The 54420-nt window shown below is 63.8% G+C and carries 59 protein-coding genes, 1 tRNA gene and 3 pseudogenes (2 of these 63 running past the window's edge); 28 read left to right on the forward strand and 35 right to left on the reverse strand.

The genetic code is table 11. The annotated features are described in order from the left end of the window. The 7 genes from H1343_RS09010 to H1343_RS09040 form a co-directional block, all read right to left on the reverse strand. Positions 1 to 7, reverse strand: partial view of an abortive infection family protein gene (locus H1343_RS09010; RefSeq protein WP_185982598.1) — the start only. Its footprint begins 647 nt before the window's first position; 7 of the gene's 654 nt are visible here — the first part of the coding sequence; the start codon lies at positions 5 to 7; the stop codon falls past the left edge of the window. Positions 8 to 40: 33 nt separating this feature from the next. Next, positions 41 to 798 (reverse strand): IS5 family transposase gene (locus H1343_RS09015; RefSeq protein ID WP_425484578.1). Its coding sequence is split into 2 segments (ribosomal slippage): positions 41 to 457 and positions 460 to 798, totalling 756 coding nucleotides; the frame shifts between segments, so codons are not numbered across the junction. A 60-nt stretch (positions 799 to 858) separates the two neighbouring features. Continuing rightward, positions 859 to 1329, reverse strand: a complete 471-nt coding sequence (locus tag H1343_RS09020) for a hypothetical protein (RefSeq protein WP_185982600.1) — start codon at positions 1327 to 1329, stop codon at positions 859 to 861. Further along, positions 1330 to 2253: an LAPAL motif-containing putative phage structural protein gene (locus tag H1343_RS09025; protein ID WP_185982601.1), complete on the reverse strand. Its 924-nt coding sequence runs from the start codon at positions 2251 to 2253 to the stop codon at positions 1330 to 1332. 6 nt (positions 2254 to 2259) lie between these two features. Then, on the reverse strand, positions 2260 to 3972 hold the full coding sequence (locus H1343_RS09030; protein ID WP_185982602.1) for a DNA methyltransferase: 1713 nt from the start codon (positions 3970 to 3972) through the stop codon (positions 2260 to 2262). A 127-nt stretch (positions 3973 to 4099) separates the two neighbouring features. After that, the gene (locus tag H1343_RS09035) at positions 4100 to 4468 is read right to left on the reverse strand and encodes a hypothetical protein (RefSeq protein WP_185982603.1); all 369 of its coding nucleotides are present in this window, start codon (positions 4466 to 4468) and stop codon (positions 4100 to 4102) included. Further along, entirely contained in the window at positions 4468 to 5223 is a 756-nt protein-coding gene (locus tag H1343_RS09040; RefSeq protein WP_246332883.1) for a 3'-5' exonuclease family protein, read from the reverse strand. Before H1343_RS09040 ends, H1343_RS09035 begins: the two co-directional genes overlap by 1 nt. A 70-nt stretch (positions 5224 to 5293) precedes the next feature. On the opposite strand from H1343_RS09040, the gene H1343_RS17000 reads away from it, so the two are divergent. Further along, the gene (locus H1343_RS17000) at positions 5294 to 5653 is read left to right on the forward strand and encodes a hypothetical protein (RefSeq protein ID WP_246332884.1); all 360 of its coding nucleotides are present in this window, start codon (positions 5294 to 5296) and stop codon (positions 5651 to 5653) included. Here H1343_RS17000 and H1343_RS09050 read toward each other — a convergent pair. The 6 genes from H1343_RS09050 to H1343_RS09075 form a co-directional block, all read right to left on the reverse strand. Continuing rightward, a complete protein-coding gene (locus H1343_RS09050; RefSeq protein WP_185982606.1) occupies positions 5635 to 5817 on the reverse strand; it encodes a hypothetical protein in 183 nt (60 codons plus the stop codon). The genes H1343_RS17000 and H1343_RS09050 overlap by 19 nt on opposite strands. Continuing rightward, positions 5810 to 6187, reverse strand: coding sequence for a hypothetical protein (locus H1343_RS09055; protein WP_185982607.1), 378 nt, complete (start codon positions 6185 to 6187; stop codon positions 5810 to 5812). The genes H1343_RS09050 and H1343_RS09055 overlap by 8 nt, the downstream gene beginning before the upstream one ends. A 61-nt stretch (positions 6188 to 6248) precedes the next feature. Next, positions 6249 to 6440: a hypothetical protein gene (locus H1343_RS09060; RefSeq protein WP_185982608.1), complete on the reverse strand. Its 192-nt coding sequence runs from the start codon at positions 6438 to 6440 to the stop codon at positions 6249 to 6251. Then, positions 6437 to 8491: an AAA family ATPase gene (locus tag H1343_RS09065; RefSeq protein ID WP_185982609.1), complete on the reverse strand. Its 2055-nt coding sequence runs from the start codon at positions 8489 to 8491 to the stop codon at positions 6437 to 6439. The genes H1343_RS09060 and H1343_RS09065 overlap by 4 nt, the downstream gene beginning before the upstream one ends. A 127-nt stretch (positions 8492 to 8618) precedes the next feature. Next, the gene (locus tag H1343_RS09070; RefSeq protein ID WP_185982610.1) at positions 8619 to 8936 is read right to left on the reverse strand and encodes a hypothetical protein; all 318 of its coding nucleotides are present in this window, start codon (positions 8934 to 8936) and stop codon (positions 8619 to 8621) included. 74 nt (positions 8937 to 9010) lie between these two features. Further along, the gene (locus H1343_RS09075) at positions 9011 to 10231 is read right to left on the reverse strand and encodes a tyrosine-type recombinase/integrase (RefSeq protein ID WP_185982611.1); all 1221 of its coding nucleotides are present in this window, start codon (positions 10229 to 10231) and stop codon (positions 9011 to 9013) included. Positions 10232 to 11064: 833 nt separating this feature from the next. Between H1343_RS09075 and H1343_RS09080 the strand changes: the two genes are divergently transcribed. Next, complete coding sequence (locus tag H1343_RS09080; RefSeq protein ID WP_185982612.1) at positions 11065 to 11583, forward strand: hypothetical protein; 519 nt, start codon at positions 11065 to 11067, stop codon at positions 11581 to 11583. 57 nt (positions 11584 to 11640) lie between these two features. Here H1343_RS09080 and H1343_RS09085 read toward each other — a convergent pair whose 3' ends face one another. After that, positions 11641 to 12576: a LysR family transcriptional regulator gene (locus H1343_RS09085; RefSeq protein WP_185982613.1), complete on the reverse strand. Its 936-nt coding sequence runs from the start codon at positions 12574 to 12576 to the stop codon at positions 11641 to 11643. Between the two features lie 161 nt (positions 12577 to 12737). Between H1343_RS09085 and H1343_RS09090 the strand changes: the two genes are divergently transcribed. The 7 genes from H1343_RS09090 to H1343_RS09120 all read left to right on the forward strand — a co-directional run bounded on the left by H1343_RS09090 (position 12738) and on the right by H1343_RS09120 (position 19309). Further along, a complete protein-coding gene (locus tag H1343_RS09090) occupies positions 12738 to 13436 on the forward strand; it encodes a type 1 glutamine amidotransferase domain-containing protein (RefSeq protein WP_185982614.1) in 699 nt (232 codons plus the stop codon). A 112-nt stretch (positions 13437 to 13548) separates the two neighbouring features. Further along, positions 13549 to 13923 carry a GlcG/HbpS family heme-binding protein gene (locus tag H1343_RS09095; protein ID WP_246332885.1) on the forward strand — a complete coding sequence of 125 codons (375 nt, stop codon included), beginning with the start codon at positions 13549 to 13551 and terminating at the stop codon, positions 13921 to 13923. 142 nt (positions 13924 to 14065) lie between these two features. Continuing rightward, on the forward strand, positions 14066 to 14893 hold the full coding sequence (locus H1343_RS09100; RefSeq protein WP_185982616.1) for an alpha/beta fold hydrolase: 828 nt from the start codon (positions 14066 to 14068) through the stop codon (positions 14891 to 14893). A gap of 222 nt (positions 14894 to 15115) precedes the next feature. Next, positions 15116 to 15781, forward strand: coding sequence for an NAD(P)H-binding protein (locus tag H1343_RS09105; RefSeq protein ID WP_185982617.1), 666 nt, complete (start codon positions 15116 to 15118; stop codon positions 15779 to 15781). Positions 15782 to 15855: 74 nt separating this feature from the next. Next, a complete protein-coding gene (locus tag H1343_RS09110) occupies positions 15856 to 16806 on the forward strand; it encodes an LLM class oxidoreductase (RefSeq protein ID WP_185982618.1) in 951 nt (316 codons plus the stop codon). A 99-nt stretch (positions 16807 to 16905) separates the two neighbouring features. Continuing rightward, positions 16906 to 17394, forward strand: a complete 489-nt coding sequence (locus H1343_RS09115; RefSeq protein WP_246332890.1) for an alpha/beta fold hydrolase — start codon at positions 16906 to 16908, stop codon at positions 17392 to 17394. A 514-nt stretch (positions 17395 to 17908) separates the two neighbouring features. After that, a complete protein-coding gene (locus H1343_RS09120; protein WP_185982619.1) occupies positions 17909 to 19309 on the forward strand; it encodes an FAD-containing oxidoreductase in 1401 nt (466 codons plus the stop codon). A gap of 134 nt (positions 19310 to 19443) precedes the next feature. Here H1343_RS09120 and H1343_RS09125 read toward each other — a convergent pair whose 3' ends face one another. Beyond that, positions 19444 to 20217: a sulfite exporter TauE/SafE family protein gene (locus H1343_RS09125; RefSeq protein WP_185982620.1), complete on the reverse strand. Its 774-nt coding sequence runs from the start codon at positions 20215 to 20217 to the stop codon at positions 19444 to 19446. Between the two features lie 228 nt (positions 20218 to 20445). Between H1343_RS09125 and H1343_RS09130 the strand changes: the two genes are divergently transcribed. The 3 genes from H1343_RS09130 (at position 20446) to H1343_RS09140 (ending at position 23652) form a co-directional block, all read left to right on the forward strand. Then, positions 20446 to 20901, forward strand: a complete 456-nt coding sequence (locus tag H1343_RS09130; RefSeq protein ID WP_185982621.1) for a MarR family winged helix-turn-helix transcriptional regulator — start codon at positions 20446 to 20448, stop codon at positions 20899 to 20901. Positions 20902 to 20965: 64 nt separating this feature from the next. Beyond that, positions 20966 to 22561, forward strand: coding sequence for an MFS transporter (locus H1343_RS09135; RefSeq protein ID WP_185985579.1), 1596 nt, complete (start codon positions 20966 to 20968; stop codon positions 22559 to 22561). Between the two features lie 20 nt (positions 22562 to 22581). Then, positions 22582 to 23652: an HlyD family secretion protein gene (locus H1343_RS09140; RefSeq protein ID WP_185982622.1), complete on the forward strand. Its 1071-nt coding sequence runs from the start codon at positions 22582 to 22584 to the stop codon at positions 23650 to 23652. Between the two features lie 21 nt (positions 23653 to 23673). On the opposite strand, the gene H1343_RS09145 is transcribed toward H1343_RS09140, so the two are convergent. The 3 genes from H1343_RS09145 to H1343_RS09155 form a co-directional block, all read right to left on the reverse strand. Further along, on the reverse strand, positions 23674 to 25020 hold the full coding sequence (locus H1343_RS09145; protein WP_185982623.1) for a sensor histidine kinase: 1347 nt from the start codon (positions 25018 to 25020) through the stop codon (positions 23674 to 23676). A 1-nt stretch (position 25021) separates the two neighbouring features. Next, positions 25022 to 25696 (reverse strand): response regulator transcription factor, encoded by a 675-nt coding sequence (locus tag H1343_RS09150; protein ID WP_185982624.1) that lies wholly within the window; start codon positions 25694 to 25696, stop codon positions 25022 to 25024. Between the two features lie 140 nt (positions 25697 to 25836). Then, positions 25837 to 26475 carry an invasion associated locus B family protein gene (locus H1343_RS09155; protein ID WP_246332892.1) on the reverse strand — a complete coding sequence of 213 codons (639 nt, stop codon included), beginning with the start codon at positions 26473 to 26475 and terminating at the stop codon, positions 25837 to 25839. A gap of 192 nt (positions 26476 to 26667) precedes the next feature. Between H1343_RS09155 and H1343_RS09160 the strand changes: the two genes are divergently transcribed. After that, positions 26668 to 28509, forward strand: coding sequence for an extracellular solute-binding protein (locus H1343_RS09160; RefSeq protein ID WP_246332894.1), 1842 nt, complete (start codon positions 26668 to 26670; stop codon positions 28507 to 28509). Here H1343_RS09160 and H1343_RS09165 read toward each other — a convergent pair. The 4 genes and pseudogenes from H1343_RS09165 to H1343_RS09175 all read right to left on the reverse strand — a co-directional run bounded on the left by H1343_RS09165 (position 28476) and on the right by H1343_RS09175 (position 32948). Further along, positions 28476 to 29144: a hypothetical protein gene (locus tag H1343_RS09165; protein ID WP_185982625.1), complete on the reverse strand. Its 669-nt coding sequence runs from the start codon at positions 29142 to 29144 to the stop codon at positions 28476 to 28478. The genes H1343_RS09160 and H1343_RS09165 overlap by 34 nt on opposite strands. A gap of 4 nt (positions 29145 to 29148) precedes the next feature. Further along, positions 29149 to 32208, reverse strand: a pseudogene (gene mfd / locus H1343_RS09170) (transcription-repair coupling factor); the annotation flags it as partial. Between the two features lie 62 nt (positions 32209 to 32270). After that, positions 32271 to 32592 (reverse strand): annotated as a pseudogene (locus tag H1343_RS17195) (hypothetical protein); the annotation flags it as partial. A gap of 59 nt (positions 32593 to 32651) precedes the next feature. Next, positions 32652 to 32948, reverse strand: a complete 297-nt coding sequence (locus H1343_RS09175; protein ID WP_185982627.1) for an FAD assembly factor SdhE — start codon at positions 32946 to 32948, stop codon at positions 32652 to 32654. Between the two features lie 164 nt (positions 32949 to 33112). Here H1343_RS09175 and recG point away from each other — a divergent pair, with 164 nt between their 5' ends. Next, positions 33113 to 35215, forward strand: coding sequence for an ATP-dependent DNA helicase RecG (gene recG, locus H1343_RS09180; protein ID WP_185982628.1), 2103 nt, complete (start codon positions 33113 to 33115; stop codon positions 35213 to 35215). A 3-nt stretch (positions 35216 to 35218) separates the two neighbouring features. Here recG and glmS read toward each other — a convergent pair whose 3' ends face one another. The 3 genes from glmS to H1343_RS09195 form a co-directional block, all read right to left on the reverse strand. Then, positions 35219 to 37045 carry a glutamine--fructose-6-phosphate transaminase (isomerizing) gene (gene glmS, locus H1343_RS09185; protein WP_185982629.1) on the reverse strand — a complete coding sequence of 609 codons (1827 nt, stop codon included), beginning with the start codon at positions 37043 to 37045 and terminating at the stop codon, positions 35219 to 35221. Between the two features lie 112 nt (positions 37046 to 37157). Next, on the reverse strand, positions 37158 to 38519 hold the full coding sequence (glmU, locus tag H1343_RS09190; protein ID WP_185982630.1) for a bifunctional UDP-N-acetylglucosamine diphosphorylase/glucosamine-1-phosphate N-acetyltransferase GlmU: 1362 nt from the start codon (positions 38517 to 38519) through the stop codon (positions 37158 to 37160). A gap of 24 nt (positions 38520 to 38543) precedes the next feature. After that, positions 38544 to 39281 (reverse strand): cytochrome c biogenesis CcdA family protein, encoded by a 738-nt coding sequence (locus H1343_RS09195; RefSeq protein ID WP_185982631.1) that lies wholly within the window; start codon positions 39279 to 39281, stop codon positions 38544 to 38546. A 164-nt stretch (positions 39282 to 39445) separates the two neighbouring features. Here H1343_RS09195 and H1343_RS09200 point away from each other — a divergent pair. The 4 genes from H1343_RS09200 (at position 39446) to H1343_RS09215 (ending at position 42255) form a co-directional block, all read left to right on the forward strand. Beyond that, a tRNA-Lys gene (locus H1343_RS09200) sits at positions 39446 to 39521 on the forward strand. A 70-nt stretch (positions 39522 to 39591) separates the two neighbouring features. Continuing rightward, entirely contained in the window at positions 39592 to 40125 is a 534-nt protein-coding gene (locus H1343_RS09205) for a hypothetical protein (RefSeq protein WP_185982632.1), read from the forward strand. Positions 40126 to 40363: 238 nt separating this feature from the next. Next, positions 40364 to 41605, forward strand: a complete 1242-nt coding sequence (locus tag H1343_RS09210) for an AAA family ATPase (protein WP_185982633.1) — start codon at positions 40364 to 40366, stop codon at positions 41603 to 41605. Positions 41606 to 41649: 44 nt separating this feature from the next. Continuing rightward, on the forward strand, positions 41650 to 42255 hold the full coding sequence (locus H1343_RS09215) for a hypothetical protein (protein ID WP_185982634.1): 606 nt from the start codon (positions 41650 to 41652) through the stop codon (positions 42253 to 42255). Between the two features lie 136 nt (positions 42256 to 42391). Here H1343_RS09215 and H1343_RS09220 read toward each other — a convergent pair. Beyond that, positions 42392 to 42688: pseudogene (locus tag H1343_RS09220) on the reverse strand (tyrosine-type recombinase/integrase); the annotation flags it as partial. 122 nt (positions 42689 to 42810) lie between these two features. Continuing rightward, positions 42811 to 43590: an exodeoxyribonuclease III gene (locus tag H1343_RS09225; RefSeq protein WP_185982635.1), complete on the reverse strand. Its 780-nt coding sequence runs from the start codon at positions 43588 to 43590 to the stop codon at positions 42811 to 42813. Between the two features lie 53 nt (positions 43591 to 43643). Here H1343_RS09225 and H1343_RS09230 point away from each other — a divergent pair, with 53 nt between their 5' ends. From H1343_RS09230 to H1343_RS09245, 4 genes are all read left to right on the forward strand, one after another. Beyond that, entirely contained in the window at positions 43644 to 43892 is a 249-nt protein-coding gene (locus tag H1343_RS09230; RefSeq protein WP_185982636.1) for a hypothetical protein, read from the forward strand. A 217-nt stretch (positions 43893 to 44109) separates the two neighbouring features. Beyond that, entirely contained in the window at positions 44110 to 44520 is a 411-nt protein-coding gene (locus tag H1343_RS09235; protein ID WP_185982637.1) for an addiction module toxin RelE, read from the forward strand. Positions 44521 to 44563: 43 nt separating this feature from the next. After that, a complete protein-coding gene (gene nadS, locus H1343_RS09240) occupies positions 44564 to 44857 on the forward strand; it encodes a NadS family protein (RefSeq protein WP_185982638.1) in 294 nt (97 codons plus the stop codon). 52 nt (positions 44858 to 44909) lie between these two features. Next, a complete protein-coding gene (locus tag H1343_RS09245; RefSeq protein WP_185982639.1) occupies positions 44910 to 45134 on the forward strand; it encodes a hypothetical protein in 225 nt (74 codons plus the stop codon). Between the two features lie 239 nt (positions 45135 to 45373). Here H1343_RS09245 and H1343_RS09250 read toward each other — a convergent pair whose 3' ends face one another. Beyond that, a complete protein-coding gene (locus H1343_RS09250) occupies positions 45374 to 45637 on the reverse strand; it encodes a DUF3572 domain-containing protein (protein WP_185982640.1) in 264 nt (87 codons plus the stop codon). Between the two features lie 124 nt (positions 45638 to 45761). Here H1343_RS09250 and H1343_RS09255 point away from each other — a divergent pair, with 124 nt between their 5' ends. The 4 genes from H1343_RS09255 (at position 45762) to H1343_RS09270 (ending at position 46813) form a co-directional block, all read left to right on the forward strand. Then, positions 45762 to 45998 carry a hypothetical protein gene (locus H1343_RS09255; protein WP_185982641.1) on the forward strand — a complete coding sequence of 79 codons (237 nt, stop codon included), beginning with the start codon at positions 45762 to 45764 and terminating at the stop codon, positions 45996 to 45998. Then, positions 45995 to 46156, forward strand: a complete 162-nt coding sequence (locus tag H1343_RS09260) for a DUF2256 domain-containing protein (RefSeq protein ID WP_185982642.1) — start codon at positions 45995 to 45997, stop codon at positions 46154 to 46156. Before H1343_RS09255 ends, H1343_RS09260 begins: the two co-directional genes overlap by 4 nt. Then, on the forward strand, positions 46153 to 46479 hold the full coding sequence (locus H1343_RS09265; RefSeq protein ID WP_185982643.1) for a hypothetical protein: 327 nt from the start codon (positions 46153 to 46155) through the stop codon (positions 46477 to 46479). The genes H1343_RS09260 and H1343_RS09265 overlap by 4 nt, the downstream gene beginning before the upstream one ends. A gap of 106 nt (positions 46480 to 46585) precedes the next feature. After that, positions 46586 to 46813, forward strand: a complete 228-nt coding sequence (locus H1343_RS09270) for a hypothetical protein (protein ID WP_185982644.1) — start codon at positions 46586 to 46588, stop codon at positions 46811 to 46813. Between the two features lie 148 nt (positions 46814 to 46961). Here the strand turns inward: H1343_RS09270 and H1343_RS09275 are convergent, their stop codons facing one another. Beyond that, positions 46962 to 47348 (reverse strand): response regulator, encoded by a 387-nt coding sequence (locus H1343_RS09275; protein ID WP_185982645.1) that lies wholly within the window; start codon positions 47346 to 47348, stop codon positions 46962 to 46964. 394 nt (positions 47349 to 47742) lie between these two features. Here H1343_RS09275 and H1343_RS09280 point away from each other — a divergent pair, with 394 nt between their 5' ends. Then, positions 47743 to 48081, forward strand: coding sequence for a BLUF domain-containing protein (locus H1343_RS09280; protein WP_185982646.1), 339 nt, complete (start codon positions 47743 to 47745; stop codon positions 48079 to 48081). A gap of 368 nt (positions 48082 to 48449) precedes the next feature. Here H1343_RS09280 and H1343_RS09285 read toward each other — a convergent pair whose 3' ends face one another. From H1343_RS09285 to H1343_RS09295, 3 genes are all read right to left on the reverse strand, one after another. Then, positions 48450 to 48935 carry a hypothetical protein gene (locus tag H1343_RS09285; RefSeq protein ID WP_185982647.1) on the reverse strand — a complete coding sequence of 162 codons (486 nt, stop codon included), beginning with the start codon at positions 48933 to 48935 and terminating at the stop codon, positions 48450 to 48452. Positions 48936 to 49073: 138 nt separating this feature from the next. After that, complete coding sequence (locus H1343_RS09290) at positions 49074 to 49265, reverse strand: hypothetical protein (RefSeq protein ID WP_185982648.1); 192 nt, start codon at positions 49263 to 49265, stop codon at positions 49074 to 49076. Continuing rightward, positions 49262 to 50242, reverse strand: a complete 981-nt coding sequence (locus tag H1343_RS09295) for an N-acetylmuramidase domain-containing protein (RefSeq protein ID WP_185982649.1) — start codon at positions 50240 to 50242, stop codon at positions 49262 to 49264. The genes H1343_RS09290 and H1343_RS09295 overlap by 4 nt, the downstream gene beginning before the upstream one ends. A gap of 71 nt (positions 50243 to 50313) precedes the next feature. Here H1343_RS09295 and H1343_RS09300 point away from each other — a divergent pair, with 71 nt between their 5' ends. After that, complete coding sequence (locus H1343_RS09300; RefSeq protein WP_185982650.1) at positions 50314 to 50502, forward strand: hypothetical protein; 189 nt, start codon at positions 50314 to 50316, stop codon at positions 50500 to 50502. Between the two features lie 54 nt (positions 50503 to 50556). On the opposite strand, the gene H1343_RS09305 is transcribed toward H1343_RS09300, so the two are convergent. From H1343_RS09305 to H1343_RS09315, 3 genes are all read right to left on the reverse strand, one after another. Continuing rightward, positions 50557 to 50991, reverse strand: coding sequence for a hypothetical protein (locus H1343_RS09305; protein WP_185982651.1), 435 nt, complete (start codon positions 50989 to 50991; stop codon positions 50557 to 50559). After that, on the reverse strand, positions 50991 to 52145 hold the full coding sequence (locus H1343_RS09310; protein WP_185982652.1) for a hypothetical protein: 1155 nt from the start codon (positions 52143 to 52145) through the stop codon (positions 50991 to 50993). The genes H1343_RS09305 and H1343_RS09310 overlap by 1 nt, the downstream gene beginning before the upstream one ends. Positions 52146 to 52207: 62 nt before the next feature. After that, positions 52208 to 54420, reverse strand: partial view of a hypothetical protein gene (locus H1343_RS09315; protein ID WP_185982653.1) — the 3' portion only. It continues 1582 nt past the right edge of the window; the window shows 2213 of its 3795 coding nt (coding positions 1583-3795); its start codon lies beyond the right edge, outside the window — the gene reads right to left on this strand; it ends in the stop codon at positions 52208 to 52210.

The raw sequence follows: 54420 nt of genomic DNA on the forward strand, positions 1-54420 counted from the left end.
TCTTCATGCAGTATGTGTGCAGATGGCCTAGGTAGGGGACTCACTCAACCCATTGAGTTACAGCGGCGACGAGGGCGATGGCGGCGAGGTAGGTCTCGGAAAGACGGTCGTAGCGCGTAGCGATACGCCTCCAGTTCTTGAGCCTACCGAACATTCGCTCGATGACGTTGCGTCGGCGGTAGGCCAACCGATCGAGCGGATAGACGACGGCTCGGCTGCCTCGACCGGGGATGACGGGCTTGGTGCCGCGCCGCTGAAGTCGATCCCGGAAGTGGTCGGCATCATAGGCCTTATCGGCGACAACCCGTTTGGGCGGCGGGACAGCCTCGATCAGCGGCGCGGCCATGGTGATGTCGGCGATGTTGCCGGGCGTCAGGGCGAGGGCTCGGATCCGGCCGCGATCATCGGCCAGGCAATGGATCTTGGTGGTGCGCCCGCCCCGCGAGACACCGATAGCCTGCGTCCACTCCCCCCTTTTCCGCCGCTGGCGGCGCGGTGCGCCTTGACGATCGAGCTGTCGAGCAGGAGTTCATTTGGCACCGTTCCGGCCGCCGCCATCCGGGCGAAGATGCGCTGCCAGATGCCACGCCCGGCCCAGCGTCGATAGCGGTTGTAGACGGTCTTGGCGGGACCGTATTCGGCCGGAACGTCGCGCCAGCGCCCGCCGGTCTTCAACATATGCAAGATGCCGGAGATCACCCGCCGATCATCGACCCGCGGCTTGCCCGGCTGGTTCTTCGGCAGGTGCGGCTCAAGCGCGTTCCAAGCCTTCTCCGATAGCCAGAACAGATCGCTCATCGCTTCCCTCCAAACCTTCAAACTCAAAGGCGGACGGAATCAGCCAAACTTGGCAATATCTTAGATGGGTCCCCTACCTAGGGCGACGGCAGGCTTGTCTGCCTGGATGTCGCGCTGGATCGCCCCGACGAGCTCATCCAGCGTCTCGTTGGGCTGAAAGCGGTCGATACCTTCCGTCGAGGCGATCGGCGCGGTCGTCTCGATGCGGACCAGGAGATCGAAGAGCTTCCTTCGCGTCTCCGCCGTCGCCGATGCGTCCTCATACGGAGACTGCCGCATGCCCTCTCGATATTCCCACATCCTACGGACGACGCGCACGACCGTCGCCGCATCCTCGACCTCGATGAAGGCGCGCATGTGCTTCGCCTTGGAGGAGCCGTTGAAAGCGTAGGACTCCTGGAAGATCTGGATACTGAACTCGTCCTCGAAGAATTCTGCCATCGTCCGATCGCTGAAGTCGAGCACGTAGCCCAACCCCATCTGCAGGGCGTCGTCGATGATACGCTTCTCCCAGTGCTTCAGCTGGACCATCTACTCGTTGTCGAACATGTCCGGTGCCGATCCCTCGGCGGCACGGATCACTCCATAGACTTTCAGGATCTCGACCTTCTCCTCCGTCACCTCGCCCTTTTGGTCGTACCGATAGGTGTACCGGGCGCGGACCCGCAGCGCGTCGCCAGGCAGGACGAGCACCTCGTGCTTGCGGAATTTCTCCAGCCACTCGAGGTCGCGGATCGACGCCGAGATCGGATGCTTCCGATGGCGGAAACCCCATTGAGCGTCGCCGAGGAGGTCCGGCTTCCTCACGACAAAGACGATGTCGAGGTCGTTCGACAGTTCCTCCGTCCGCTCCGGCGGCAGATGCTCGGACGGAAGCCAGCGCTTTGAGACGTCGACCCGATACTCATCCTCGCCGAGGACGATCGTCAGGCCCTCCCCCGGACGGAAGCGTTCCTTCGTCCGCTGCACTTGGTCTAGCGACTGCGCAAGCCGGGACGGCAGGATCGGCGGGTAGTCCGGAAGATGCCGGACGTCCGTCTCCTCCGCAAGCTTCCTGATCTGCTTCGCAAGATCCTCGACGCCGGCGTCCTCGCCGTCCTCGATCGGACGGTCTAGCCATTCGAGCGCGAGGTATTTCGCGCTCACAAGGTAGATCCCGAGCTGCTTCTTCCAGTCGAGCGTCTTCAGCGCCTCGTCGTCGAGTGACTTCAAGAAGTTTCTCAGAAAAACCCGTAGGCTGCTCTTCCGGACGTCTTCCAGGATCAGCGACGTCTCGATCCGGCTGTCGACCGACGACAGGAGTACGCGGTCGAGCCCCTCGAACGCGGCGATCAACTCGGAGGCGATCGTGAAGACCCGGGCTGCCGACCCATCCTCGACGAAGTCGATCTTGATCTCTAGGTCGCGATCGGGCTCGGGTGGCTCCTCAAGGACGGTGACGACTATCTCAGACATGAATCGTCATAGGAGCAGACCCTGCCGATCCATCGACCGGTCCTCGTTCGCCGCTTTCCTGAACGCGGACGTATCCAGCCAGGGAAGGTGCGGCTTCTTGCCTTCGAAAAGGTCCTCGATGGTCAGGATCTGGAGCTTCTGAAATTTGCCGTACGGAGTCTCGTAAAAACCAGCCTTGATGGCCTCGGTCACCATCGGCTTCGTCGGCGGAGTGATCGAGAGCAAGATTCCTACCTTGGCTTTCTCCCGATCGACGACATGCCCAAGTTCTCGGATCATCGCGACGCTTATGTTCGCTCCGCCCTTTACTGACACGATCGCCTTCTCGGTCTTCCTGCCGTCCGGCTTGAAGTAGATGATGCCGTCGATGCCGCTGTCCGCGCCCTTCTTCCTCCCTCCCCATGGTACGGCGCTGACGAGGGAAACGGCCCACCACTGGAACTGGTATTTGTCGACCGCTGCCAGCTCTTGCGCGCCCGCGAGGTCCTTAGGGGTTCCATGAACCTCATACCGGATGCCGGGGAAGGCGTCGGAAAGTCGCTTCTCGATGAGTGAGATGGCAAGGTGGGTGATGTCGATCCCGATCCAGCGCCTCTCGAGTTTCTGCGCGGCATGTACGGCCGTGCCGCATCCGCAGAACGGGTCTAGGACGACATCGCCAGGCTTCGATGAAGCCATCAATATCCGCTCGAGCAAACCCAAGGGCTTCTGTGTCGGGTAGCCTAGGCGCTCGCCTTCCTTCGAACCCATCCAGCGGACGTCATCGTCGATGCCCTTGTCCGTACCGTAGGCGGTGCCCTCGGTGTACGGTTGGTAGGCCCAGATGTCGGACAGGTACTGCCCGTCCTCCTCCGTGATGTATCTCTGATACCTTGGCCACTCGTCGCCCTCGGCGATCGTAATGATCCCCATCTCTAGGAGTTTGTCGAACTTCTCATGCTGGTTCAGGCCTTCGAACTGATCTTCGATTCCGTCGAGGAGCTTCGATGGCAGCGCCCAATGTCGCCCCTTCGCAGTCGGATCGAACCCATTCCAAGGCTTCCCGGAGATACCGTTGCGGGTCTCCGAACCCGTGAGGATGTTCCCCGAGTAATTTGTCCGGTACCGACCGTTTTCCTCGACGAAAGCCTTCTCGACATGTCCCTTCATGTACGGCCGCGTATTGCGATAAAAGCGCGTAGCCTTAGTTTTTGTATAGAACAGTATGACGTCGTGGATCGGGCCGAATCGCTTTGTGGAATTGTGAGAGCCAGTGCGACGCCATATGATCTCGTTGCGGAACATCCGCGGACCGAAGGCCGCATCCAGCAGGATCTTGAGGTAGTGGCTGGCGGTTGGGTCGCAGTGCAGGTAGAGCGACCCGGTATTCTTCAGTACCCGGTGCAGCTCGAGCATCCGGACGGCCATCATCGTGAGATAGGCCATCATATCGTTCTCGCCGAGGAAGGATCGCATCGCTCGCAACATCTCGGCAACAGCCGAATTGCCAGACTGCATCACCTCGTCGAAGGCGAGTTCGGCTTCATCCGTCCAGTTCCAGGTGTCTTCGAACGCCTCGATCTGCGCCTGACTCTCCTGCCCTTCGGGACTCTTGAAAAGGACGTTGTAGTTCGCCGCGGAATTGAATGGGGGATCAAGGTAGATGAGATCGACGCTCTCATCAGCGATGCTCTCGCGCAGGACGACGAGATTGTCGCCGTAGAATAGTTGATTCGTCATGCTTCCCCCACCGTACTCGGCGAAGCTAGCATTCAACCTTCAGGGGTGTCACCCAACCTGGATCACCAAAAACGAGGCTCCTCCGCAGAGGCAGCCTACTAGCAGGGTGATTGGTGTAACGAAGCCATCACACATCTCCGATCACCCTGCCCTGCGCCCGTCCGCCTTCCCAGAGCCGCACGTCAGAAATCTCACCCTCGACGACGAGGCGTCCGCGATCGTCTTTTGAGTGAGAGAGGCGGACGTCGCCGAACGCCCACTCGCGGACAAGGCCCTCTCGCGGAAGGATCCGGACAACAGCTCGCTGCAGCGAAAGCGCTTCCCGGAACGCAGGCGACGGGGACGGGACGACGGCGCGCAGGCGCCCCTTCATGATGGCGACTTCAACTGCTCCGGTCCGCACCCGGCTTGTGGGAGACGAGCGGGCGGACAGTGCGATATCCGCGACGAGAGGAACGAGCTCGTCGGCGATGATGGGTCGGAGGCGGAGTGCCATTACGCCGCTCTCCCTGTTGAAGTGACGCCGAGAAGAAAGCTCGGGATGACACGACCCTGTCCGTCCTTTGCGAGCCCCTTCTTCGCGACGACGGCCTGCATAACCTCATCTTCGGCTTCCTGGGTTGCGAGGACAATGCCCTCGCTCTCGTCGTCGGGTGCCTCCTCTCCGGTCAGGCGGCACCAGATGCGGCGACAGCACTCCACGTCGTCCGCGTTGTAGATCCGTACGTCTTCGTACCGTCCGGCCTCCCAAAGCGCGGCGACCTTGCTCCCGTCGATGTCGCCCTTGCCCTTCAGCCCGAGGATCCTCGCCAGGCGATCCTGACTGATGAACCCGCCCTTCGGCCCGCACCACATCAACATGGTGTCCTGGAGATCATCCGCTTTCCACGGCGCTGCATGGACCGGCCACCAGGACGGAGGCGCGATGCCGAGGACAATGGCCCTGCGCCAGAGGAACAGCACGTCAAACGAGCTGATGCAGTGGCCGACCAGCGTCGGGGACACCCGGCTGTCCGCCCGCAGCCGTTCGAGTTCGCCGAAGAAGCCTTCGATCAACGCACGCTCGATTGCCTGATCGTAGCCGTTCTTCCCGGCACTGGTCGCGGCGACAACCGGTCCGTCTCCAATGGCCCAGGCTATGCTCGCGACCAGACCGTAGCCACCGTCGAGGGCCGTCTTCGCCACCGCCTCGGCGACGGCGCCGGGACGCTCCTCGTCGACCCACTTCTGAATCGTCTCGGGCTTCTTCATCGTCGCCGGCGGGCGAACGGAAGCCGCGACCTCGGCGATGACGTCCGGTTCCGCCGTGGGGAGCGTCTCGATGTCGAAGAAGCAGATGTCGGCGGGGATCGTCGTGATTGCCGATGACGAGGTGTTTGGTCCCGTTGAGACGCTTGAAGTAGCTCTCGGGCCCGGCTTTCGTGCGGTACGCGAAGTCGCCGAGATGGTAGACGGTATCCTCGGGGCGGACGACCGAGTTCCAGCACGCGATCAGGGCTGCGTCCATCTCGCCGACGTTCGCGTAGGGCCTGGCGCTCAGATTGATGACGCCTTCATGCCCGAAGTGCGTGTCCGCAACGAAAAATGTCCGCGCCTTGCTCATGTCGGCCTCCGTCGCCGTCGTCTGTCCGGCAGGTGCAGGATCGCCCGACAGTATGAAAGTCACGATCCTCCGGACTGAAGGATCTGCTGCTCGATACGGCGGTCCAACTCGGCGTCGATCGCCGTCACTGCCGCCGCGAGGACGGCTTCGATCTCCCACGCTGCGAAGCCGACGAGGTGGGTCCGCAGGCGCGGGCAGCGCTCCCGCAGGCGGACGAGGAAACGGTCGGTCTCGTCACTCATGGTCCGCTCTCCACAGCAGCCGCCCATCGATTTCGTATACCCAGCCCGGACCGGCAGCCCGCGCCGTCGCGACGAGGAGCCGCTTCAGGTTCAGCGTGTCGACGTTGTCCGAGATGACGACCGGACACGGACCCGGGCACCCGGCGCGAACCCAGTCCCGAAGCTCGATCTCCCTTGCAGACGGCCAGGCGGCCCCGTCGTGGGCGTCGGCGATTTCGGCCGGAAGGCGGGCGAGCGCGACCCGCGGATTGGCGCCGTAGAACCGCTTCCAGGCCGCTTTGTCGGTCGGCTCGACTCCTAGATCGTGCTCGACGAGGGCAGCGTAATAAGCCCTCCGAGCGGCGAGCCAGCTTTCCAGTGTCTCGATCAATGGCCCGATCCATGTAGCGTATACGTACCTTTATCGCCCGTAATGGTGCATATACGGACCATCACGTCCCCGCCGGCCTGATCTGCTTGAGCGCCATCGACATCGCCGCCAGTCCGATCGCCCGCCGTCCGTCGCGGTCGAGCATCGTCCAGAGCTCCACGGCTTGGTGGACGAGTTCGGTCTGAGGGATGCCCTCCGCCGCCTCGATTTCGACGAGGCGACGGCGGACGTCCGGCTTGAAGGTGAGGATCACGACCGCACCTCGAAGCCCTGCTCTGCGGCGAAATCGAGGAGCGCACGCTTCCCTAGGACGCGCTTCTGCGCCGCGATCTGAGCGAGCGCTTCGACCGCACTCCGGTGCTCTCCGATCAGTCGGAGGGTACGACCGTACAGATCCCGAAGCCGGCTCTCGACCTCCTGCGTCGACACGTGCTCGTCAGACGTCAGCCGTCCACCAAGGCCGACGTGCCCGACGATCTGGCCGACGAGACGCGTCACTTCTTGAAGATCGCCGATCGCTCCCGCGGAAGGCTCGCCGAGAAGCACATCTTCTGCCGCCCGGCCCGCGAGCAAGATCATGACTTTCCGTTCGAGATCGCCAAGCCGACCGCAGCCGCCGATATTGATCCCGCGCACGGAGCCGCCCAACCCCTCGTGTGAGACAATTGACAAAGAATCGATCGACACGCCCGATGCGAACGCGGCCACGGCATGCCCCGCCTCATGGACGCAGACCAGCCGCACCGTCTCCGCCGACCTCGTCTCCTCCGGGATCGCGATCGACAGGAGATCGTCCGCCACGATCTCACGCCCTGCCCGCCGAGCCGCCCGGCGCGCCTCTCTGGCGATCCGGCTCACGTCGGCGCCAGACGTCGTCCCCGCGAGGACCGTCGCCGCCGTCTCGAACGCCTCCGCAGACCCACCCGGAAGATGGTGCGCGAAGATTCGAGCCAATGCGGCCTCGTCCGGCAAGCCGATCTCGAAACGACGGTCGAGGCGGCCTGAACGCAGAAGCGCGGGGTCGATCTTCGAGGGTTCGTTGCACGCGGCGAGCACGACGAGGCCTTCCCGACGCGTGGTACCGTCGAGGTGCTCCAGGAGCGACGTGATCACGGCGGACCACCAGCCGTCCGCGTCGCCACGCTGACCGCGGGTTCCGACCGTGTCGAGCTCGTCGATGAAGAGAATCGCCGGCGCCGCTGCGAGCGCGTCTTCGAAACGACGCCTGATTCCCTTGATGACGTAGCCTAAGTGGCCGTCGCCCTGAGACTGCCAGTCCGCATAGCTGGTCGCGATGAACGGCAGGCCGGACGACGCTGCCAGCGCCGACGCGAACAGGGTCTTCCCGGTTCCGGGAGGGCCTGAAAGCAGGCAGCCGGCATCGACATCCGACCACGGCAGCCTGCCATCGCGGTAGTCGTGAAGATCGCGGACGAGGTCAGCGCCCCACGCCGCGGCAGCACCGTAGCCGTGAAGATCCGTCAGCGTCGGCGACGTCGGACGCAGGATCGGCGTTGCGGCGTGACGGCGCCGACGATCCGTTTCCGATTCCGGCTGCTTCTCTGTCTCTACCTTCTTCTCACCGGACTTCCTCTCGCGCTCGTCGCGGTCCGCCTGAGCGAGCCGCCCGAGCATCTCGAACGCGTGCGATCCCGAAGCTGCACGCTGGCAGATGAGCTCGATCGCATTCGGGTGGACGTCGAGGACATCGATCTCGTCCGGCCAGGCGCCAGCGTCGGGGAACTGGCGTCGGATCGCAGCTGCAAGCATCTCGCCGGTCGGATGCAGATTCAGCTCGAGATCCGCGAGCGCAGGGATCACGTGATTTAGCGTCTCTTTAGGCAGCAGCGGGACGATCACGTGCGCCTCTCGGAGCGAGCTCACGACGAGGTCGATCTCAAGGCCGGCGCCGCGGTAGTGTTTCTCCGCGAAGGCCATCCCGTGTCCGATTTCGAGCCCCGCGTCGGCGCGGAGGTCACCGATCACGGCGCGCAGGGCCTCGCCTATGGGCTGGACCCACGCGGTCCGGGGAATGCGTGCGACGAGACACATGCGATGCCCGGCAACCAAGCGATCGCGCAAGTCGGCGGGGATTGCGTCCCGAAGCAAAATGAAAGGCGCGTACGCCGACGGCGAGAGACCTTCGACGCGCTGATCCGCCAGCCTACGCGCGTTGGAGGCGTCGTCCACATCCTCGTCCTCGGGCTCGAGGTCGGTACGGAAATCAGGAACGTCGTCGCGAAGCGGGAGCCCCTTGCCGACGCTGCGAATAGAACGGAGTCCGGGTGTGTTGGCGGTCGCCATGCGATTGTCCTCCATCGACAGATCTGCCCGGCGGCCTCATCGCCATCGGGAATTCGCAACCTAAGCGAGGCGCGTCAGAAATCCATTAATTTCCGGAAATCAATTTGAACCGTCGTTGGGAAATCCTTCAAAACGGCTCGTGGTGCTCGCCGTCGTCAATGACAGAAGCGCGATCGACGAGGGCTTGCCGCAGGATCAAAGGATGGAGCCCTGCTGCTTCGGCCTCCGCGATCGCCTTCCGAATAGCTGCGTCGAACTGCCGACGCGGCTCAACCTGATCTTCGAGCTTCTGAAGGAGCTTTGGTGGCGTCCGGGAGTACCCGCTGATTAACCGATCTGCGGATCGACGCGGGACACCGAGCAGCACGGAAACATGCTTCCCGGTATCCACCGGGAAGAGCGCCGTCATCACATCGCCGGGTCGGGGGTCGTTCTCGTCAGTCATGCTGCAGGCCTTCCTCGCCCTCAATCGGTCGGCGGGAACATGACGGCGGGCGCAGCCCGGTGCAACCGCGATCGTCACGCCGCCTTCTTCAGAGCCGTCCTCGTGGCCAGTGCATCCGCCCACGTCCGCAGAATCGCGTGCTTCCTCTTCATGTCCGCGTGGAAATCGTAGTGCGCGAGAGTGACATCATCGCCCGCGCCTTCGGTATGGTCGAGAATAAGCTTCACGTCCGCCGTCGTGAACCCCTTTCCGCGGACCACAGAGGACAGGCCGCGCCGTAGATCGTGCGGAGAGAAACCTACGCCGAGATCACCCAGCGCGTGGGTCAGCGTGTATTCGGAGAGATGGCCGTCGCCGGCGATCGGAAATAGGAAGCCCTCCCCTACCCGGTCAACAATGGACCAGACCTCGCGAGGCAGCGGGATCGCGTGCTCGCGTCCGGCCTTCATCCGGGACGCGGGGATCGTCCAGACGAGGTACTGCCCCTTCCGGATGAAGTCCTCCCTTCGCGCCGTCGAGATCGTCAATCTCCGCTGAGCCGTGAACACGAGGAGCGTCACCGCGTCGGCGATCGTCGCAGACAACTCGTCCCGGCGGGCAAGCAACCCCTTCACCTGTGCCGGCGTCGGGATGCGAGGCGCTCGCCTTTCGACCGGCTTCCCTTCCGGTGGCTTCAGGCCGACGAGCATCCCTCTCGTCGCGCCCGTCTTCCGGATCCGATGATCCTGCGTCGCCCACGACCACATGGCGCTCAAAACATGACCGGTCTTCTCGGCGTTTCGAACCTTCCCGCTCTTCGCCATCTCGGCGATCGTCTCCGCGAAGTCCTCACGCTGCAGACGGTCCATGTGCTTGGTCATCAGCATAGCCAGGGACGGCTGCATGAGCGTCTGGCGATAGTCCGAGTAGGTTTTCGGGCGCCTGTGCTCCTCGATCCAGGCGAGGTAGTCCGCTCGGACGTGGGCCAGCGTGGGTTTTATCGATGGCGCCGTCAGCTGATCGTCGATGCCGAGTTCGACCCGGCGCCGGGCGACCCACTCGACGTCCGGCGTCCCCGACCTCCGGATGAGATCGACCGCCTCCGCCGCGAGCATGCGGGCCTGATCGGCGGTGAGGTCGCGATGCGTCCCGAAGTCTAAGAGCTTATCGCGTCCCTCGCGCTGCATCCGGAGCGACCAGAGACCCAGCCCTCCACGCGTCCTGAAGACGAGGCCTTTCTGGGTGTCCGCGATCCTATGGCGACCCGGCGTCCGCAGCGCCTTCTCAACGATGGCCTTCGTGATCCGCTCTGGCAATTTCTGACCCTGCCCTGACCCTGATTTGCGTCAGAGGCACCAGAAAGTGGATTTCCCTTCGGATCAAGCCGAATCCCTACCGGACAGGCGATTGCGATCTACCGCGGTTAATGCCGGAAGAAATTCCGAAAGGAGATTCCTGAATGGGGTTCAGGGGGTCGGAGGTTCGAATCCTCTCGCTCCGACCAGAAATATCCCGACCTTAACAGGGCGTTAGGTAGGTGGCGCTTCGCGCGTTGCACGGCCTTTGGCACTAGCGGTTACGGAACGGTGACAGGTCGGTCGATTGCTGCTGCGGTTTTGGTCGGTCCAGCGACGCCGGCAAGAGTGCGAGTTCGGGCCCATTTCTGCGCGGGTGTAGCAACCACCGCGCATCACGTCGCCTCCTCTTCCCGCTCCGCCAGCCAAGCTCGCTCTTCTTCTTCGGTCACCCCAACCATCTGTTGGCGCGCAAAGGCTTCTACGAAGGGCGGCCGCGATAGGTACGTAGCGCCATGACAAGGAAGAGCGCGCATCCGGGCTTCCATCTCATCAGCCATTCGGAGAGCTTCGCCCCGCCTCACGCACCGCCGAAATTCATCCAGATCGAACGACTGATATTGCAGCGGCATCGGTGGTGATCATCGGCGCCCGTCCGCGGCGGCGATCGACACAGACGCGCCTCAGCGCGAAACCGCGCTGGCTCCGAGATCCCATTTGAGAAGATCAAGCGCTCTCTTGATCGAAATTGCGTAGTCCTCGCGTTTGTTCGCTGCTGAATTGGAAGCCGGGCGACGGCTGGATGACCGGCGCATCATGAGAACAGGCCACCTGACGCAGGACCCGTAGCTCCCATGACGAAGGCAACGGTCTCCGACCCAGCCCAGAGCGCTCGCGACTACCGCCTGGTTCCCTCTCGTCCGCTCGTCGGCAACTTCCAGGAGGACTTCTTCCTGTGGTGGTTCGCGTTCAATCAGGTGCCCGACCTGCCCGAGGAACTGATCGACGGACGGGCTCACGTCCTCCAGGACGGGTTCTGGAATTTCCCGCTCTATGATGAGGACGCGCTCTCGGAGCGCGACGCGCGGTCTACGAGGATGCTGACAACAGGATCGATAGCATCCGCGGCGGCAACGTATGGTACAGGGCCCACGCCCAGGACCTCGACGATCAGCGGACCTATCCTGAGCGCCCGACCGTGCCCGCCCTCGGGATCGGCGGACTCGGAAACGGCCTCCTCGTCGAGTTCATGGAACAGCGCTTCACCGAACTGCAACTCGAGCATCTCCCGGAAGCGCTATGTCGCCGAGGGAGCGCCGGAAGACGTCACGCGGTTCCTCGGCGACTTCCTCCGATCCGGTCACGGTCGATAGATGAGGCTCCGCCGCTCTCGGCGCTCCGCGTTCGCGGCACGGTCGTTCGGCGGGAGGTTACGTCGCAGCCGTTGGTGGTCGGGCGCCGGATCCGTTCGACAACGAACGCACGACGTCGAAGAGGATCGACCGGAGCCATTTGTGGGCTGGGTCATGACGATATCGAACATGCCAGGCCAATTCGACCGGGAAGGTCCCGAAATCAATCGGCGCCGGGAGAACCTTGAGCCGTGGATCCCCCCGAAGATGTCGGCAGATCTGAAGCGGGAGCGTGGCGCAGTAGTCGGTGACGGAGATCATCTCCGGCACGGTCAGGAAATGGGTAACCGAAACGGCGACCTCGCGCTTCAGATTCTGCTTTTTCAACGTCTGAAACAAGCCGGCCCTAATTCGTCCAGGCGGAAGGACATTGACGTGCTTCAAGCTCTCGTACTGGTCTCGGGTGATCTCGTCACCGACTTGGGGGTGATCCTTGCGCACGACGCATGCCAGCCCTTCGTCCATCAGGTGCTGCACGACGAGATTACTGGGGGGGTCAACGATCCGGCCGAGCACCATGGCCGTCGTCCCCGAGGTTACGCCGGTTTCGGCGAGGTCGTTCCCGAACGGCGTCATGCGAAGTTTGATACCAGGCGCCCGTTCGCGGAGAGTCGCGACGAGCGCGGGCATCAGCACAAGTTCGGCGTAGGCGTTCGGCGCGATCTCGAACAGGCGCTCGGCGCTGGCCGGCTGGAACTCCTGCTGGCGCACGATCACGTCATCCAGCTGCGCCAATGCGGCGGCGATCGAGGGCGCGATCTCCTCGGCCAGCTGGGTGGGCTTCATGCCGTATCGCTCCCGTATGAACAGTGGGTCGCGAAACAGGTCGCGCAGACGGTTGAGGGAGTTCGAGAGGGCGGGCTGCGTGATCCCTAGCCGAAGGGCGGCACGTGTCACGCTCCTTTCCTCCATCAAGGCCATGAAAACGGGAAGAAGATTGAGATCGTACCGCATCGATATATTTCTGTGAGAAATATCCAAAATAAAAGAGATAAATTTCCTCCATAACTGGCGGGACCATATGTTGGGCTCGTCCAGAAGACAAATGCGACCGACCGAAGCGATCTGCTCTAGCCGCGACTCACGGGAGCGCGGCATTACCCGGGGATAAGACGATGAAAGTTCTGATGGTACTGACGTCCCACGACACGTTGGGCGACACCGGCAAGAAGACCGGATTCTGGCTCGAGGAGCTCGCGGCTCCGTACTATGTTTTCAAGGAAGCAGGGTACGAGATCACGCTTGCCTCGCCGAAGGGCGGTCAGCCGCCCCTGGACCCCAAGAGCAACGAACCGAGCTTCCAGACGGACGAGACGCGCCGCTTCGAGGCGGATGCCGAAGCGACCGAACTCCTCTCCAACACCGCCAAGCTTGCGGACGTCGACCCGGCCGATTTCGATACGGTCTTCTACCCCGGCGGTCATGGTCCGCTTTGGGATCTGGCCGAGAGCCGGGTGTCCGTGGACCTCATCGAGAGCTTTGTCGCCGCCGACAAGCCCATCGCTCTGGTGTGCCACGCGCCAGGAGTGCTGCGGGACGTGAAGGCGGCCGACGGCCGCCCGTTCGTGGAGGGCAGGAAGGTAACGGGCTTCACCAACAGCGAGGAAGAGGCTGTCGGCCTGACCAAAGTCGTGCCGTTCCTCGTTGAAGACGTCCTGAAGGACAAGGGCGGCGTGTGGTCGAGTGGCCCCGACTGGAGCTCCTATCTCGTCCAGGACGGGCTTCTCATCACCGGCCAGAACCCGGGGTCGTCCGCTGCAGCCGCTCAGGCTCTTGTGGCCACGATCGCCGAGGCGCAGTCGAAGGTCGCCTGAGCAAGCCAGCATCGTGGGGTGCCGCCGGCTTATGTCCGCGGCACCTCCAGCCTGATCGGATCATGCCATGACGAATTCAAGCCCGGTTCTCTCCCTCGCTCAGGCTCGCAGGATGATCGAAAGGTCCGTTGCTGCGGCCGACGCCATGAATGTCGCCTGCTCGATCGCGATCACGGGGCCAACAGGGCACTTGTTGTTCTTCGTTCGTCAAGATGCGGCGATGACGGGCTCGGCCGAGCTTGCAGTCAACAAGGCGTATACCGCTCAGCTCTTCAATAACAGAACTGACGCGCTTGGCGTGTTGTCTCAGCCAGGCGCGGAGCTGTTCGGGATCCAACACTCCCACGGCGGCAGGATCGTCGTCTTCGGAGGGGGCATTCCCATCAGGTTGCACGGCCAGGCAATCGGCGGGATCGGCGTCAGTGGCGGTACCGTGGCCGAGGATGTCGCGATCGCGGAAGCCGGCGTGTTCGACGATCAGACTTGACTGGATGGTTGGGTACAATGGGGCCCACCTGTTCGCACCGGCATCGCCTGTCGCGAGACTGCCCGTCTCCCAGCCTGCCTTGCGATCTCTCCTTGTCTCCCCCGCGGCGCGTATCGCACCGCAAGCGAAAGGAAACTCTGTCATGACGACCATCACCACCAAGGACGGTACGAACATCTTCTACAAGGATTGGGGACCGCGTGACGGTCAGCCGATCGTCTTCGCGCATGGCTGGCCGCTGTCGTCCGATGCATGGGACGCGCAGATGCTTTTTTTCGGCACGCAGGGGTACCGGGTCATCGCTCATGATCGTCGCGGCCACGGTCGTTCCGATCAGCCTTGGGACGGCAACCACATGGATCAGTACGCCGACGACCTCGCCGAGCTGATCGAGGCGTTGGATCTGCGGAACGCCGTACTGATCGGCCACTCGACCGGTGGCGGCGAGGTCGCCCGCTACATAGGGCGTCATGGCTCGGACCGGATCGCCCGGGTGGTCCTCGTCGGGGCGGTCCCTCCGCTGATGCTGAAGACCGACGCGAACCCGGAAGGGACGCCGATCGACGCCTTTGACGGCATCCGCGCGGGAGTGGCGTCCAATCGCTCGCAGTTTTACTACGACCTCACGATCCCCTTCTACGGCTTCAACCGCGACGGTGTGGAGACCAATGAAGGCTTCCGCGAGAGCTTCCGCCTGCAGGGTCTCGCCGGTGGCATCAAGGGGCAGTACGATTGTGTCCACGAGTTCTCCGAGGTCGATTATACCGACGATCTGAAGGCGATCGACAAGCCTACGCTGGTCATTCACGGATCCGATGATCAGATCGTGCCCATCAAGGCCTCGGCGGAACTCGCCATCAAGCTTCTAAGCAACGGTGAACTGAAGGTTTACGAGGGCAGCGGCCACGGCCTTGCCCAGCTGGAGGCCGATCGCTTCAATGCGGATGTCCTGACCTTCATCAAGGCATGACCAGCAGGTGTGTGCAGGAGGTTTTAACCGCTGCACACACCACGCTCCCGTCGCAGAACACGTCAGTGGTTGATGCCGCCAGGTCTGAACCTGAGCAACCCGGCTGAGACCGCTTGGGAACCGCCTGTTGCCGGTTTCGCTCCGTCGCGCCGCCGAGCATGAAGCACGTTTCTTCGAAATCCCGTCCATCGAATCCAGAAATCAAACCTGAGGAGCAACCACATGAACGTTTTCATCATCGGGATCGCCGGCGGCGTCGGCCGCCGTGTCGCCGAACAACTGTTGGCGCAGGGGGACCAGATTGGCGGGCTCGTTCGGAGTTCCGCCAAAGGCGAAGCTCTGGCTCGCTTGGGCGTATCCACCACACCGGGCGATCTGGTCGCGATGTCGGTCGAAGAGCTGGCGGATGCGCTCCGGGGCGCCAATGCAATCGTTTTCACCGCCGGCGCTGGCGGGAGGGATGGACCCGAGGCGACTGACCAGGTCGACGGCGATGGTCCAGCGAAGCTCGCCGCCGCGGCCAAGCTTGCGGGCGTACGCCGTTTCGTCCTCGTTTCGGTGTTCCCTGAAGCCTGGCGCGAACGCCGGATGAACGAGGATTTCGAGCATTACATGGTCGCAAAGAAGCACGCTGAGAGCCAGCTGGTGCTGACCGACCTCGACTGGGTGATCGTGCGCCCGTCCGCACTCACGAACGAGCCGGGTACTGGCCGAGTTGATCTAGGCCTCGCCAAGAAACACGAGGAGATCACGCGTGACGACGTCGCCGCGACTGTCGTCGAAGTTCTGCGCCAGCCCGACGTGAACCGCGTCATCCTGGAGGTGACTGCTGGTTCGACCCCCATTGCGGAAGCCGTCGCAGCGATGAAAGCCTATCGCGCCTCCTAGACGAGTGTCGCGAGACGCTCGGGCCTTATTCTCTATCCGGTCCGTGACGGGCTTTCGCTGGGAGGAACGCGTCAATGTCGCGCGACATTCTCGATACCCATCCAGGCTTCGCCAAGGTCTTTCAGCCGGGCCGTTTGACGCTTGGCTTCATGATGCCGCTGGCGCGGCTGGAAAACGGCGTGCCGGACATGACAGGACAGCTGGAGCTCGCCTCGCGTGTCGACGAACTCGGCTTCGCGGCGCTTTGGGCACGTGACGTGCCGTTCTTCGATCCGAGCTTCGGAGATGCCGGACAGGTCTACGATCCATGGGTCTGGCTTGGCATGCTCGCTGCGCGGACGCGGTGGATCACCCTTGCGACCGCCGGCATCGTCCTGCCGCTGCGCCATCCGTTTCATACTGCAAAGGCAGCCTTCACCCTCGATGCCGTCTCGAACGGCCGCTTCCTCCTGGGCGGAGCTTCGGGCGACCGCCCGAGCGAGTTTCCGGGGTTCGGAAAGGATCACCAAACGCGCGGTGCGAACTATCGTGAAGCAGTCGAGACCATCCGAGGCGTTGCTGCGAGCTTTCCTGACATTTCCGGATCTTTTGGAAAGGTGGCGGGGCTCGACATGCTTCCGAAGCCCAGGTTCGGAAGATTGCCCATGGTGGCGGTCGGTAGCGCGCAGCAAAGCGTCCAGTGGATCGCGGAACATATGGACGGCTGGATGACCTATCCGCGTGATCCGGCCGACCAACGCAAGCGACTGGACCTGTGGAGCATCGCTCTCGCCGAACGGGCTTCCGGCGCTTTCAAGCCATTCGGACAGCCGCTTTTCATAGATCTAGCGGAGGATGCGGACGCTCCGCCAACGCCGATCTTTCTCGGATTCCGATTGGGAAGCAATGCCCTGGTGGATCACTTGAAATCGCTGGAGTCGCTCGGCGTGAGCCATGTCGCGCTGCAACTCCTGTTCAATCGGCGACCACCACACGATACCATCGAGGAACTGGCCTCGGAGGTCCTTCCGCTGTTCCCATCTTGAATGGCTAGAAAGCACCTTGAAGACACCATCCTTCGGACGGTTCAGATCTCCCTGTTGCGATGCGTCCGACAGTTCTTTCTCACAAGAGGAGGTTGCGGCATGCCTGCCTTTTTCGTTCATGGTGCCCCGGACACCCATCACGTTTGGGATCCTATCCGGGATCATCTTCACGACCACGACAGTGTGGCCGTCGATCTGCCCGGCTTCGGTTGCAGCGTACCGCCCGGTTTCGAGGCGACGAAGGAGGCTTATGTAACTTGGCTGATCGCGCGGATTGCGGAGATCGGGGAGCCGGTCGACATCGTCGGGCATGATTGGGGATGTGTGCTGTCGTTGCGCGTCGCCTCGCTGCGTCCCGACCTGATCCGGAGCTGGGCGGCTGGTGATGGGCCGCTCAATGCTGACTATGTGTGGCATCCACTTGCCAAGATATTCCAGACGCCCGGGCTGGGGGAGGAGTATATCCGGAACTTCAGTCCCTCGCAGTTTGAGAAGGCTCTGCTCGATGACGGCGTGCCAGCGTCCATCGCTTCGCAAGTTCCGATGCGGGTTGATGCCGTGATGGGGGAATGCCTCCTCAAGCTCTAAAGGTCGGCGGTGACGGTCGGTGCCGATTGGCAGCCAGGGTTGGCGAATGTGCGGGCGCCGGGCCTCGTCATCTGGGGCAAACACGACAAGAGCGTTCCGGTCGAAAATGCGGATATCCTGGGCCGGGACACCGGTGCGCGCCAAGTCATGAAGCTTGACGCTGGCCATTGGTGGCCAGTCCAGAGGCCGGCTGAAGTCGCGGCGGCGCTCGTCGCGCATTGGGAAGCTGCCGAAAGGCAAGCGGTACCAACGGATAGGTGAGCCGAGATTCGATCACGCTTGGATAGCAACAGGCTCGGTCGCGTAAGGCTCAAGTCTTGTCCACTGAAACTCGGTGACAGGTCCAAAAGCCAGACGATCTGATGACGCGGCCGACCCTGTTGCGCGAAGCCTCCTTGAACCGATAATCCCAAGAGGATGTTGCATCGAAGTGAGGTAAGGTCCCGGTGATTTATAGTGAAGGTCTTGCGATGCACGTGATCCCGCTTCCTCCCATCGAACGTGGAGTCCTTCCATGAAGGCGCGCAGCTTCGACGCGATCGTGGTCGGCGCAGGACAGGCAGGTCCATCGCTGGCGGTGCGGCTTGCGCAGGCCGGGCGCACCGTCGCGATTGTGGAGCGTCACCTTGTCGGCGGCACGTGCGTCAACACAGGCTGCATGCCGACGAAGACATTGGTTGCCAGCGCGAGAGCCGCGCACGTCGCGCGCCAAGCGGCCGATTACGGCATCCGCCTGGCCGGGCCGATCGAGGTCGACATGCGATCGGTCAGAGACCGCGCTGCGCAGGTGTCGCAAAAGGCGCGGAACGGGAACGAGGGCTGGTTAGGGGCGACCGAGGGCGTGACATTGATCCGCGGTCACGCAACTTTCGAAAGTTCTCACACGCTCCGGGTCGGCGGCGAGTTGCTGACGGCGCCGCTGATCTTCCTGAATGTCGGAGGTCGAGCCGTGGTGCCGAACCTCCCGGGCATTCGGGACATCTCCGTGATGACCAACACGGACATCGTGAGCCTGGACTCCTTGCCGCGTCACCTCGCCGTGGTCGGGGGCAGCTACATCGGACTGGAATTCGCACAGATGTATCGGCGCTTCGGCTCCGCGGTGACGGTGATCGAGCGCGGTCCCCGCCTGATCTCTCGCGAGGACGAGGACATCTCGGAGGCGATGCGGGAGATGCTCGAGGCAGAGGGTATCGCGATCAGGACGAACGCGGAATGCATCGCCTTCGCTCCTCACCCCAACGGAGCTTCGATTCAGGTGTCCGGTACGAGCGGTGCCCACGAAATCGTTGCCAGCGACATCCTGATTGCCGTTGGTCGGCAGCCCAACACCGATGATCTTGGGCTCGTCCTGGCCGGGGTGGATATGGACGAGCGGGGGTACATCAAAGTCGGCGAGGATTTGCAGACGAACGTGCCAGGCGTCTACGCGCTCGGGGACTGCAACGGGCGCGGAGCGTTCACTCACACCAGCTACAACGACTACGAGATCGTGGCGGCGAACGTCCTGGACGGCGAGACCCGCCGGGTGAGCGACCGGGTCCCGGCGTACGCGCTCTACACGGACCCACCGCTCGGGCGGGTCGGCATGACGGAGCGGGAAGCGCGCGCGACGGGCCGCCCGCTGCTCATCGCAAAGCGTCCGATGACGCGTGTCGGCCGAGCGGTCGAGAAGGGCGAGACCACAGGTTTCATGAAGGCCCTTGCCGACGCCGAGACGAAGCGCCTCCTCGGCGCGGCGATCTTTGGCGTTGAAGGCGACGAAGCAATCCACAGCATCCTTCTGGCGATGAACGCTGACTTGCCGTGCACGGCCATACAACGCGCGGTACCGGTTCATCCGACAGTGTCCGAACTTATCCCCACCCTCCTCGGTGACCTGGTTCCAATAGAACAATTCGATGGTGAGCATTGAAGACAGCTCCCGCGCATAGCCCTGAGGATCGTGTCATGCGGCGAGCGTGCCGCGGCCGACTGGCGGATCTGACTGTAGAGATAACCTCCATGCCCTCGGTCGCGACTTGTGCCGACGATCGGCCCCCGTGCTCGTCATGCGCCCCAGATGGCGCGATAGAGCAAGAGGATTGAGGTCGCCAGAAGCATCCACTCGACGAGTTGGAAGAAGGCCTTCTCCTCCAGCCGGCGCGTGATCCACGCACCGGCGAAGGTCGCGGCGATGGCGGCGGGCAGGAGAACGAGCGTGGCGAAGAGCGAGCGCTCGACCGAAATCTGCCCAAGCTCCCAGAAGAAGAAGAGCTTCATCCAGTTCACCGCGGCAAACAGGATCGTCGATGTGCCGGCGAACACCATCTTCGCCAGCCGCTGGGGCAGCACGTAGAACTGAAAGGGCGGCGCTCCGGCGTTCGCCACGAAGCTGGTGATGCCCAACAGCACGCCCCAGAAGAGCCCGCGAGGCACGTCGGCCGGGCGCGGTGGAAGCACATGGCGGCGCTTCCATGCCGCGTCGATGCAGAAGAGAATACCGATGACGCCGATCGCCCCCGTCAGAGCGCGCTCCGGCACGATCGAAACCGTCGCCCATGCGATCGCCACGCCGACGAAGGCTGCCGGAACGAGGATGGCAAGGTTCCGCGCACTGAACTGGTGGCGGTAGAGATAGACCCCGACGACGTCGCTCGCGATGTAGATCGGCAGAATGAGCGATGCGGCAGCTAGCGGCGGCATCGCAAAGACCAGCAGCGGGACGCTCAGCATGCCGACAATCGGAAGCCCGCCCTTGGAAAGACCGACCAGGATCGACGCCGCGACTGCAAGTGCGGCAGCGAGCGGCGAGTTCATCAGGCCGAACGGGGAAATGTCCATGAAGGTGCGTAGCGCCGTGATCTGGAAGCCTTCGCATTCCTAGCAGCATTCGGTGCGAACCGATGCGCGGATCCATCGACAGCGGCACGCGCGCGACCGTCGGCCAGTAGCTCATTTTCCGTGCGATCGCAGCCGCCGGTATGGAGGAGCCCTGCCCCGCAACATCGGAATACCGCACCGTAGGTGGGATGTCTTGCTTATCATTAGTGCACTATCTATATCGTGGTCATGCACGATGACGACGCCCTACTCCGCGCCCGGTATACCGAGGCGCTGGTCCGCACCGGCCGAAAGCTGCGCACGAGCTTCAACGCACGCGTCGTCGCGCACGGGCTGACCTATCCGCGTGCGCGCGCGCTCCTCGTCCTCGAGCGTGAAGGGCAGTTGACGCAGAGCGATCTGGCCGCCGAACTCGAACTCGAAGGGCCGACGGTCGTGCGCCTTCTCGACGGGATGGAAAAGCTCGACCTGATCGAGCGGAAGGCCGTGCAGGGGGACAGACGCGCCAAGCATATCGCCCTGACCGACCATGGCCGGCATCAGGCGAGCGTGGTCGCAGAGATCTCGCTCGAACTGCGCAATGAAATTCTGGAGGGGACGAGCGCCTCGGACCTGGAAGCTGGCCTGCGCATTCTCGAGCGTATCGGCCGCGCTATAGGCGAGGAGACGCGCCATGGCGACTGAACGCCTCAGCGCGGCGGAGGCTTTGCCCACCCCCGCAGCGAACAGGCGTCGCCGGGGAGAGCCGATGCCCGCCCCCGCGCCTTACGTGCGCAAGCACCCCGCGATGGCCGCGCTCTACATGGCGACGGCGACCGTGATCTCCATGACGCAGGGTCTGGGGCTCAACCTCGTCTCGGCCAATCTCTACCAGCTTCAGGGACCGCTTGGCGCGACCACAAACGAGACCGTGTGGCTGATGGCCGCGTATCTCGCGCCCAACGTCAGCCTGACACTGCTCCTGACGAAGGTGCGCGCTCAGTTCGGCCTGCGCAATTTCGCCGAGGTGACGATCCTCGCCTTCCTGGGCGTGAGCCTCATGCATCTTTTCGTCGACGATCTGCGCTCTGCTCTGGTGGCGCGCTTCTTCGCGGGCGTCGCGGCGTCGCCGGTCTCCTCGCTGGCCTTCCTCTACATGCTGGAATCGTTTCCACCGGAGAAGAAGCTGAATATCGGCCTGAGTCTGGCGCTGACCAACATCTCCATCGCGATGCCGATTGCGCGGCTCATCTCCCCGACGCTGCTCGATCTGCATGGCTGGAGCGGGCTTTTCATGGTGGAGACGGCGCTCGCGATGATCAGCCTTTGCGCGATCTACTGCCTGCCGCTCAACTCGCCGCCGAAGACGCCGGTGATCGAGCGGACCGACCTTGTCAGCTATGGGTTCGTGGCCCTCGGGCTCGGCTCCATCGCCATCGCGGTGACCGTCGGCCCGTTCTATTGGTGGTTTGAGCACGCGTGGATCGGCGGATTATTGGCGTTCGGCATTGCCAGCCTCACCGCTGCTGTGGTCATCGAACTGAACCGTGAGAATCCGCTCCTGGACATCCGCTGGATCACGTCGAAGGAGATCGTGCATTTCGCCGGCACGCTGCTTCTCTTTCGCCTGATCCTGTCCGAACAGACGAGCGGCGCCAGTGGCTTCTTCCAGGTTCTCGGCCTGCAGAACCAGCAAATGACCACGATGTACGTCATCATGATCGCAAGCGCGATCACGGCCGGCCTCGTCTGCGCCGTCGTGCTGAAGCCGGGGCGCGAGCCGTACATCCACATCGTCGCGCTTTCGCTGCTGATCGCCGGCTCGTTCATGGACGCGGGCGCCACGAACCTCACCCGGCCAGAGCAGATGTATCTCAGCCAGGCGCTGATCGCGATGGCGGGTGTCCTCTTCCTGCCGCCGGCGCTCGCCATCGGCTTCGTCTCGGCCATGAAACGCGGGATGAACTACATCCTGTCCTTTCTCATCGTGTTTCTGACGACGCAGAGCCTCGGTGGCGCGATCGGCTCGGCACTCTTCCGCTCGTTCGTGACGGTGCGCGAGAAATTTCACTCGAACCAGATCGTCGAAAACATCGTGACGTCCGATCCGGTGGTCGCGGCGCGCGTCCAGCAGCTCGGCGGAACCTACAGCCATGTGCTGACCGACCCGGCGCTGCGCCAAGCGGAGGCATTGCAGCAGCTCGCCACCACGGCGACGCGCGAGGCGAACGTCCTCGCCTACAACGACGCCTTCTTCCTCATCGGATGTCTGGCGAGCTTCGGGCTCGCCTGTCTCCTTGTGCATCTCCTTTACAATCACCTGCGTGACGGGCGCGCGGCTGCTCGTCAGCCTGCCGACGCATGACCGATCGACGAGTGTTCCCCATGTCCAAGGCCTTCCGTTCACTATCCTCGTATGTCGCGCTTCTCGTCGGCTTCATCGGCGTTCTGTTCGTGCTTTACGCCTGGCACCTCCCGCCATTCTCGTCGAGTATCGAGATCACCGAGGACGCTTATGTGCGCGGGCAGGTAACGATCATCGCGCCGCAGCTCGCCGGCTATCTCGCCGAAGTGCCGGTCCAGGACTATCAGGCCGTCGAGGAAGGCCAGCTGGTCGCCAGGATCGACGACCGGATCTTCGTCCAGCGGCTAGCACAGGCCCGTGCCACGCTCGCGGCGCAGACGGCGTCGCTGGACAACTCCCAGCAGCAGCGTGCGGCGAGCGAAGCGCGGGTCGCCGTCGCGCAAGCGGCGATCGAAAGCGCCGAGGCCGCCTTCCGGGCCGCGCAGTCCAACTTCCAGCGCATCCAGCGGCTCGCCGACGATGGTTATACGCCGAGCAGCGAGCTCGATACGGCCCGCCAGCAGAACGATCAGGCGCACGCCTCCCTCGATCAGTCGCGCGCCTCGCTCGAGGTCGCTCGTCAGGACCTTCAGACGGTCATCGTCCAGCGCGGGTCGCTCGAGGCCGCCGTCAAGGGCGCCGAGGCCGCCGTGCAACTCGCGCAGATCGATCTCGACAACACACGGATCGTCGCGCCGCGCGCCGGCCACCTCGGTGAGGTCGGCGCGCGCGTCGGCCAGTATGTGCAGGCCGGCTCACAGCTCACCAGCGTCGTGCCGGACGCCAACTGGGTGACGGCGAACTTCAAGGAGACGCAGCTCGCCGGAATGCGTGTGGGCCAGCCGGTCACCTTCACGGTGGACGCGCTCGGCCACCGCACCCTCACCGGCCGTATCGAGCGCTTCGCCCCTGCTACCGGCTCCGAGTTCGCAGTGCTGCGACCCGACAACGCGACCGGCAACTTCACCAAGGTCGCCCAGCGCGTTCCCGTGCGCATCGCGATCGACCCGGATCAGGATGGCGCCGAGCTTCTCGCGCCGGGCCTGTCCGTCGTGGTGAGCGTCGACACTGCGGCCAGTGACGCCGAGGCGTCGACGCGCGCCGAGCGCTGACGGCCGCCGCCATCCGCCGCGTCAAAGCGACGCGACGCGCGCCTCTCGCCATTTCACCGCAAAGGTCGTGCCCCGGCCAGGCGCCGAGCGCACTTCGATGAAGCCGCCGTGGTCCGACACGATGTCGTTGGCCATGCTGAGGCCGAGCCCGGCACCCGAGCCGTGTGGATTGATGCGATAGAACGGCTCGAAGATTCGCGCCTGCTTGTCCGGCGCGATTCCCTGCCCTTGATCCGTAACGAGTACGGAGCCTTCCGACGAGACCCGAACCGTGATCTCTCCGCAGCGCCCACCATACTGGATGGCGTTGCGCAGTAGGTTGCCGAAGGCGCGTTCCAACGCGTCGACCTCTCCCTCGATGACCTGCTGGCGCGGATCGGGCTCGAAGGAGATGTCGTAACCCTCGGAGATCGCGAAGGGGGCGAGGTCGGCCACCACCGTGGAGACAAGTCCGTTCAGCTCCACACGGCTGCGACGCGGCGGTTGCTGGCGGTACTTCTCGATGTCGAGAAGCTGGTTCGTGATGGCGGTGAGGCGCTTCACGCCGCTCTGCAGATGCGTCTTCTCGGGGCTCGGCGGCAGGGTGTCGATCCGCACCTGGAGGATCGCGATCGGCGTGCGCAACTCGTGCGCCGCGTTGACGAAGAACCGCTCGGTCGTTTCGAAGCCGTTGTCGAGCCGACGCAGTGCCATGTTGATCCCGTTGACGACCGGGAGCACTTCGCGCGGCAAGCCCGCCTCGTCGACCGCCCCTCCCCGTGCTTCGAAATCGATCCGGTCCAGGCGCGCGTTCAGGTCGTTGAGGGATCGCAGAGACCGCCGCGTCACCCAGGGCACGCCGAGAAGGGTTATCGTGGCAAGGATAAGCGCCGGCACGGCGACGGCGACAGAGCCGATCCACAAGAGGAGCCCATGCTGGGACATCGACACCCCGCCGGCGAAGATCGTCGCCTCCCCAGCGGGCGTTTCCAGGCGCTCCGAACGTGCCAGCGCACCGGGGTCGCCGATATAGCCGTGCATCTCGACCGTACGGAACTGGCGCAGGAACTCCCTGTTCGCGATAATTCCCTCCGGTACGTCGCCGTGAGAGACGATGGTTCCATCGTCGAACTCGGCCAGGAGCCAGAAAGTTGGCCACTCTGCCATCGTCTTCTCGAGGCTCTCGCTCGGGGCAAGCCGGGGCTCCCCCTCTGCGGACGGCTGGATCGAATCGGCAACCTCCTGCGACAGCCAGATCGAGGGGACCGCACGCTCCGGCGAGACGGCCGAGGCCAAATAGATGACAAGCGCGGCCGAGGCCGCGATCGCGCAGGCCTGCAGGACGATGAAACCGAGCGTGAAGCGCCAGCGAAGCGAGGAGCTCTTCATGTCACGCGGTCTCGTGGAGGAAGTAGCCGATGCCGCGCACATTCCTGATCACGACGCTGGAGCCTGCATCCGTCAGTTTACGGCGCAGGCGCGACATGTTCGCTTCAAGAGAGTTCGACTGGATTTCGTCATCGAAGGAATAGACGCTGTCTTCCAGCGCAGAGCGCAGCACGGTGCGGCCACGGTTGCGCAGCAGCGTCTCCAGGATGAGAAGCTCCCGCCGGGCGAGGACAAGCCGCTCGCCTTCCACGCTGACATCGCGAGAGACGCGGTCATAGGAGATGTTGCCGGCGACCACGATGCGCGCAGGCGCTTCGGGCGCCCGTCTCAGGACGGCCGTCATCCGGGCCAGCAACTCGTCGATCTCGAACGGCTTCGGCAGGTAGTCGTCCGCGCCGTCGTTGAGGCCGGAAATCTTCTCGCGCGTCGAGCCCATCGCGGAGACGATGATGGCGCGTGTCGTCTTGCCCCGCGCTCGCAAGTCGGCAATCAGCGCGCTGCCGTCACCGTCGGGCAACTGCCGATCTATGAGAAGAATGTCGTAGGTGGCGAGCGCGACGGCCTCTCTTGCGGTCTCTAGATCGATCACGACGTCGAGGACCACGTCGTGCCGCAGGAGCGCTGCGCGCAGCGCGTCCGCCATTTCGACATCGTCTTCCACGAGCAGCACTCTCATTCGTTCGCACTCCTTCTCGGCGAGGCGACCAATGGAAGGCAGGGCTTACAGGAGAATTACGCGATGAGGTCCGCTAGTTCGTCTTCAAACGAAAACGGCGGCCAGAGGCCGCCGTCAGCATCCGTCAAGCTTCGCGCCCATTACTCGGCGGGCGTTTCGCCTCCCTGGAGCGCCTCGTTCTGCGCATCCTGGAAGCGCTGGCGGCGCGCCTCGGCCTGGTTCTGGAGCGCCTCGTTCAACTGCTGCTGACGCGCTTCAAGTTCCGGTTGCTCGCGCGCGGGGCCATCGAAGGCCTGCGTAAAGCCGCTCAGCGTGATCTCGATCGGGTTCGGCTGGCGCTGGAAGTTGGTGGACGTGACCCGCATCGTGCCGCCCCGCTTCATCGATTCGACGAGCTGGTCGGAAAGCTCGACCTCCGCAATGCAGCGGTCCGGGAAGCAGACCGAATAGTTCAGCGTCTGCGCAGCGTTCTGGTCGATCTGCATCTGGACGCCGGCAGGGATGACGCGTCCCGTCGGCACCACCGCCTGCAGGATACGCTGGTTCACGCTTCCGGAAACGTCGATGAGGTTCACCGCCGTGATCAGCTGACGCGTGTCGGCGATGAGCGTGTACTGCGTGTTGCAGATCGTGTTGTCGCCCTGCGGGGCGCAGACCTTGAACCACTCTGCGGGGAGCTGCTGTGCCTGCGCGCCGCCGGCCGGAAGGCCGATCGCGGCGAGAGCCAGGAACCCGCTAGCCAGAACGGAACGATCGATCATGTGCGAACGGAATTTCACGGGTCTCGGATCCTCTCGAAGCTTCACAAGGAGGTGTTTGCCCTCCCTTAGCGACGTTGGCCGTGCTTAGCAAATACGGCCGTTTGAAGGCCTCCAGCCTCGCGCGAGCCTGCCCCGGCATGGGTGGCAAAGCCTTTGAGTTCCGGTAGGTTCGGGCACGTTCCGCCGACGCCTGATGGAGCCTTTCCGCCGATGCGGCCCACCCTCTTTTCGCGCCCGCGCGCCCTCGCCGCGGCCCTCGCCTTCGCCGCCTTCGCAAGCGCCGGCACCGGTGCATTCGCCCAGCCCCAGCATGCCATCGCCATGCATGGCGAGCCGAAGCTCGCAGCAGGCTTCGAGCATTTCCCCTTCGTGAACCCGCAGGCGCCACAGGACGGCGCGCTCGTCTACGGCGTGGCGGGAGATTTCGACAATCTGAACCCCGTCATCGTGCAGGGCGCGGCGACGACCGCACGCGGCATCTTCTTCGACCCCGAGTTCGGCAATCTCGTCTTCGAGCCCCTGATGTTCCGCTCGCCCGACGAACCCTTCACGCTCTATGGACTGGTAGCGGAGAGCGTGGAGACGGACGAGGAGCGGACCTTCGTCGAGTTCCAGCTCAATCCCGCCGCGCGCTTCTCCGACGGCAGGCCGGTACGGCCCGAAGACGTGATCTTCACCACCGAGATGATGAAACGCCCGGGTATCGTGCGCCCGCACTATACGGCATGGCTCTCGCGCGTGGACCGCATCGAGAAGGTGGGCGAGCATGGGGTCCGCTTCACCTTCGGCGACGCGGCCGATCGTGAATTGCCGCTGCTGCTCGCCGGGCTGCCGGTTCTGCCCGAGCACGACCACGATCCGGAGACGTTCGGCCGCTCGACCCTTCGCCCGCTCGTCGGCTCCGGCCCCTACCTGATCGACCGCGTCGAGCCCGGTTCGCGCGTCGTCTACCGTCGCAACCCGGATTACTGGGGCCGCGACCTGCCGGTGAAGCAGGGGCTCGACAACTACGCGCAGATCACGGTCGAGTATTTCCGCGACGTCAACGCGATGTTCGAGGGCTTCAAGGGCGGGCTCTTCCACATCTATCAGGAGCGCAATCCGACGCAGTGGCTGACCGCCTACGACTTCCCCGCGGTGGAACGCGGCGACGTCATCAAGGAGACGTTCGAGACTGGACGTCCGGCGAATGTCACGGCCTTTTTCTTCAACACGCGCAGGCCGGTGTTCGCGGACCGTAACGTGCGCCGGGCGATCGCCAGCCTCTACGATTTCGAATGGGCGAACGCCAATCTGCATCGCGGCGCCTATACGCGCACGGCGGGGTTCTTCGACAATTCCGAGCTCTCCTCGGTCGGGCGTCCCGCAAGCGCCGCCGAGCGCGAGTTTCTGGCGCAGTTTCCCGCGGCGGTGGAACCCGAAGCGATGGAGGGTAAGCTGACACCGCCTGTCAGCGATGGCTCTGGCGGTGATCGTATGATTTTGCGTGCTGCGCTTACACAGCTTCAGGAGGCCGGCTATTCGATCCAGGGCGGCACTCTCGCGGATGCCGACGGGCGCCCGTTGCGCTTCGAGATCCTCGTGCAGACGAGCGAGCAGCAGCGCACGGCGCAAGCCTTCGCGCGCACGCTGTCTCGCATCGGGATCGTCGCCGATATCCGGCTCGTCGACGATTCGCAGTACCAGCAGCGCCGAATGGCCTTCGACTACGACATGATCCTTTCCCAGCTCACGGGCACGCTCTCGCCAGGCGCTGAGCAGGTCAATCGATGGGGATCGGCCTCGCGCGACTCGCAGGGCTCCTTCAACTTCGCGGGGGCCGCCGATCCCGCCATCGACGCGGCGCTGGACCGCATAGTGCGTGCCCGCTCACAGGAAGATTTCGAGGATGCGGTGCGCTCCTACGATCGGATTCTGATCTCGGGCGCCTATGTCGTGCCGCTTTACCACATCGCGGAGCAGTGGCTGGCGCGCTGGCGCTTCATCCAGCATCCCGACACGACACCCCTCACCGGCTATTACCTGCCGGCCTTCTGGCGCGAGCCGCAGTAGAGGTCCACGATCCCGCGCCATTCGGCTTCGTGCGAGCCTTCGTGGTTCGCCATGCCTGCGCGCGTGAGGACGCCCTTCGGCTTGCAGAAGCTGTAGATCTTCTCGCGCCGCTGGTTCTCGCGCCACGTGACGTTAAAGGCCCAGTAGCGCGGAAAGAATTCCATTTCGGCATAGGGCAGATGGTCGTGAACCCACCACGCCATCTTTCGCCAGTCCCCCTCCCCCTGGAACCTGTCCCAGAAACTCGGCACGACGACGCAGGCCGTGGCGCCCATGTTGCCATGCTCGTCGCGCCGGTCCCAGATGTGCCCGGCATAGTTGCTCTCGTTCCGCGCGCAGTTGTAGCCGGCCTTGCCCGCCTTCTGCTGCTCGTTTCCGAAGATGTTCACTTCCGAAGAGCGGAAGGACGAGCGCACCGCGATGCGTCCGAAGGCATCCTGCAGCGGCTCGAGGATGTTCTCACAGAGCTGACGGCCCGCGGCGATCGCAAGCTCCGGGTCGTCCGGGACGTTCTGGAGCCCGTGAATGGCGGCGATCTCCGAGAACAGAAAATCGCGCATGAAGAAGGATTTCGATAGCCTCGTTCGGCCGAACTCTGTCAACGTCTGAACGGAGGCAGGCCGGTTTCGGGTCATGAGATCAAGCCGCTTTCTTCTCCGTCTCGTCCGCGAAGCGCGCGAGCTGCGTGGCGATCGTCGCCGCCCCGTTCAGGCGCTTCTCAGGCGTGCCCCAGTCGCGCATGAGGACGATGGACTGGTCCGGCCGGATTTTCGCCGCCGCGCCCTGCTCGCCGATATAGCGCACGAGCGCACCCGGATTGGCAAAGGTCTTCTCGCGGAACTGGACGACGAGGCCCTTGGGTCCGGCGTCCAGCTTCTCGATATTGGCGCGTCGGCAGAGCGCCTTGATGAAGACGACCTTGAGCAGATGCTCGACTTCCTGCGGCATTGGCCCGAAGCGGTCGATGAGCTCGGCACCGAAAGCGTCGATCTCGCGCGCATCCTCGAGGTCGGCGAGCCGGCGATAGAGCGTCATGCGAAGCTGGAGGTCGGGCACGTAACCTTCGGGGATCATCACGGCGGTGCCGAGCGTGATCTGAGGCGACCATGCGCCGTTCGTCTCCCCCTCGGTGCCCTTCATCTCGGCGACCGCCTCCTCCAGCATCTGCTGGTATAGCTCGAAGCCGACTTCCTTGACGTGGCCGGACTGTTCCTCGCCGAGGATGTTGCCGGCACCGCGCTGGTCGAGGTCGTGGCTCGCGAGCTGGAAGCCGGCACCCAGCGTGTCGAGCGACTGGAGAACCTTCAAACGCCGGTCGGCGCCTGCCGTCGGCGTCTTGTTGGCCGGAATGGTCATCAGCGCGTAGGCGCGCTGCTTGGACCGGCCGACGCGGCCGCGAAGCTGGTAGAGCTGCGCGAGCCCGAACATGTCCGCCCGATGGACGATCATCGTGTTGGCGGACGGGATGTCGAGGCCCGATTCCACGATCGTCGTCGAAAGCAACACGTCGTACTGGCCCTCGTAGAAGGCGTTCATGATGTCATCGAGCTCGCCTGCGGCCATCTGGCCGTGTGCGATGGCCACCTTCAGCTCAGGCACCTGATCGTCGAGGAAGTCCTTCACGCCTGCGAGGTCCGAGAGGCGCGGCGCGACGTAGAAGCTCTGGCCACCGCGATAGCGCTCACGCAGCAGCGTCTCGCGCACCACCAGCGGGTCGAAAGGGGCGACGAAGGTGCGCACGGCCATGCGGTCCACCGGCGCGGTGGTGATGAGCGACAGTTCACGCACGCCGGTGAGCGCCAATTGCAGCGTGCGCGGGATAGGCGTGGCCGAAAGCGTCAGAACATGGATGTCCGACTTCAGCTCCTTCAGCCGCTCCTTGTGCTTGACGCCGAAATGCTGCTCCTCGTCGATGATCAGGAGGCCGAGGTTCTTGAAGTCGATCGACTTGCCAAGGAGCGCGTGCGTGCCGACGACGATGTCGACCTGCCCTTCCTTCAGGCCCTTCTTGGTCGCCGCCAGCTCCTTGCCCGTCACGAGGCGGGAGGCCTGCGCGAGATTCAGCGGCAGCCCGCGGAAGCGCTCCGAAAAGGTCTTGAAGTGCTGGCGCGCAAGCAGTGTCGTGGGCACGACGACGGCCACCTGAAGCCCGTTCATCGCCGCGATGAAGGCGGCGCGCAGCGCGACCTCCGTCTTTCCGAAGCCGACGTCGCCGCAGACCAGCCGGTCCATCGGCTTGCCTTCGGCCAGATCATCCGTGACGGCGTCGATGGCGTTCTGCTGGTCCTCGGTCTCTTCGTAGGGAAAGCGGGCCTGGAACTCGCCCCACAGCCCTTCTGGCGGCAGGAGCTTGGGCGCCGTTCGCATTTCGCGCTCGGCGGCGATGCGGATCAACTCGCCCGCCATGTCGAGCAGGCGCTTCTTCAGCTTGGCCTTGCGTGCCTGCCAGGCGCCGCCGCCCAGCTTGTCGAGCATCGCTTCCGAGCCTTCGCCGCCGTAGCGTGACAGGAGCTCGATGTTCTCGACCGGCAGGAACAACCGGTCGCCGCCGGCATAGGCAAGCTCCAAGCAGTCATGCGGCGCGCCCATCGCCTCGATGGTCTTGAGGCCGACGAAGCGGGCGATGCCGTGATCGACGTGGACGACGACATCGCCCTCGTCGAGGCCCGAGACCTCGGAGATGAAATCCGCACCTCGCCGTTTGCGCCGGCCTCGCCGCACGAGGCGATCGCCAAGGATGTCCTGCTCGCCGACGACCGCGATGCGATCGGTGACGAAGCCCGACTCGATGCCAAGGACGGCGGTAGCGACTGTGTTGCGCCCCGCTTCCAGCGCCTGTTTCAGGCTGTCGACATCCTTGATGTTGCCGAGGCCGTGCTCCTCGACGACCTGCCGCAGTCGGTCGCGCGAGCCCTCCGTCCATGCCGCGAGAACGACCTGCCGACCGCCCGCGCGCAGCGACGAGATGTGGTCCACTGCCGCCTTGAACACGTTGACGTCGCCCGCCTGCCGCTCGGCGGCGAAGTTGCGCCCTTTGGAGACGTCGAGATTAACGGTCTCGACGGTGCCGCCGGCATCCGTCAGTGCGTAGGCTGAGAGGCGGATGGGGTCGGCGACCGCGAGGTGCCCTGCGAGTTCCTCGGCCGAGAGGTAGAGCTGGTCAGGGCTGAGCGGGTTGTAGGGTACGGCGTCGGCGCTGGCGGCGGCCGTCGAGCGGCGCCGGGCCTCGTAATAGTCCTCCACAAGCTTGCGCCGCTCGCCCACGGCCTCGTCGACGAGATGGTCGAGCACGACCGGGAAACCCGCGACGTGATCGAACAGCGTTTCCACGTTCTCGTAGAAGAGCGGCAGCCAGTGCTCCATGCCGGGGAAGCGGCGCCCTTCGGAGACCGAGACATAAAGCCCATCGCCCCGCGACGGCGCGCCGAATAGCTTCACATAGTTGGTGCGGAAACGACTGATCGTCTGCTCGGTCAGCGTCACTTCCGAAACGGGCGCGAGCTCGAAGCTCTTGCGCTGGCCGGTGGTGCGCTGTGTCGCAGGATCGAAGGCGCGGATCGATTCCAGCGTATCGCCGAAGAAGTCGAGCCGGATCGGCTCCTCCTCACCCGGCGCGAAGAGATCCAGGATGCCGCCGCGCACGGCGTATTCGCCGCGCTCGCGCACCGTCGTCACACGCTCGAAACCGCCGCGCGACAGGACGTTGACGATGTGATCCATCGCGATGCGGCCGCTGGCCTTGGCGTGGATCGTCTCCTCCGCCAGCACTTTTGCCGGCGGCATCTTCTGCAGCATAGCGTTGGCGGTCGTCAGGATCACCGCGCGATGCGGTTCGGTGCGCAACGCATGAATTGCGGAGAGGGCCGAAAGGCGGCGCGCCGCCGCCTCGCTCGACGGGCCAACACGGTCATAGGGCAGGCAGTCCCAGGCCGGCAGCGACAGGATCGGCAGATCGGGTGCGACGAAGCGCAGCGCGTCTTCCAGTTCGCCCATGCGGTTGCCGTCCCGCATGACGAAGACGATCGGCTTCTTGCCGCCGCGCTCGCGTGCGATCTCCGCGAGGAGAAACGCCTCGTAGCCCTCGACGACATTGCCGACGCGCAGCGAGCCGCCGCGAGACAGCACTTTCTTCAGATCCGCACTCACGAGCCGCTCTCCGCCTCGCCCGCATGGAACGCCTTCACCTGCCGAAAGACGGGCGTGTCGTAATTGGCGGGCGTTTCCTCGGCGCCGATCATCCAGGCGAAGAGATCGCGATCCTGCGCCTCCATCAGAAGCTCGTAGTCGGTCAGGTCCTCGTCGCTCAGCGTGCCGATCCGCGCATCCGCGAAGCGTCCGAGCACGAGATCCATCTCCCGCGTGCCTCGATGCCACGAATGGTAGAGCGCCTTGCGGCGCCGCACGTCGAGATCGATGGAGGAGCGCGTCATTCCGCTCATGCTGTTCCCCTGAGGCCGGCCGCTTCGTCAGCGACAGAACGCGCGGGGGCCGCTTTTCAAGCGGCCGCACCTCGCGGCAATGTCCGTTCGTCGCACCGATATAGTTGGCCGGTCACGCCCTGTCAGCCTTGCCAGCGCAGGGCGAGACGATAAAGGTCGCGGCCATGCGCCCCTCCGTCCTCGATCCGCTCTTCGCGCCCGCCTCCAGCCTGCCGGGCATCGGCCCCAAGCTGGCGGGCCTTCTCGATACCCTGCTTCTGCCGGCGGGCTCGCAGAGCGGTGCACGCGTGCGCGACCTTTTGTTCCATCTGCCGAGCGGCATCGTGGACCGGCGGCGGCGCGCCGAGATCGCGACCGCCCCCGAGGGTACGCTCGTGACGCTCGAGCTTCGCATCGACCGGCACCAGCCGGGGGCGACCCGCGCCCAGCCGACCCGCGTCTTCGCCCACGACGAAACGGGCGAGATCGCCCTCACCTATTTTCGCGCGCAGTCGGCGTGGCTGGAGAAGCTCCTGCCCGCAGGCGAGACGATGATCGTCTCCGGCAAGGTCGAGTGGTTCAACGGCCGCCCGCAGATGGTTCATCCAGACTTCGTCGCCCCGCTCGCCGAGGCCGAGACGCTGCCCCTCGTCGAACCCGTCTATCCGATGACGGCGGGGCTTTCGGCCAAGGTCCTGCGCAAGGCCATCGAAGCGGCGCAGGAGCGTTCGCCAGAGTTGCCGCAATGGCTGGATCCCGAAATGGCGCGGCGGCACGCCTTTCCGCCGGTCGGCGAAGCGGTGGCCAGGCTTCACGCCCCGCGTGATCCTGCCGACATCGCGCTCGACGGCCCCGCGTGGAAACGCCTCGCCTATGACGAGCTTCTGGCCAGCCAGCTTGCTCTCGCCCTCTCGCGTCAGCGGATGAAGAAGGCGCCGGGCCGCGCGCTCGGCGGCGATGGCGCGAGGCGTGAAGCGGCGCGCGCCGCCCTGCCCTTCGCGCTGACCGAAGGCCAGGAGAAGGCCGTGGCCGAAATCCTCGCAGACATGGGCCGCGAGGAGCGGATGCTCCGTCTCCTGCAGGGAGACGTCGGAGCCGGCAAGACGGTGGTCGCGCTGATGGCGATGGCGGCGGCGGCCGAATCCGGGGCGCAGTCCGCGCTTCTCGCGCCGACGGAAATCCTCGCCCGCCAGCACCACGCCGGCCTGTCGCGCTGGTGCGAGGCGGCCGGTTTGTCCATCGTCCTCCTGACCGGGCGCGACAGCGGCCGCGCGCGCGCGGAAAAGCTCCAGCGCATCGCCGACGGCGAAGTCGATATCGTCGTCGGCACGCACGCGCTCTTCCAGGACGATGTCGCGTATCACGATCTCGGTCTCGTCGTCGTCGACGAGCAGCATCGCTTCGGCGTTCACCAGCGTCTCAGCCTCACCCGCAAGGGCCGCGCGCCCGACCTTCTCGTCATGACGGCGACGCCCATACCCCGTACGTTGGTGCTGGCCGCCTTCGGCGACATGGACGTCTCGCGGCTGGAGGGAAAGCCAGCGGGCCGCAAGCCCATCGCGACGGTCGCCGTGCCGATGGAGCGCATGGGTGACATCGTGGAGAGGGCGCGCAAGGCGATCGAGGCCGGCGACAAGCTCTATTGGGTCTGCCCGCTGGTCGAGGAGAGCGACAAGAGCGAGCTGACGGCCGCGCAGGAGCGTTTCGAGCATCTGCGGAAGGTGCTTGGTGACGTCGTCGGTCTCGTCCACGGCCGAATGAGCGGCGAGGAGAAGGACGCCGCGATGGCGGACTTCAAGTCGGGGCGCACGCGCATCGTCGTCGCGACGACGGTGATCGAGGTCGGCGTCGACGTGCCGGACGCCTCGATCATCGTCATTGAGCATGCCGAGCGTTTCGGGCTCTCGCAGCTCCACCAGCTTCGCGGGCGCGTCGGACGCGGCGACAAGGCCTCGTCCTGCGTGCTCCTCTATCGCGGGCCGCTCGGCGAGACGGCGCGTGCGCGGCTGGAGGTCATCCGTGACAGCGAGGACGGCTTCCGCATCGCCGAGGAAGATTTGAAGCTGCGCGGCGAAGGCGATCTCCTCGGCACCCGCCAGTCCGGCATGCAGGCGTTCCGCATCGCCAGCCTCGCGGACCACGCCGAGCTGATGGAGATCGCCCGCGACGATGCGCGGCTGACACTGACGCGTGACCCCGAGCTTAAGAGCGAGCGCGGCGAGGCGCTGCGCGTTCTCCTCTACCTCTTCGGCAAGGACGAGGCAGTCCGCCTCCTGCGCGCCGGCTGACGGCTACTCGACTGTAACCGACTTCGCTAGGTTGCGCGGCTGGTCGACATCGGTGCCCATCTGCACGGCCGTGTGGTAGGCCAAAAGCTGTAGCGGAACGGTGTAGACAATGGGGGTCAGAATGTCCGGCATGTCCGGCAGGACGATCGTCTCGGCGGCATCCACTGCGCCCGAAGACGCGCCGCGTTCATCGGTGATCAAAAGGATGCGCCCGCCGCGCGCTGCGACCTCCTGCATGTTCGAGACCGTCTTCTCGAACAGGCGGTCATGCGGAGCGACGACGACGACAGGCATGTCCTCGTCGATCAGCGCGATAGGCCCATGCTTCAGCTCACCCGCCGCATAACCTTCCGCGTGGATGTAGCTGATTTCCTTTAGCTTCAACGCGCCTTCCATCGCGATCGGATAGGAGGAGCCGCGCCCGAGGAACAGCGCATGGCGATAGGTCGCCATCTCGCGCGCGATGGTCTCGATCCGATCCTCCAGAAGGAGCGCCGCGTTGATGAGACGCGGCGCTTCTGCAAGCGCTGCAGTGAGTTCCAGCTCCTGCGCCTCGGTAAGAACTCCGCGTTCGATGCCGGCTCGCACGGACATCGCGGCGAGCGCCATGAGCTGGCAGGTGAAGGCCTTGGTGGAGGCGACGCCGATCTCAGGCCCGGCCAGCGTCGGCAGCACGATGTCGCTCTCGCGCGCCATCGTCGATTCCGGCACGTTCAGGATCGACGCCGTACGCAGGCCCATCTCTTTGGCGTAGCGCAGCGAGGCAAGCGTGTCGGCCGTCTCGCCCGACTGAGAGACGAAGAGCGCCAGATCGACGTCATCGAGCGGGCTCTCGCGATAGCGGAACTCGGACGCGACATCGAGATCGCAGGCGATTCGAGCATAACGTTCGAAATAGTACCTTCCGACATGGCCGGCGAGAAAACCAGTGCCGCAGGCCGAAATCGCCATGCGCTTCACAGCGGAGAAGTCGAGCGGCTGGCCGTGCGGGGCGCGCGTGCGCCCCGTCGTCATGTCCACGAAGGCGCCGAGCGTGTGCCCGACCACTTCGGGCTGCTCGTAGATCTCCTTCTGCATGAAGTGGCGGTGATTGCCCTTGTCCACGTAGAAGGCTTTGCCCACGGCGCGCCTCAGCGGCCGGGAAACTTGTGCACCGCTCGCGTCGTAGATCGTCGCACCGCCGTTATCCAAGACAACCCAGTCGCCGTCCTCCAGGTAGCGCACGGCGTCGGTGAAGGGCGAAAGCGCGATGGCATCCGAGCCGAGGAACATCTCGTCCTGCCCCTCGCCCACGGCCAGCGGCGAGCCCTTGCGTGCGCCGATCAGGAGAGCCTCCTCACCGTGGAAGACGAAGGCGAGCGAGAACGCGCCCTCCAGCCGCTTCAAGGTCGACTGGACGGCGTCCCTGGGCGATGCGCCGCGATCGAGCTCGCGCGTGGCGTAGACGGCAACAGTCTCGGTGTCGGTGTCGCTCTCGAACGAATAGCCATCGGCCGACAGCTCGGCCTTAAGTTCGCGGAAGTTCTCGATGATCCCGTTGTGCACGACCGCCAGACGCTTCGTCGCATGCGGATGCGCGTTGCGCGTCGTCGGCGCGCCGTGCGTTGCCCAGCGCGTGTGTCCGATGCCGATCGTGCCCGGCAGGGCATCTTCGGCCAGCACTTTCTCCAGATTGACGAGCTTGCCCTCCGCGCGGCGGCGGTCCAGCACCCCGTCATGCACCGTTGCGATGCCGGCGGAATCGTAGCCGCGATACTCCAGGCGCTTCAGCGCATCGACGAGACGCGAGGCGACGTCGCTTCGGCTAACGATTCCGATGATACCGCACATGGGCAAGGCTCCGGCTGGGACGCGTGACAAATCAGGGCGATGCCCCATAAATCACGGAGCACGCAACGACGCTGATAGATTTTGATGTCTGAAGATTACCGCCGAGCGAACGTCACTTCGCGTCTGCCTTCGCCTTCCTGGCGGCGGCGACACGCTCCCTGATCTCGCGCCCGCGCCCCTCCTTCGTCACCTGACGCCCGCGGCCGATTGCCAGCGCGTCCGCCGGCACATCGTCGGTCAAGACGCTGCCCGAGCCGATATAGGCGCCATCGCCGATCGCAATCGGCGCGACCAGCGAGGAGTTGGAACCGACGAAGACGTCCGCGCCGATATCGGTGTGGTGCTTGTTGGCGCCATCGTAATTGCAGGTGATCGTGCCGGCGCCGATGTTGGCGCGAGCGCCGACGCGCGCGTCGCCGATATAGGTCAGATGGTTGACCTTGGCCCCCGGCTCGATCTCGGCATTCTTCGTCTCGCAGAAATTGCCGATCTTCGCGCCTTCGCCGAGTCGCGTGCCCGGTCGCAGACGCGCGAAAGGGCCAACCGAGGCCCCGGACGCGACCTTTGCCCCCTCTAGATGCGAAAAGCCGTGAATCACGACCCCCGAAGCGACAGCGACGCCGGGACCGAAGACGACATTGGGCTCCACAACAACGTCCTCGCCGATCTGCGTGTCGAAGGCAAGGAACACGGTTTCGGGCGCAATCATCGTGACGCCCGCCAGCATCAGCTCGCGGCGCCGCCGCGCCTGCCATAGCGCCTCGACGGCCGCGAGTTCCACGCGCGTATTGACGCCGAGAAGCTCGGAGGCGTCGGCCTCGATCGCCCGTACGCGATGCCCCTCGCCACGGGCGATCTCGACGATGTCCGTCAGGTAGTACTCTCTTTTGGCGTTGGCGTTGCCGATCTTCTCAAGGAGCGCCAGCGCGAGGCGTCCGTTGAGCGCCATCACGCCTCCATTGCAGAAATCGACCCCGCGCTCTTCCTCGCTCGCGTCCTTCTCCTCGCGGATGGCCAAGAGTTCGCCGTCCCGCGTCAGGAGGCGGCCATAGCCGGTCGGGTCGGGCGTGCGGAAGCCGACGACGCAAACGGCCGCGCCATCGACCACCTCGGCGCGCGCCCGCGCCAGCGTTTCAGCAGCGATCAACGGCGTATCGCCGAAGAGGATCAGGAGATCGTCGTGGCCCGCCTCGATCGCCTCGCGAGCGGCCAGCACCGCATGGCCGGTGCCGAGACGCTCCGTTTGAAGATGCACGGACACGTTCGCGGCGTGGCGCTTAACGGCAGCCTCCACCGACCCTGCGTCACGCCCGACGACGAGGGCAACGGCCTGCGATCCGGCAGAGCCTGCGGCGAGGACGGCGTGGCCGACCATCGGCAGCCCGGCCACCTCGTGCAGAACCTTCGAGCGCGAAGACTTCATGCGCGTTCCCTCGCCGGCGGCGAGCACGATCGAAAGGCAGCTTCTCGTCATCGGCGACAGGTCCTCGGGTCGGCGTCAGCCGATCATCTGCAGAGCGGGAAAGGTTTCGAGCAGCCAGAACGACATCGACTGGATGCTGCCGGTCAGGAACAGGACGCCCGTGACCACGAGAAGCCCGCCCATGGCCTTCTCGATCGTGGCGAAATGTGCCCGCACGCGTGAGACGGCGCGCAGGAAGGCGCCCGAAAAGGCAGCCGCGAGCACGAAGGGAATGCCGAGTCCGGCCGAATAGAAGCCGAGCAGGACGGCACCTTCCCCCACCGTCTGCTGCGTGCCGGCAAGGCCGAGGATCGCCCCGAGGACGGGGCCGATGCAGGGCGTCCAGCCGAAGGCGAAGGCAAGCCCCATCAGATAGGCGCCGAGGATCGACCTCGGGCGATCGGGCGCGGTGAGCCGTGCCTCGCGCAACAGAAGCCCAATGCGGAAGACGCCGAGGAAGTTCAGCCCCATCACGATGATCGCGATCCCGGCAAGAATCCCGAGCCAGTCGAGATTCTGACGCAGTACCTGCCCGATCGTCGAGGCGCCGGCCCCGAGCGCGACGAAGACGGTGGAGAAGCCGAGGACGAAGACGAGAGCGGTGCCGACGAGGCGCGCATAACTGCGTGTCGGTAGGTCGACACCTGAGCGCAGGTCTTCCGCCGAGACGCCTGCCATGTAGCACAGATAGGGTGGGACGAGGGGCAGGACGCAGGGGCTGAGGAAGGACAGCGCGCCCCCGAGGACAGCCGTCGGGTAGGAGAGCTCGATCAAGAGAACGGCCCTCTCGATCCAAGCGTGGCCAGGGCTGCGGGGTGCATCATGGCGCCGGTTCTATCGCGGCGCCGCGCGAGCGGCAATCGCTCCCGCGCGGATTGACCGCGACGGCTGCCAAACCTATGGTCCGCGCCGACTCGGTGGTTCCCTCACGGGCCGGAGAGCGCGTAGCTCAGTTGGTAGAGCAACGGACTTTTAATCTGTAGGTCCTGGGTTCGAGCCCCAGCGCGCTCACCATTCTTTCAACAGCGTTATCAAAGACTTGGCGGGTCGTCAGTTTACTACGGCGGCGGCTGGCAGTCTGCCCATGTTGCAACTCATTACCCTTGATTTACCGGCGATTCCCTACATCGTCGGCATCTCCGCGCGACATGGATGCGACATGGGCGGCCGCCCTCTGGCGTCGGCGGCGGGGCTGCGTGGTCGGCGAAACGGACCGCGCAACGGCCTCCCGGATTCGCGGATAATTGGCCTCGCCCATGGCTCAGACCGCCGGCCGAACCCACCTAGCGGCCAGCGTTCGACGAAGCTGTCGCCGTCGACGGACGACGCGCGGGTGATCGTCGCTTGGGCAGCGAGGACGATGGTGCGCACACACGAGCCGGACGGCCCCTACACGAAGTACGGCGTTTTCCTCGATGATCTCTCGCCGACGGGTCGTGCGAAGCGGCACCTCTTCCGCACGGTTGATCCGCGCGCAGCCGGGCTACAGTCGTCGAGGGAAGGTCTGAACGCCTGCTTTGAGCGCGACACGCTGGTGCTCGCTAGCCAAGGTCTTGGCGTCACACCGCTGGCTCGGCGGCGAGCCGGCGCGCATATCGGCCGTCCACGGCCGGCGTGAGGTGACGCTGATGCTCGAGCATCTGGCCGGCATGCGAGAGGTGCGCGTGTCGTCGAGCATGGTGCGGCGGGCCGCGTAGCAGCGGCGGCTTGTTCCCGTGAAACGGCACTCAGGCGGAGAATAAGGAGAACTTAAGCGAATGGTCGCCACCCTTGTCATACTCGCGCAAGCTGTTTAGGCCATGCCAACAGAGAGCAATTCGCTCGCGACATAGGCCCACTTCCGAGGGGAAACAGCCATGCTTCGGAAGCTGAAAGTCACACGCTTCAAGTCGATTTACGAGCATGAGTTCGACTTTGGTCGCATCAATTTGCTCGTCGGCTCCAATGGGTCGGGCAAATCAAATCTCCTCGAAGCCCTTGGTGTCCTTTCCGCAGCGCTGTCGAGCGGGCTCGATAGCGTTACCTTGGATTTGAAGGGGGTGCGCCTCTCTCTTCCACACATTTTCAAATCCGCCTTCAAAGGCTACGACCTTCCGAAAACATTTCGCCTTTCTGCTGAGTTCGACCACGGCCGGTACGAGTGCAGCATCAGTTCCAGCCCATCGAGAACCAACCTCGAGTTCACGACTGAAGCGCTCTATTGCGGCGACAAGCAAATCTTCGGGCGCGGTCCGCACGGCGTCAAATTGCATTCTGTCGCTAACCAGCTCCCCAGTTTTCGCAAGGACTCCATCTCGAAAACCCGAAGTGTCTGGAGCGTTCTCAGACCGCTGGTCGAGATACCGGAGGAGTTCCGCTTGGAGCTCGATCACTTTGCCGGTTATGCGATCTATGCGCCTCAGACGGCCGTAATGCGCGGCTTGGCGATCGATTCTCGGGTTGTCGAGCCACTTGGATTAACCGGGTCCGGGCTGGCCTCAGCGTTCAGCACATGTTTGGACTACAAACGTTCCGAAGTTCAAAAACTTATCAACATTATCTGGGAGCCGGGTTGGGCGGATCGTGTTCAAACTGGCGAATTTGACGCCAACATCGTTCCCGGCCAAGTGAGGTCGGAGGGAGTTCTCCTCTACATTCGCGATAAGTATATGAAGAGCGGCCGAAATATGCTTAGCGCCTTCGATGCAAGCGAAGGAACGCTGTATTTAATATTTGTCGCAACTCTTCTGGCTCACCGGGAAACACCGAACAGCTTTGCACTTGATAATGTCGATGGTACCCTTAATCCACGACTAGTTAGAACACTCGCAAAGCATCTCATCGACGTCGTCGGCGATCCTGATACGCCGACTAAACGACAGTCATTTATGACGTCGCATCATCCGTCCTCGTTGGATAGCTTCGACATCTTCGAGAATGACCAGAAAATATTCATCTGCCATCGGAGCACTGATGGGGACCAGGGCGCCTTGGGGCGCTCTCTATTTCGGACGCTTCAACCGCCGGAAAACACCGATAAAGCTCAGTGGATACAGCGCCATCAAGGCAAGAAGCTGTCTGAGCTTCTGCTGACAGAACGTATTCGGGACGCGCTTTGATGGTGAACGTTGGATTAGTCGTCGAGGGTCCACACGATGTCATCATGCTCCGCCCCATCATCGAATACGAGTTCAAAGAACGGTGGAGCGAAGACGTCAATTTCATTCCCATTCAGCCCGTGCAGGATGCTTCTGGCGCATACGGGAATGGGGGGTGGACGAGGGTCATGGCGTGGTGCCTGGCCAATTCTGGCGCTAATTTGCAGAGCCTATTCGAGCCCTTGTTCGCTGGCGACCCTCGCCTCGACGTCATACTAATCCACCTTGATGGCGACGCGCTCGACCTAGTCCGAAATTCGGTCCAATGCTCGCTACCTCCCTCGAACGCCACAGTTCCGGACCGGATGGCCGGCTTGGAGACAGCTGTGACTTCGTGGCTGCAACCCGACCAAGACTTACGAAAGCGGTTGATCTTGGCGTTTCCCACCATGCAGACGGAATGCTGGATTCTCGCTGCGGAGGGACATGCTCAAACCAGTGAGGCGATTAATGCGAAAGTCGTGTTCCGAGCTAACCATCGCGCTGATCGTTCGGTAACTCCGCTTTACAAAAAACGTGTCCGAGACGCAGCAGCAGGTTTCGCCAACATCAGCCAACTATGCCAAAGCTATGCGCATTTCGAAGCAGGCGTCGCATCGACCGAGTGGTGATCCATACATGGGCCTGATGCAGCAAGAGCAGAGGGCGTCGATCTACCACCCTCTTCGCTGACCGCGCGCGACCCTCTCCCTCTAGCGGATTTTAAGGCGCTCTACGGTGATAGGGTTGAGGCGCCGCGCTGACTTATCATTTGCGGGAGGGTGGCAAGCGCTCGACAAATGACGCCCACGCCTCCATGAGCTTGCTCCGTTTCGCCAGTGCGTCGCTGCGCCGATAGGCGCGCTCGGTTTCGTCGCCGACCGCGTGGGCGAGTGCCTGCTCGGCCAGGTCGCGGGGGAATGCGGTCTCGTTGCCGCACCAGTCGCGGAACGACGAGCGGAACCCGTGGACGTTGACATCGACCTTCATCCGCCGCAGCAGCATGTCCATCGCCATGACGGAGAGACGCATGCCGACCCCCTGACCTGGGAAAACGTGCTCGTCGATGCGTGCTTGAACGCCCAGCATGCCCGGCAGATCTCAGTACGGTTTCGCATCACGCGCATAAGTTCGCGGATCGCCGACTGGCCCTTCGTGTGGGAGTAGAGGTTGCACATAAGGGCAGCCTACTCCGCGTCTGCCAACTCGATCCAGACAGGCGCGTGATCGCTCGCGCCCTCTTCGCCACGAACGTCGCGATCGACGCCGCCAGCCATGAGGCGCGGAACAATCTGTGGGCTGAGGAGAAGGTGGTCCAGCCGTAGCCCCTTGCCCTGCGGCCAACGCTGACGCTTGTAGTCCCAGAACGAGAACATCGGCTCAGCCGGGTGAAGCTTACGGATCGCATCCGTCCATCCCGCGTCGGTCAGGCTCCGGAACGCTGACCGCGGCTCCGGCTGCGTCAGGGCGTCGTCGTTCCAGGACTTGGTGGGGTAGATGTCAAGATCGGTCGGAACGACGTTGTAGTCGCCTGCGAGCACGACCGGGACCTTCGCGTCCATCAACTCGCCAGCATGGCGGACGAGTCGATCGAACCAAGCGAGCTTGTAGTCGAACTTCGGGCCAGGTCGCGGATTGCCGTTAGGGAGGTAGATCGATGCGACGATCACCCCGTCGTAGGCGGCTTCGATGTATCGGCTCTGTGTGTCGCTATCACCGCCGGGGAGTTGGTCGCGGGTGAGGATCGGCGTCTTGCCGCGACCGAGGATCGCCACCCCGTTCCACTGCCGTTGGCCCTTCCATACGGCCTCGTAGCCGGCGCTCGACAAAGCCTTTTGCGGGAAGGCGTCCTGCGCTGCCTTCAGCTCCTGAAGGCAGACAAGGTCCGGCTCGGCCGCCTCAAGCCAGGCCAACAGGTTTGGCAGCCGGCGGTTCACGTTGTTGATGTTGAACGTCGCGATCTTCACAGCAGCTCTCGCTTTGTCCGCTATGGTAGCGTCCAGACGCACGGAGACCACGAATGCCCGCCAAGACCCTCTACATCGTTCAGCAGTTCGAGCGGCAGGGGAAGAAGCTCGTCGCCGGCCGCCAGATGGAGTTCCCGTCGGCGCAGGCCGCCGTCGCCCGTGCCGATCGTGACGCAGAGCGGGTGGCTGGCGTCGTCGCCATCACGCAGACGGTGGACACAGACACGGGCGAAGTTCTGGAGGAGCCGGCCGTACTGGCGCGGCACGGCGAGCTGCCGGCGGGGATGTTCGGGGATGATTGAGCCGCGCATCTCTTAGAGGTTCGTTTTGCGTGCTCACTGTGGAGGTGGCGCGTGGACGGATGCCAATGAGCACTTCAAAAACGCGAATCCGCCCCCCCCCCGAATTAACACTTCCTTAGATCGTCGCTGGTAATCCCTCTTGACGAGAGTACGCCATTGGCATAGTTGAGCAGCAGCTGGGGGATCGTTAGCAGCTCAAGCCAAAGGAAATGGCGTCATGTTGGAGTTGGTGCGTATTGCCCGGGGGGGACATGTCTACCCGATCACAATCGCTGAAATGCAGGGTTTTGATCGCGATATCAGTTCACTGCTTTCCGAAGATGAGCGCAGCGCTCTCGTAGAGCACATAGCACTGAACCCAGAGGCGGGTGTCGTCATTCCTGGGACTGGCGGAATTCGCAAACTTCGATGGATGGGGGCCGGAAAGGGTAAGAGTAAAGGAATTCGGATCATCTACTTTTACCACGACCTAAACATGCCCGTGTTCCTGCTTGCTGTTTATAGCAAGGGTGAGAGATTGAGGTTGACTAAGGTTGAGGAGCGAGCAATGGCGAAAATAGCGGACAGTATCCGTGACGAATACGCTAGGAAGCGGAGTAGGAGGTGCGATGTAGGCGGGATTGCTTAAATCCCTTTCGCCGAGAGGCATATATAAATTTAGGTCAAAACCAATGTCTGGCGCTAAGATTATCGACGGGCTGAATGACGCCCTCGCGTATGCAAGAGAGGAAAAAACTGCTGCACGCGTTCGCAACGTACGCGTGCCCGATAGTATTGATGTTAAAGCCGTTCGAGACAAACTACGTATGTCTCAGAGCGAATTTGCTATGCAGTTCGGGATACCATTAGCGACAGTTCGAAACTGGGAGCAAGGCCGGCGACGGCCTGAAGCGATGGCCCGCGTTTTGCTGCAAATTATAAATAACGACCCCGACGTGGTTGAGAAATTGTTGGCGGTTGGATAATAGTAGCATCCGCATAGGATTTCTGCGCCCGCCCACTGCGAAAGACATTCCTATGAGTGCTTCATCATTTTTTGCGGTAAACACGCTTAGCCTGTTTCTCGCATTCTCTGCATTGATCCTTGCGCTGCGTAAAATGGACAGCTGGGGCTGGTTTCTGTTCGCCGCCCTGCTAACCTTTAGCGGCGCAACAATTCTCGGCAATCAGGCTGAAGCAGTTGAAAGCGCGCAACGCCATGGACAAGCGGCGCATCCACATCTCGAGCTGAACTCGCTGTGACAGGTGGCGCAAAGACCGAGCCATGCATCGGGACGCCGATCACCCTGACCGAACAGCGAAAGTTGCTGGGGTGAGAGCGGTATTGCCTGACTGGATCAGAGTGATTTAACTCCTACCCAACCGTGCGAAATGGTCACTACCATCCTGTCAGCACTTCTGCGTCTCTCGTTTGGTACGTCCGCGTAGCAGCTGACGCTCTTACAGGGCGTAAAGCGGGCCGTCTCGACAACGGTCAACATCTACCCCTCCCTCGCCTGCCCCACCGCTGCCGGATCGATCTCGGCGAAGCTCGCGAACTGCATCACCGTCGGCTCGTGCGCCAGGATGAAGTCGAGGAGTGCGACGAAGAAGGACGGCTTCTCGGCCTCGGCGCGGAGCTGGTCGGCCTGGTAGCCGGACAGGTCGAGGAATCGGCGCATCAGGACCGGATCGGCGGCGAGAAAACTCAGCGCGGCGATGCCGATGGCGGACGGGTCGGAGGTGTGGCGGTCGCGTATGGGCATGGCGCTATCTCCAGCAAGATCGCGATGACCTATAGACGGCAAGCACAGCCCCGTGAAAGATGCTGGCAACGACCGAACGCAGCCGACGGTTACAGAATCACTACGGCGCGACAGCGAAGCTCTTATGCGCCTCTCCGACCTTACCCTGCCCCAGGCGGTGGTTCTCGCGACCCTCGACCGCGAGCGGCCGGACGTCGATCGAATGGGCGAAGAGATGTTCGCAATCGACGAGGGCTTGGTTCAGACGATTGACGATCTGGTGAAGCTCGGCCTTGCTCAGTGGGTAATCGGGCCCAGCATGAAGGCGTGGTTCATGCTGACGGACGAAGGGCTGCTCGTTCGCGATGGAGCCGCGGCATGATCCGCAAAGGCAATCTGCCTTCGAAGTCCTGCCTGCACGGCGGGCGGCCGATGGTCTGGCGCAAGGCGTGGGCCAAGAACTGGGAAGAGGTTCGGTACTGCTCGGATCGCTGCCGACGTGAAGCGAAGGCTGGGCGCAAGGAAGCTCTATCATCGTGAAAGCCCTACGCCGTCGCGACGCGCTCGATCTGGTACGCAAGGCCTGCAACGAGGCGCAGATGAGCGGCGAAGCTGACCAGTCACGCTGGATTTACCTCTTCGACCGGCAAGTGGCGTCGGCGAGCAAGAAGAGGCCCGAGGCCACCCGTAGCTATCGCGTGAAGTTGCGGCACGAACTCCTCGAACAGCTCGCATCGCTGGAAGGTGATGCGCTTTACCTACCGCACCATACGACCGATCCGGGCTACCAAGTCAGTATTAAGCTCTATCGCGCCTTCATCCGCCTACTCGACCGTCGGATAAGCGAGAGTACGTCTGCTTAAGTACCGGATCTATCGACGAGCCTCGCTCAGAGCGCCTTGATTGATCCTTCGCGCGCCATACAACTTGAGGACCGACGCATTCACGGTCGGCAGTGTGGATGGCGTCATGGAAACGATCGAGCGGAACGCGGTAGCATCGGCAGAGGTCGCCGTCCTGCAGGCTGAAGCTCGCCTTGCGCGTCAGATCCATTTCCTCGCGCAGATGGCTGAGGACGCCTGCTACGTAGAGCGTGATGCGCTGGAGCGAAGCATCATCGACCGGCGGCAGACGCTGACATTCTTCGAAATGAAACTCCAGGCGGAACGTGAGCGATGCCGCACGCTTATGGCCTAGCCGGAGCGAGCCTCGACGAACAACGGAGGCATGGTGTTGGAGAAACAGAAAGCTTCGAAGTCGTCTCTGTCGATCATCGCCAATTTGACCGCGCTTCTTGTGCTCTGAGCTTTGCTAGCCGGCGCGGCTGCCTTTTTCTTGAGCTAGCTTAGCCCGACGCCCGCACCAAGCCCTCGGCGCATTGTTGAATTATCGAGCGCAACTGAGCCTCATCGAACGGTTTGGCGACGACGGCGAAATGGCGCCCCGCGATGAGCCTTTCGGTGACGGATGGATCGTTCGCATAGCCGCTGATCAGAATGCACCGTGTGCGGTAGAGATCGAAAAGCTCGTTCGACAGATCGATCCCGTCTACACCATCGCTGAGGCTGATATCCATCAGCGCGATGTCTGGCCGCTCACGGGCTGCCGCGGCTCTCGCTTGATCCGCCGTGAAGGCAACTGCGGTGTTTGCGTACCCGACTTCCTCTACCACCGCCTCGATATGCATAGCGATGACGGGTTCGTCGTCGACGATGAGGATGCAGGGCGACATGCGGATTCCATTCTGGATGCGTGCCGTTCTCTTACGAACACCAGCCGGTTTCCGCTAGGTCGGCAACGATAGATTTCCTGCGGAGGTAAAGAAGAACCCGCCGTCTCTAGGGAGACGACGGGCTTGGAAGGGAGGGAACTTGCGTGGCTTGTGGTAATGAACCACTGCGGAGGCGATTGGTTCCTATCGTCCGGTTTCAGCCAGTCACTGCTTCCAGAGCGTCGTGCGATCCTAAACTGATCGGCCAGCCTCGCACCAGTATCCTTCTGCAAACTTACGTCATCGTCGGATTGTTCGCCCGACTGCCTCCCAAGGCTGACGTCGCCCGTGGTCCAACTCCTCCTGCGACGTGATCGGCTTGCGTCCTGTGGGCCGAAGAGTATGAGGTGGATAAATGTCCGCCCTTCTCCTGATCCGTCTGACGTACTCCTCAAGCCTCCGCCCGACCGTGACCCCGGACGAAATCGACGAGATCGTGCGACGGTCGGACGTCAGCAATCGTCAGTTGGGAATCTCCGGAATGCTGGCCCTCGACGGTGGTCGCGTTTGCCAAATCCTGGAGGGCGCCGAAGCGGGGGTTCAGTCTCTTTACAGGCGGATCGAACGCGACAAGCGGCATGAAGGCGTAGTCGTCATCGACCAGCGGCCGATCAAGTCCCGCGCGTTCGCATCGTGGGGAATGACGCGGCGATCAATGGCCGATGCTGCGATGGTCGCTCTCGCAGCGGACTGATAGGAGAGCAGGATTACGACGCCTGAGCGCAATCGCGCCGGCGTCCAACTTCATCCATCAAACGTCCACGCGTCTCAGATACCGATGCTCGATCCGCTTCAACGAGAACGGACCAAACGGTCGATGCCGACCTAGAGTTGATCTCTGCCTTATTGCCGTCAGAGGTTCGTTTCCATCTGTCGCATTCGTCGACCATCACCAACAGAGAAAGCTCGTCGAGCGAAGACAGGTCGTTGATCTGCACGTCGACGACCGCGTGAGGGAGATGGGAACGATGTGGCACTTCTTCGTCCGAGCTGATCTGCGCTGGGACCATAAAGCGGGGGCACATTCTTGGGTTCCGACCGCTGAGCAATATAGTGACGCCGTCAGGGTTGGGGCGGCCCCGCTACCCCGCGCCGAGCCTCGAGGCGGTCTATGCGATCCCGCATGTCCATCATCGCATCGCGCGCGCCGTAGATTCCGGCCTGCTGCGCTTTGATCTCGTCGAGCTGTCGCTGCTTCTCGCGAAGCTGCTCGTCGTAGGAGAGGAAGACGCGATCGAGTTCGTCGCGCGGGACCAGGCGTGTTTCGACGCTATCGACGCGAGCGTTGGCGTTGCCGAACTTTTCGTTGTTCTCGGTGCGCGAGACGATCCGGTTGTTCTCGTAGGTCGCCTTGAACTCGTTGAACGAAGAGACCCCGAGCGTGCCGGCTCGCAACTCGATGATGTCGCGGTCAAGTCGCATCTGGGCCTGCTGGATCGGCATGTACGCCATGCCGCCGATGACGACGACGATCGTCACCATGACGCCTAGGCCGGTGAAGATGATGCCCCACTGCGGCTTACCGCGCTCGTCGAGTTTCGTGATCAACGAAGACAGCTGCCCGCTAATCCCTTGGACCGACTGCTCGAGCCCGGAGACACGTTGCGATAGGGCGGCGAAGCGTGCCTCTTCCGAATACCCGTTGCCGTTCGACATCCCGGCCTCCATTCCCTTATCCGGCATTGGTCAATCGGCGTTTCGCGGAGCGATGTAGACCGCCAGGAAGCCGATGGCAGCGTAGGTCGCGTTGGCCACGATGACGCCCCACCACGGCATTGCCGCGGTCTGCTCGGTGGTCATTGCAATCATGCCGACGTTGCCGGTCATCATGCCGGCGATGGCGCCAGCGATACCCTTCGATACGGTTCCGATGTTCATGCTCGCTCCTCCAGGGCCGCGCGCAGCCGGGCGGTGTCCGCCTCGATCCGCGCCAAAATGTCGAAAGGGGTCTCTGCCTCTCCTCCCGCCGCAGGAGCGTCGTCCCGTTCCGGCCAGTTCTCGCGCTCGCCGCCGGGCGCGACGTCGGCCGTCTCCAGTGCTTTCGTCAGCACGGCGCGCGTGGCTGGCCCCACGACGCCGTCGGCCTTCACGCCGAACTTGCGCTGCGCGTCCTGCACCGCCTTGACCGTCTTTGGCCCGAAGCGGCCGTCCACCGGGCCGGCGTCGAAGCCGAGCGCGAGGAGATCGGCCTGCAAAGCGCGGATGGCCTCGCCCTTCGAACCGGAACGCAGGATGGCGGATGCAACGAGATCCATGACCTCTCCTCCCGAATGCTTAGCGAAAGCGGTGGCGAGCTTGGTGTGATAGGCATTCCTGGCGTAGCCCGGCCCGTTGTAGCGTCGGGCAAAGGCGTGCCAGTCCTGCCGGCGCATCGCAGCGTCGAGGCCCCATGCGGCGATCAGCCGGCACATGCCCTCAAGCTGCTCGCGCTCGCCGGCCATGAAGGCTTCGACCATCACCCGCGGGCCGGAAAAGCCCGTGTCGGCGTGGTTGGAACCGAGGATCTGCGGCAGGCCCCACGAGCACGCCTTCAGCCCGGCCGGGAAGTCGATCTCGATGGCGCGAGCGAGCCGGGCGTACTGCGCGTTGGACCCGGCCGGATACGGTTTCGCTCCCCATCTCGCGTAGGCAAGCCCCTCACGCACCGCCTGATCGCGTCTCGCCCCGGCGCCGAGCTCGGCGTAGAAGCGATGTGGTTCGAAGAGTATGATGGGCCGGCGCAGGGCGTCGAAGCCCGAGCCTCGCGCCTCCACCTCCATCACCGCGAGCAGCGCGGCCGTCGGTACGTTGATCAGGCGCGCAGCAGCGCCGACGTCGCCTTGGGCAAGGCGGCGCCCTGTGCCGATGAAGTTCATCGGTCCATCCACTTCTTTTCGTTGGAGATGCGCTACATCGCTCGAAGGTGCGTTCGTTGGGGGAGAGCGCTTTGCGAGACAACTTCACGGGTGAGAAGCGCGGGCGGTTTTCGCCGACGCGGCTGATGGTCGTCGGCATCATCCTTGCCGTTTTGGCGGGCAAGCTCGGGGCGATGGTGTTCGACCCGGATCACGAGTGGACACATGCGGTGGCCAAGAACATCAGCGACATCTGGGACGACGTTCCGCCGAGCGGCTGATATGAAAAAGGCGCCTCGCGGGCGCCGGTGTCGGTCAGGTTGTGGGCGCGGCCGTCAGGCGGTCGGATGATCCGGGAAGAAGCCCTTCCCGACCTCCTCGCCGAAGACGTGGACGAACAGCGCCTGAACCGTCGGCCAGGCGTCATCGGTGCTGGTGAAGGTCGAGCCGTTGTTCCAGGTCACACGCTGACGGGCCGGCGCCGGGGGGAAGCGCTCGTCCCAGAGTTCGAACTGCTCGTCGGTGAAGCTGTTGATGACGGCCATGCGCTCGCGCACATGCGGCTGGACAGGTTCAGGGTCCGGCAGCATGTCGTCCGTCAGCGGCGGGATGTCGCCCTCGGCGATCCGCGCCTCGACCAGCTCGCGCAGCTCTGCCGGCGCGTAGGGATCGTCCGATCGGTAGGTGTAGCGGACAATGTCGCCGCCCTCCACCAGTCGGACGCGCAGGACGTGGTAGTCGTCGTGGGCGTAGATCTCGAGCAGTTCCATCAGGCGATCCTCTGGCAGAGATAGAGCGGATTGGCGTTGTTGCTGGAGAGGAACCCGGTGATACCGAGGACCACCCATGTCCCGGCAAGCGGGGTCGGCCCGTTCACGTTGAAGTAGCCAGTCGCTCCAGAGATACCCATCGAAATGTATTGCCGAATGGATAGGCCTCCTGGCCCATAGAGCGCCGTGACAACCGTGCCGATGGGGTAGTTGGTCAGGCTCGGATTGTTGGAGCCTTCCGGCAGGGGCATCTTCGCATCGACTTCCGTCTTGAAGGGAATGGCGAAGAAGGTCTGATCCACGCGGACGTAGTTCCGCGCCCCATCGAAATGGAGCGCCAGCCGCCCACCGGTCGTGTCAACGACAGGCGTGTAGCCGAGGCGGCGCTGGAGGTAATAGAGACCATTGTCAGAGCGGCGCCGGAAGTACGGAAGGTCCGGGTTATCGCCAGCAAAGCCAGCGACACCGATCCCGTCGCCGGTCACCCTAGACGCTGGATCGAAGTTGCCCTCGTGCCAGATGGATTTTTCGCCGGTATCGGTGGCAAGGACGTAGGTCGCGCCTGTCCAGTAGAGATAGCGAGTATCGGCATCGTTCAGAAAGATGACGCCAGTGCCATTTACGCGCGCCGCGCGCACGTCTCCAGCCAGCACCTTGCCGCGCTCAGTGTTGATGCCGCCCCCGGCGAGGATTCGGAATAGCGATGCGCCGCTGTTGTTGTCGGCCAGGACGAGATCGCCATTCGCCCCAAGTGACCAGCGGGACGTCTTGACGCCGGGTCGGTGAAAAATGAGCGACACCGTGCCGTCGTTCACGATGGTGATGCTGTTCGCAACGCTGAGCGCGCCGGTCAGCGCACCCCCTGCCAGTTTCAAGAACCCACCAGTCACCCAGTCGAACAGCTTCTTGAGCGTGTTGCGCTCTTCGTCCACGCCTCCGCGGATGTTGCTCTCAGCCTGGACGGCGCGCTCGCTGGCAAGCCCCGCCTTCTCGTCGGCGGTCGCTGCAGCCACTCGCGTCGTCGTCAGACCGTCCGCAATGTTCGCGAGCTCGTCATCCATCTTCTCGGCGGAGATGAAATGATCGGGCGGGCCGGCATTGCGGTCCCGCGTGAAATTCTGGTTGCGGATGAAGTTCCAGCCCTGAAACGGCATGGCATACCCTCATGAAAAAGCCCGCTCGGAGCGGGCTGGAATGTCGTTCAGGGTGGTGAGGCTCACCGCCCCATCATCGCGTCAGCGAGAGGATCGCGCTGCGCAGGCGGCAAGGGCGTGACGGTGATCTGCGGCATGGTCGGCGCAGTCGGTCGCCGATCATCGTTGCTGCCTGACGCGATGGCCGCGGACGACAGCGCCGTCTTGGCGTAGCGCCGCGCGAGCGACCGGAACATGGCTTCCTCACGCGCCGAATTGTTCGCCGGCACCTTCGACAGGAGCATCCGCGCCCGGTTGGGGTTGAGGAGCGCGTCCTGCACCAGATCTTCGACTTGGGCGATGCCGTTCTGCCGAAGCGCCCCGACGAGCGCAGCTGCGCCAGCGCCGAGCGCTGCGCCGCCTCCCCCGCCAACACCGAAGCCCGCCAGGGCGCCGCCCGACGCCATGCCGGCGGTTGCCAGCTTGCCGAGGATCGTGGTCGCGCTGTCGCCGGACGTGACGGCCAAGGCGTCCTGCACCGTATTCGACTGACCGGGGATGCGCACCGCGCTCAGCGAGCGATTGGCACGCTGAAGGTCGGCGGCGATCGCCTCGAGGGTCGACACCTCATCGGCAGAGAACACCGTGCGGAGCGCGTTGCGGTTCTGGCGGACGAAGGTCTGCATCTGATCGGCGCTGATCAGCGTGCGCCCGCTCGTGGCGGCCTCCGTGTTCGAGACGAGACGCTGCGACAGGAATTCGGCAGTCGCCTTGCGTAGCCCCTGCATGGCCTGCTCGTCCTTGCCGATCGCACGCCGGAGCGCGCCGAGCTGCTGCACGCTGTCCTGGCGCCCGAAGAGGCCACCGACGATCCGCGCGATATCCTGCGGGTCTTCGGCGCCGACAAGACGCCCGACGGCGCCCTTCTGCGCGTCGTCCAGAGCGGCTTTCCGGGCAGCGGCATATTCGGCCACCGTCGCCGACGTGCGCGCCGCGTCCTGCACCCGGATGTCGAGATCCGGGAAGGCTCGTAGGGCGTCGGCATAGCCACGGCGCCAGCGCTCGACCTTCGCGGGGTCGAACGTGCCGTCGTCGTTCATGGCCGCCTTGCGCAGCGTATCGATCGCATAGCCCTCGATCGCGGCCATCGTCCGCTTTGCGTTCGGCCCGGTCGCCTCGCGCAGCCGCTGCATGCGCTCGAAGCCGCTGGAGCCCGGCACGAAGATGCGGGCGGCAACGCGCGCGCTTTCCGTGGTGTAGGCGGCGTGATCGGCCGAGCGCGCGAGAAGCGGCTTGATCTGGCGGTTGTCGAAGATGTTGGCTCGGTTGCGCGTCGCCTCTGTCGCACGGTCGAGCCGGTCTTTCGCTGCTCCGTCGAATGCCCTATATTCAAAAGTAGCCGGCGAGGCGGAGGATGCGTCCGTCTGTCGTAAGGCGTCGGAGCGGAGTGTCGTACCTCCGGCGCGCCGGCTCTTCTCTCCCGGATCGAACGCCGTAAGCAGCCAAGTCTTCTGCTGCCCGTCGTATTCGAGGCGGACTCCGGCCTTCGTTCGATCACTCTCGAGCTGAACCCGGTTTCCGCTCGCCTTCACCACGCGCATTTCAGCGAGGCGCTGCGGGAGGTCATCGAGCACTTCGGGATGGAACTGGGCGATCTTTGCAAGCCCGGCGCCGTCGCTGCGGCCGCTCCCAGCGTGTCCCCATACGAGGTCGATCGGCCCAATTTCAGGATGAGACAACGCGCCTCGAACATCGCCGGTCTGCGCCTGCGTCAGCCAGGCGACGGCATCGTCGTAGCGTCCCTGAAGGCCATCGACTGAAGGGCCAAGCGGCCCATCGTTCGCGACAATTCGAGCACCGGTTGGAAGCGCCGGGAGCGAGCCTACAGCTCTCGCGGTGTCTCCTCGCGGCGCACTTCCACCAGGAACGCCCGATAGTCGCGGATCGCCTGAAGCTTGTGGCGCGCCTCGAGCGCCGCCGCCTCCTCCAGCATTTTGAAGGTCGCCTCGAAGTCCGCCTCCTCCATCACGTCGAAGAGGTATCGCATCGCCCCCAGGAACTGCCCCTCCAGCCGCTCCTGTCGAAGCCATTCCGGCTCTTCCTTCGGAGGCGACGCCGGCTCGACCGGATGCGGCTCCGAGAGTGGCGCCGGCTCCTCCAGCATCTTGCGATAGTCCCGGATCGCCCTGAGCGTATCGAGGTCCGAGCGGTCCTTCGCCTTCTGCTCTAAGAACGCCAGCAATGCTGGCACGTCCGCCGGGTGAACCCCCGCCAACGCTCGAACTACCGCCAGTGC

This window comes from Aureimonas mangrovi (assembly GCF_014058705.1).
GTDB lineage: Bacteria > Pseudomonadota > Alphaproteobacteria > Rhizobiales > Rhizobiaceae > Aureimonas > Aureimonas mangrovi.

Bases quoted from the DNA above. Each gene is read 5' to 3' on its own strand.
- H1343_RS09235 (WP_185982637.1), top strand. From the start codon at position 44,110: ATGTTGGAGTTGGTGCGTATTGCCCGGGGGGGACATGTCTACCCGATC.
- H1343_RS09050 (WP_185982606.1), bottom strand. From the start codon at position 5,817: ATGAGTGACGAGACCGACCGTTTCCTCGTCCGCCTGCGGGAGCGCTGC.
- H1343_RS09110 (WP_185982618.1), top strand. From the start codon at position 15,856: ATGTCGCGCGACATTCTCGATACCCATCCAGGCTTCGCCAAGGTCTTT.
- H1343_RS09245 (WP_185982639.1), top strand. From the start codon at position 44,910: ATGAGTGCTTCATCATTTTTTGCGGTAAACACGCTTAGCCTGTTTCTC.
- H1343_RS09090 (WP_185982614.1), top strand. From the start codon at position 12,738: ATGAAAGTTCTGATGGTACTGACGTCCCACGACACGTTGGGCGACACC.
- H1343_RS09205 (WP_185982632.1), top strand. From the start codon at position 39,592: ATGTTGCAACTCATTACCCTTGATTTACCGGCGATTCCCTACATCGTC.
- H1343_RS09020 (WP_185982600.1), bottom strand. From the start codon at position 1,329: ATGGTCCAGCTGAAGCACTGGGAGAAGCGTATCATCGACGACGCCCTG.
- H1343_RS09210 (WP_185982633.1), top strand. From the start codon at position 40,364: ATGCTTCGGAAGCTGAAAGTCACACGCTTCAAGTCGATTTACGAGCAT.
- H1343_RS09030 (WP_185982602.1), bottom strand. From the start codon at position 3,972: ATGACGAATCAACTATTCTACGGCGACAATCTCGTCGTCCTGCGCGAG.
- H1343_RS09135 (WP_185985579.1), top strand. From the start codon at position 20,966: ATGCCCGCCCCCGCGCCTTACGTGCGCAAGCACCCCGCGATGGCCGCG.
- H1343_RS09260 (WP_185982642.1), top strand. From the start codon at position 45,995: ATGATCCGCAAAGGCAATCTGCCTTCGAAGTCCTGCCTGCACGGCGGG.
- H1343_RS09290 (WP_185982648.1), bottom strand. From the start codon at position 49,265: ATGAACATCGGAACCGTATCGAAGGGTATCGCTGGCGCCATCGCCGGC.
- H1343_RS09275 (WP_185982645.1), bottom strand. From the start codon at position 47,348: ATGTCGCCCTGCATCCTCATCGTCGACGACGAACCCGTCATCGCTATG.
- H1343_RS09035 (WP_185982603.1), bottom strand. From the start codon at position 4,468: ATGGCACTCCGCCTCCGACCCATCATCGCCGACGAGCTCGTTCCTCTC.
- H1343_RS09065 (WP_185982609.1), bottom strand. From the start codon at position 8,491: ATGGCGACCGCCAACACACCCGGACTCCGTTCTATTCGCAGCGTCGGC.
- H1343_RS09105 (WP_185982617.1), top strand. From the start codon at position 15,116: ATGAACGTTTTCATCATCGGGATCGCCGGCGGCGTCGGCCGCCGTGTC.
- H1343_RS09150 (WP_185982624.1), bottom strand. From the start codon at position 25,696: ATGAGAGTGCTGCTCGTGGAAGACGATGTCGAAATGGCGGACGCGCTG.
- H1343_RS09080 (WP_185982612.1), top strand. From the start codon at position 11,065: ATGACGAAGGCAACGGTCTCCGACCCAGCCCAGAGCGCTCGCGACTAC.
- H1343_RS09095 (WP_246332885.1), top strand. From the start codon at position 13,549: ATGATCGAAAGGTCCGTTGCTGCGGCCGACGCCATGAATGTCGCCTGC.
- H1343_RS09160 (WP_246332894.1), top strand. From the start codon at position 26,668: ATGCGGCCCACCCTCTTTTCGCGCCCGCGCGCCCTCGCCGCGGCCCTC.
- H1343_RS09255 (WP_185982641.1), top strand. From the start codon at position 45,762: ATGCGCCTCTCCGACCTTACCCTGCCCCAGGCGGTGGTTCTCGCGACC.
- H1343_RS09145 (WP_185982623.1), bottom strand. From the start codon at position 25,020: ATGAAGAGCTCCTCGCTTCGCTGGCGCTTCACGCTCGGTTTCATCGTC.
- H1343_RS09175 (WP_185982627.1), bottom strand. From the start codon at position 32,948: ATGAGCGGAATGACGCGCTCCTCCATCGATCTCGACGTGCGGCGCCGC.
- H1343_RS09165 (WP_185982625.1), bottom strand. From the start codon at position 29,144: ATGACCCGAAACCGGCCTGCCTCCGTTCAGACGTTGACAGAGTTCGGC.
- glmS (WP_185982629.1), bottom strand. From the start codon at position 37,045: ATGTGCGGTATCATCGGAATCGTTAGCCGAAGCGACGTCGCCTCGCGT.
- H1343_RS09250 (WP_185982640.1), bottom strand. From the start codon at position 45,637: ATGCCCATACGCGACCGCCACACCTCCGACCCGTCCGCCATCGGCATC.
- H1343_RS09040 (WP_246332883.1), bottom strand. From the start codon at position 5,223: ATGAAGAAGCCCGAGACGATTCAGAAGTGGGTCGACGAGGAGCGTCCC.
- H1343_RS09115 (WP_246332890.1), top strand. From the start codon at position 16,906: ATGCCTGCCTTTTTCGTTCATGGTGCCCCGGACACCCATCACGTTTGG.
- H1343_RS09270 (WP_185982644.1), top strand. From the start codon at position 46,586: ATGGAAACGATCGAGCGGAACGCGGTAGCATCGGCAGAGGTCGCCGTC.
- H1343_RS09025 (WP_185982601.1), bottom strand. From the start codon at position 2,253: ATGTCTGAGATAGTCGTCACCGTCCTTGAGGAGCCACCCGAGCCCGAT.
- H1343_RS09305 (WP_185982651.1), bottom strand. From the start codon at position 50,991: ATGGAACTGCTCGAGATCTACGCCCACGACGACTACCACGTCCTGCGC.
- H1343_RS09280 (WP_185982646.1), top strand. From the start codon at position 47,743: ATGTCCGCCCTTCTCCTGATCCGTCTGACGTACTCCTCAAGCCTCCGC.
- H1343_RS09215 (WP_185982634.1), top strand. From the start codon at position 41,650: ATGCTCCGCCCCATCATCGAATACGAGTTCAAAGAACGGTGGAGCGAA.
- H1343_RS09130 (WP_185982621.1), top strand. From the start codon at position 20,446: ATGCACGATGACGACGCCCTACTCCGCGCCCGGTATACCGAGGCGCTG.
- H1343_RS09120 (WP_185982619.1), top strand. From the start codon at position 17,909: ATGAAGGCGCGCAGCTTCGACGCGATCGTGGTCGGCGCAGGACAGGCA.
- H1343_RS09295 (WP_185982649.1), bottom strand. From the start codon at position 50,242: ATGAACTTCATCGGCACAGGGCGCCGCCTTGCCCAAGGCGACGTCGGC.
- nadS (WP_185982638.1), top strand. From the start codon at position 44,564: ATGTCTGGCGCTAAGATTATCGACGGGCTGAATGACGCCCTCGCGTAT.
- H1343_RS09310 (WP_185982652.1), bottom strand. From the start codon at position 52,145: ATGCCGTTTCAGGGCTGGAACTTCATCCGCAACCAGAATTTCACGCGG.
- H1343_RS17000 (WP_246332884.1), top strand. From the start codon at position 5,294: ATGTCGAAGAAGCAGATGTCGGCGGGGATCGTCGTGATTGCCGATGAC.
- recG (WP_185982628.1), top strand. From the start codon at position 33,113: ATGCGCCCCTCCGTCCTCGATCCGCTCTTCGCGCCCGCCTCCAGCCTG.
- H1343_RS09230 (WP_185982636.1), top strand. From the start codon at position 43,644: ATGCCCGCCAAGACCCTCTACATCGTTCAGCAGTTCGAGCGGCAGGGG.
- glmU (WP_185982630.1), bottom strand. From the start codon at position 38,519: ATGACGAGAAGCTGCCTTTCGATCGTGCTCGCCGCCGGCGAGGGAACG.
- H1343_RS09100 (WP_185982616.1), top strand. From the start codon at position 14,066: ATGACGACCATCACCACCAAGGACGGTACGAACATCTTCTACAAGGAT.
- H1343_RS09070 (WP_185982610.1), bottom strand. From the start codon at position 8,936: ATGACTGACGAGAACGACCCCCGACCCGGCGATGTGATGACGGCGCTC.
- H1343_RS09085 (WP_185982613.1), bottom strand. From the start codon at position 12,576: ATGCGGTACGATCTCAATCTTCTTCCCGTTTTCATGGCCTTGATGGAG.
- H1343_RS09125 (WP_185982620.1), bottom strand. From the start codon at position 20,217: ATGGACATTTCCCCGTTCGGCCTGATGAACTCGCCGCTCGCTGCCGCA.
- H1343_RS09140 (WP_185982622.1), top strand. From the start codon at position 22,582: ATGTCCAAGGCCTTCCGTTCACTATCCTCGTATGTCGCGCTTCTCGTC.